General features: G+C 73.0%; 44 protein-coding genes and 1 other RNA gene (1 of these 45 running past the window's edge). 33 read left to right on the forward strand and 12 right to left on the reverse strand.

The window, feature by feature from the left end:
- Nucleotides 1-271 precede the first annotated feature (271 nt).
- Nucleotides 272-679, forward strand: coding sequence for a YciI family protein (locus tag ACIQVZ_RS32610; RefSeq protein WP_371522806.1), 408 nt, complete (start codon nucleotides 272-274; stop codon nucleotides 677-679).
- Between the two features lie 8 nt (nucleotides 680-687).
- On the forward strand, nucleotides 688-1,833 hold the full coding sequence (locus ACIQVZ_RS32615; protein WP_402455032.1) for an RNA polymerase sigma factor: 1,146 nt from the start codon (nucleotides 688-690) through the stop codon (nucleotides 1,831-1,833).
- Nucleotides 1,834-1,918: 85 nt separating this feature from the next.
- On the opposite strand, the gene ACIQVZ_RS32620 is transcribed toward ACIQVZ_RS32615, so the two are convergent.
- The 5 genes from ACIQVZ_RS32620 to ACIQVZ_RS32640 all read right to left on the reverse strand — a co-directional run bounded on the left by ACIQVZ_RS32620 (nucleotide 1,919) and on the right by ACIQVZ_RS32640 (nucleotide 7,343).
- Nucleotides 1,919-3,229: a DUF58 domain-containing protein gene (locus tag ACIQVZ_RS32620; protein ID WP_402454947.1), complete on the reverse strand. Its 1,311-nt coding sequence runs from the start codon at nucleotides 3,227-3,229 to the stop codon at nucleotides 1,919-1,921.
- Nucleotides 3,230-3,257: 28 nt separating this feature from the next.
- Nucleotides 3,258-4,178 (reverse strand): MoxR family ATPase, encoded by a 921-nt coding sequence (locus ACIQVZ_RS32625; protein WP_350887643.1) that lies wholly within the window; start codon nucleotides 4,176-4,178, stop codon nucleotides 3,258-3,260.
- Between the two features lie 101 nt (nucleotides 4,179-4,279).
- On the reverse strand, nucleotides 4,280-5,512 hold the full coding sequence (locus tag ACIQVZ_RS32630; protein WP_402454949.1) for a DUF4350 domain-containing protein: 1,233 nt from the start codon (nucleotides 5,510-5,512) through the stop codon (nucleotides 4,280-4,282).
- The gene (locus ACIQVZ_RS32635; protein WP_350887633.1) at nucleotides 5,509-6,168 is read right to left on the reverse strand and encodes a DUF4129 domain-containing protein; all 660 of its coding nucleotides are present in this window, start codon (nucleotides 6,166-6,168) and stop codon (nucleotides 5,509-5,511) included. The genes ACIQVZ_RS32630 and ACIQVZ_RS32635 overlap by 4 nt, the downstream gene beginning before the upstream one ends.
- 5 nt (nucleotides 6,169-6,173) lie before the next feature.
- Nucleotides 6,174-7,343 (reverse strand): glycerophosphoryl diester phosphodiesterase membrane domain-containing protein, encoded by a 1,170-nt coding sequence (locus tag ACIQVZ_RS32640; RefSeq protein ID WP_402454951.1) that lies wholly within the window; start codon nucleotides 7,341-7,343, stop codon nucleotides 6,174-6,176.
- Between the two features lie 288 nt (nucleotides 7,344-7,631).
- Here ACIQVZ_RS32640 and mtrA point away from each other — a divergent pair, with 288 nt between their 5' ends.
- The 3 genes from mtrA to ACIQVZ_RS32655 all read left to right on the forward strand — a co-directional run bounded on the left by mtrA (nucleotide 7,632) and on the right by ACIQVZ_RS32655 (nucleotide 12,247).
- Nucleotides 7,632-8,309 carry an MtrAB system response regulator MtrA gene (mtrA, locus tag ACIQVZ_RS32645; protein WP_030247322.1) on the forward strand — a complete coding sequence of 226 codons (678 nt, stop codon included), beginning with the start codon at nucleotides 7,632-7,634 and terminating at the stop codon, nucleotides 8,307-8,309.
- Nucleotides 8,310-8,379: 70 nt separating this feature from the next.
- Nucleotides 8,380-10,407 (forward strand): MtrAB system histidine kinase MtrB, encoded by a 2,028-nt coding sequence (gene mtrB / locus ACIQVZ_RS32650; protein WP_350887628.1) that lies wholly within the window; start codon nucleotides 8,380-8,382, stop codon nucleotides 10,405-10,407.
- Nucleotides 10,382-12,247 (forward strand): LpqB family beta-propeller domain-containing protein, encoded by a 1,866-nt coding sequence (locus tag ACIQVZ_RS32655; protein WP_402454954.1) that lies wholly within the window; start codon nucleotides 10,382-10,384, stop codon nucleotides 12,245-12,247. The genes mtrB and ACIQVZ_RS32655 overlap by 26 nt, the downstream gene beginning before the upstream one ends.
- Before the next feature lie 61 nt (nucleotides 12,248-12,308).
- On the opposite strand, the gene ACIQVZ_RS32660 is transcribed toward ACIQVZ_RS32655, so the two are convergent.
- On the reverse strand, nucleotides 12,309-13,028 hold the full coding sequence (locus tag ACIQVZ_RS32660) for a ComF family protein (RefSeq protein WP_402454957.1): 720 nt from the start codon (nucleotides 13,026-13,028) through the stop codon (nucleotides 12,309-12,311).
- A gap of 370 nt (nucleotides 13,029-13,398) precedes the next feature.
- Here ACIQVZ_RS32660 and hpf point away from each other — a divergent pair, with 370 nt between their 5' ends.
- Together hpf and ACIQVZ_RS32670 are read left to right on the forward strand one after the other, a co-directional pair.
- Nucleotides 13,399-14,091 carry a ribosome hibernation-promoting factor, HPF/YfiA family gene (gene hpf, locus ACIQVZ_RS32665; protein ID WP_350887620.1) on the forward strand — a complete coding sequence of 231 codons (693 nt, stop codon included), beginning with the start codon at nucleotides 13,399-13,401 and terminating at the stop codon, nucleotides 14,089-14,091.
- Between the two features lie 205 nt (nucleotides 14,092-14,296).
- Nucleotides 14,297-15,055 (forward strand): response regulator transcription factor, encoded by a 759-nt coding sequence (locus tag ACIQVZ_RS32670; protein WP_079135841.1) that lies wholly within the window; start codon nucleotides 14,297-14,299, stop codon nucleotides 15,053-15,055.
- Between the two features lie 19 nt (nucleotides 15,056-15,074).
- On the opposite strand, the gene ACIQVZ_RS32675 is transcribed toward ACIQVZ_RS32670, so the two are convergent.
- On the reverse strand, nucleotides 15,075-16,298 hold the full coding sequence (locus tag ACIQVZ_RS32675; protein ID WP_402454960.1) for a winged helix-turn-helix domain-containing protein: 1,224 nt from the start codon (nucleotides 16,296-16,298) through the stop codon (nucleotides 15,075-15,077).
- 56 nt (nucleotides 16,299-16,354) lie between these two features.
- Nucleotides 16,355-16,927, reverse strand: a complete 573-nt coding sequence (locus ACIQVZ_RS32680; protein WP_350881073.1) for a GNAT family N-acetyltransferase — start codon at nucleotides 16,925-16,927, stop codon at nucleotides 16,355-16,357.
- A gap of 242 nt (nucleotides 16,928-17,169) precedes the next feature.
- Between ACIQVZ_RS32680 and secA the strand changes: the two genes are divergently transcribed.
- The gene (gene secA / locus ACIQVZ_RS32685) at nucleotides 17,170-19,932 is read left to right on the forward strand and encodes a preprotein translocase subunit SecA (protein ID WP_350881075.1); all 2,763 of its coding nucleotides are present in this window, start codon (nucleotides 17,170-17,172) and stop codon (nucleotides 19,930-19,932) included.
- Between the two features lie 146 nt (nucleotides 19,933-20,078).
- On the opposite strand, the gene ACIQVZ_RS32690 is transcribed toward secA, so the two are convergent.
- Nucleotides 20,079-20,519: an Rv3235 family protein gene (locus ACIQVZ_RS32690; RefSeq protein ID WP_350881078.1), complete on the reverse strand. Its 441-nt coding sequence runs from the start codon at nucleotides 20,517-20,519 to the stop codon at nucleotides 20,079-20,081.
- A 359-nt stretch (nucleotides 20,520-20,878) separates the two neighbouring features.
- Between ACIQVZ_RS32690 and ACIQVZ_RS32695 the strand changes: the two genes are divergently transcribed.
- The 14 genes from ACIQVZ_RS32695 to ACIQVZ_RS32760 all read left to right on the forward strand — a co-directional run bounded on the left by ACIQVZ_RS32695 (nucleotide 20,879) and on the right by ACIQVZ_RS32760 (nucleotide 39,292).
- Nucleotides 20,879-22,051 carry a patatin-like phospholipase family protein gene (locus ACIQVZ_RS32695; protein ID WP_402454965.1) on the forward strand — a complete coding sequence of 391 codons (1,173 nt, stop codon included), beginning with the start codon at nucleotides 20,879-20,881 and terminating at the stop codon, nucleotides 22,049-22,051.
- Nucleotides 22,052-22,141: 90 nt separating this feature from the next.
- On the forward strand, nucleotides 22,142-22,651 hold the full coding sequence (locus tag ACIQVZ_RS32700; RefSeq protein WP_350881082.1) for a DUF6912 family protein: 510 nt from the start codon (nucleotides 22,142-22,144) through the stop codon (nucleotides 22,649-22,651).
- Nucleotides 22,652-22,736: 85 nt separating this feature from the next.
- On the forward strand, nucleotides 22,737-23,396 hold the full coding sequence (locus tag ACIQVZ_RS32705) for an HAD family hydrolase (protein WP_079135844.1): 660 nt from the start codon (nucleotides 22,737-22,739) through the stop codon (nucleotides 23,394-23,396).
- A 151-nt stretch (nucleotides 23,397-23,547) separates the two neighbouring features.
- Nucleotides 23,548-25,173 (forward strand): L-glutamate gamma-semialdehyde dehydrogenase, encoded by a 1,626-nt coding sequence (gene pruA / locus ACIQVZ_RS32710; RefSeq protein WP_350881255.1) that lies wholly within the window; start codon nucleotides 23,548-23,550, stop codon nucleotides 25,171-25,173.
- A gap of 283 nt (nucleotides 25,174-25,456) precedes the next feature.
- The gene (locus tag ACIQVZ_RS32715; protein ID WP_402454969.1) at nucleotides 25,457-30,403 is read left to right on the forward strand and encodes an NAD-glutamate dehydrogenase; all 4,947 of its coding nucleotides are present in this window, start codon (nucleotides 25,457-25,459) and stop codon (nucleotides 30,401-30,403) included.
- Nucleotides 30,404-30,837: 434 nt separating this feature from the next.
- The gene (locus ACIQVZ_RS32720) at nucleotides 30,838-32,148 is read left to right on the forward strand and encodes an ATP-binding protein (RefSeq protein ID WP_350881086.1); all 1,311 of its coding nucleotides are present in this window, start codon (nucleotides 30,838-30,840) and stop codon (nucleotides 32,146-32,148) included.
- Nucleotides 32,145-32,555, forward strand: coding sequence for a roadblock/LC7 domain-containing protein (locus ACIQVZ_RS32725; protein ID WP_350881088.1), 411 nt, complete (start codon nucleotides 32,145-32,147; stop codon nucleotides 32,553-32,555). The genes ACIQVZ_RS32720 and ACIQVZ_RS32725 overlap by 4 nt, the downstream gene beginning before the upstream one ends.
- On the forward strand, nucleotides 32,552-32,926 hold the full coding sequence (locus ACIQVZ_RS32730) for a DUF742 domain-containing protein (protein WP_350881090.1): 375 nt from the start codon (nucleotides 32,552-32,554) through the stop codon (nucleotides 32,924-32,926). Before ACIQVZ_RS32725 ends, ACIQVZ_RS32730 begins: the two co-directional genes overlap by 4 nt.
- Entirely contained in the window at nucleotides 32,901-33,491 is a 591-nt protein-coding gene (locus ACIQVZ_RS32735) for an ATP/GTP-binding protein (RefSeq protein ID WP_350881092.1), read from the forward strand. Before ACIQVZ_RS32730 ends, ACIQVZ_RS32735 begins: the two co-directional genes overlap by 26 nt.
- An 89-nt stretch (nucleotides 33,492-33,580) precedes the next feature.
- Nucleotides 33,581-34,966 (forward strand): cytochrome P450, encoded by a 1,386-nt coding sequence (locus tag ACIQVZ_RS32740; RefSeq protein WP_402454973.1) that lies wholly within the window; start codon nucleotides 33,581-33,583, stop codon nucleotides 34,964-34,966.
- 323 nt (nucleotides 34,967-35,289) lie between these two features.
- Nucleotides 35,290-36,423 (forward strand): cytochrome P450, encoded by a 1,134-nt coding sequence (locus ACIQVZ_RS32745; RefSeq protein WP_350881259.1) that lies wholly within the window; start codon nucleotides 35,290-35,292, stop codon nucleotides 36,421-36,423.
- The gene (locus ACIQVZ_RS32750) at nucleotides 36,420-37,394 is read left to right on the forward strand and encodes an enoyl-CoA hydratase/isomerase family protein (protein WP_402454975.1); all 975 of its coding nucleotides are present in this window, start codon (nucleotides 36,420-36,422) and stop codon (nucleotides 37,392-37,394) included. The genes ACIQVZ_RS32745 and ACIQVZ_RS32750 overlap by 4 nt, the downstream gene beginning before the upstream one ends.
- A gap of 133 nt (nucleotides 37,395-37,527) precedes the next feature.
- Nucleotides 37,528-38,367 carry a hypothetical protein gene (locus ACIQVZ_RS32755; RefSeq protein ID WP_402454978.1) on the forward strand — a complete coding sequence of 280 codons (840 nt, stop codon included), beginning with the start codon at nucleotides 37,528-37,530 and terminating at the stop codon, nucleotides 38,365-38,367.
- Nucleotides 38,368-38,437: 70 nt separating this feature from the next.
- Complete coding sequence (locus tag ACIQVZ_RS32760) at nucleotides 38,438-39,292, forward strand: hypothetical protein (protein ID WP_402454980.1); 855 nt, start codon at nucleotides 38,438-38,440, stop codon at nucleotides 39,290-39,292.
- Nucleotides 39,293-39,422: 130 nt separating this feature from the next.
- On the opposite strand, the gene ACIQVZ_RS32765 is transcribed toward ACIQVZ_RS32760, so the two are convergent.
- Entirely contained in the window at nucleotides 39,423-42,362 is a 2,940-nt protein-coding gene (locus tag ACIQVZ_RS32765; RefSeq protein ID WP_402454983.1) for an FtsK/SpoIIIE domain-containing protein, read from the reverse strand.
- Between the two features lie 320 nt (nucleotides 42,363-42,682).
- Here ACIQVZ_RS32765 and ACIQVZ_RS32770 point away from each other — a divergent pair, with 320 nt between their 5' ends.
- From ACIQVZ_RS32770 to prfB, 3 genes are all read left to right on the forward strand, one after another.
- Nucleotides 42,683-44,599, forward strand: coding sequence for a serine/threonine-protein kinase (locus tag ACIQVZ_RS32770; protein WP_402454987.1), 1,917 nt, complete (start codon nucleotides 42,683-42,685; stop codon nucleotides 44,597-44,599).
- Nucleotides 44,600-44,827: 228 nt separating this feature from the next.
- A complete protein-coding gene (locus ACIQVZ_RS32775; RefSeq protein ID WP_350881105.1) occupies nucleotides 44,828-46,087 on the forward strand; it encodes a serine/threonine-protein kinase in 1,260 nt (419 codons plus the stop codon).
- Nucleotides 46,088-46,167: 80 nt separating this feature from the next.
- Nucleotides 46,168-47,280, forward strand: a complete 1,113-nt coding sequence (gene prfB / locus ACIQVZ_RS32780; RefSeq protein ID WP_350881107.1) for a peptide chain release factor 2 — start codon at nucleotides 46,168-46,170, stop codon at nucleotides 47,278-47,280.
- 67 nt (nucleotides 47,281-47,347) lie between these two features.
- Here prfB and ACIQVZ_RS32785 read toward each other — a convergent pair whose 3' ends face one another.
- Nucleotides 47,348-47,542: a hypothetical protein gene (locus ACIQVZ_RS32785; RefSeq protein ID WP_350881109.1), complete on the reverse strand. Its 195-nt coding sequence runs from the start codon at nucleotides 47,540-47,542 to the stop codon at nucleotides 47,348-47,350.
- A gap of 349 nt (nucleotides 47,543-47,891) precedes the next feature.
- On the opposite strand from ACIQVZ_RS32785, the gene ftsE reads away from it, so the two are divergent.
- The 8 genes from ftsE (at nucleotide 47,892) to ACIQVZ_RS32825 (ending at nucleotide 56,832) form a co-directional block, all read left to right on the forward strand.
- On the forward strand, nucleotides 47,892-48,581 hold the full coding sequence (gene ftsE, locus ACIQVZ_RS32790) for a cell division ATP-binding protein FtsE (RefSeq protein WP_063349173.1): 690 nt from the start codon (nucleotides 47,892-47,894) through the stop codon (nucleotides 48,579-48,581).
- A gap of 86 nt (nucleotides 48,582-48,667) precedes the next feature.
- Entirely contained in the window at nucleotides 48,668-49,579 is a 912-nt protein-coding gene (ftsX, locus tag ACIQVZ_RS32795; protein ID WP_350881111.1) for a permease-like cell division protein FtsX, read from the forward strand.
- Between the two features lie 110 nt (nucleotides 49,580-49,689).
- Nucleotides 49,690-50,826 (forward strand): S41 family peptidase, encoded by a 1,137-nt coding sequence (locus ACIQVZ_RS32800; protein ID WP_402454992.1) that lies wholly within the window; start codon nucleotides 49,690-49,692, stop codon nucleotides 50,824-50,826.
- 43 nt (nucleotides 50,827-50,869) lie between these two features.
- Nucleotides 50,870-51,346: an SsrA-binding protein SmpB gene (gene smpB / locus ACIQVZ_RS32805; RefSeq protein ID WP_350881115.1), complete on the forward strand. Its 477-nt coding sequence runs from the start codon at nucleotides 50,870-50,872 to the stop codon at nucleotides 51,344-51,346.
- Between the two features lie 85 nt (nucleotides 51,347-51,431).
- Nucleotides 51,432-51,813: a transfer-messenger RNA gene (gene ssrA / locus ACIQVZ_RS32810) on the forward strand.
- Nucleotides 51,814-51,941: 128 nt separating this feature from the next.
- Nucleotides 51,942-54,245, forward strand: coding sequence for a HelD family protein (locus tag ACIQVZ_RS32815; RefSeq protein WP_402454996.1), 2,304 nt, complete (start codon nucleotides 51,942-51,944; stop codon nucleotides 54,243-54,245).
- Nucleotides 54,246-54,568: 323 nt separating this feature from the next.
- Nucleotides 54,569-56,041: an NAD-dependent malic enzyme gene (locus ACIQVZ_RS32820; RefSeq protein ID WP_350881119.1), complete on the forward strand. Its 1,473-nt coding sequence runs from the start codon at nucleotides 54,569-54,571 to the stop codon at nucleotides 56,039-56,041.
- A gap of 509 nt (nucleotides 56,042-56,550) precedes the next feature.
- Nucleotides 56,551-56,832 (forward strand): HU family DNA-binding protein, encoded by a 282-nt coding sequence (locus ACIQVZ_RS32825; protein WP_030059737.1) that lies wholly within the window; start codon nucleotides 56,551-56,553, stop codon nucleotides 56,830-56,832.
- 112 nt (nucleotides 56,833-56,944) lie between these two features.
- Here the strand turns inward: ACIQVZ_RS32825 and murA are convergent, their stop codons facing one another.
- Nucleotides 56,945-57,671 carry the 3' portion of a UDP-N-acetylglucosamine 1-carboxyvinyltransferase gene (gene murA / locus ACIQVZ_RS32830; protein ID WP_350881121.1) on the reverse strand. Its footprint extends 614 nt past the window's final position, so 727 of the gene's 1,341 nt are visible here — the last part of the coding sequence; its start codon lies beyond the right edge, outside the window; its stop codon occupies nucleotides 56,945-56,947.

Raw genomic sequence — 57,671 nt, forward strand, 5'->3', positions numbered from 1 at the left:
GCTAAGCCTTACAGCGCCGATGGTACTGCAGGGGGGACCCTGTGGGAGAGTAGGACGCCGCCGAACAATCATTCACAGAGAACCCCCATCCGGGAAACCGGATGGGGGTTCTTTGCGTTTCCGGGCCGTGGGAGCACCTCCCCACGGTTCCCACCAGGGTCCCCACGAAAGTTCGAAAAAGTTCGGCCGGCCATGTCGAGAACCCGTGGCGGGCTCCGTCCCCGGGGTGAGCGCGGCCACAATGGGTCGCACCAGCACCGAGGAGAACATCATGGCCAAGTACCTGCTGCTCAAGCACTACCGAGGCGCCCCGGCTCCGGTCAACAACGTGCCCATGGACCGATGGACGCCCGAGGAGATCTCGGCGCACGTGAAGTACATGCAGGACTTCGCAGACCGGCTGGAGAAGACCGGCGAGTTCGTCGACGGCCAGGCGCTCGCCCCCGAGGGGACGTTCGTCCGGTACGACGGCGAGGGGCGCCCGCCGGTGACCGACGGCCCGTTCGCCGAGACCAAGGACCTGATCGCCGGCTGGATGGTGATCGACGTCGACAGCTACGAGCGCGCCGTCGAGCTGGCCGGGGAACTGTCGGCCGCTCCCGGGGCGGGCGGGCGGCCGATCCACGAGTGGCTGGAGCTGCGTCCGTTCCTGGCCGCGCCGCCCACCGTCACCGAGTGACCTTCCCGGTGGACGAAGTCCTGCTCCGGAGCCTCGCGCCGAGAGTGCTCGGTATCCTCGTCCGCCGCGGAGCCGACTTCGCGGCGGCCGAGGATGCCGTGCAGGACGCCCTGGTCGAGGCGGTCCGCGTCTGGCCGGCCGATCCGCCGCGGGACCCGAAGGGCTGGCTGGTCACCGTGGCCTGGCGCCGGTTCCTCGACGGGGCCCGGGCGGACGCGGCCCGCCGCCGACGCGAGGACCGGGTCGAGGAGGAACCGGAGCCGGGGCCCGCGTCCGCGGTGGACGACACGCTCCAGCTCTACTTCCTGTGCGCGCACCCGTCGTTGACGCCGTCGTCGGCGGTCGCGCTCACGTTGCGCGCGGTGGGCGGGCTGACCACCCGCCAGATCGCCCAGGCCTACCTGGTGCCCGAGGCGACGATGGCCCAGCGCATCAGCCGGGCCAAGCGGACCGTCTCGGGGGTGCGGTTCGACCGGCCCGGCGATGTCGCCACCGTGCTGCGCGTCCTCTACCTGGTCTTCAACGAGGGCTACTCCGGGGACGTCGACCTCGCCGCCGAGGCCATCCGGCTGACCCGACAGCTCGCGGAGGCGATCGACCACCCCGAGGTGGCGGGGCTGCTCGCGCTGATGCTGCTCCACCATGCCCGGCGCGGGACCCGGACCGCGTCCGACGGGAGCCTGGTGCCGCTCGCCGAGCAGGACCGTGGCCGGTGGGACACCGGGTTGATCGCCGAGGGCGTCGGGATCCTGCAAGCGGCCCTGGGCCGCGACCGGCTGGGCGAGTTCCAGGCCCAGGCCGCCATCGCGGCCCTCCATGCCGACGCGCCCAGCGCGGAGGAGACCGACTGGGTGCAGATCGTCGAGTGGTACGACGAGCTCGCCCGTCTGACGGAGAGCCCGGTCGTCCGGCTCAACCGCGCGGTGGCCGTCGGTGAGGCCGACGGGCCGCGCGCCGGGCTGGCGGCGCTCGGGGAGCTGGACGGTTCGCTGCCCCGCCACACGGCGGTGGCGGCGTACCTCCACGAGCGCGACGGCGACTTGGAGACGGCGGCCCGGCTGTACGCCGAGGCGGCCCACCAGGCCCCCAACCTCGCCGAGCGCGACCACCTCGTGCGCCAGGCCGCCCGGCTCAACTCCCGTCGGTCCGACTGACGGACCGAACAGGTGGCGCGGCGTCACCACGGCCTGCCCGTCGCGGGGATGGGACCAAGGGACGGCACCGCCCGTACGGCGAGGCTCAGAGGCGGCCGGCGGCCTTGAGCGCGAGGTAGGTGTCGGCGAGGGCGGGGGCGAGCTGGGTGGGGGAGGCGTCGAGGACGGTGACGCCGTGGCGGGTGAGGAGGTCGGCGGTGGCGCGGCGGTCGGCGCGGGTCTGTTCGGCGGCGGCGGCGCCGTAGACGGCTTCCAGGGTGCCGCGGCCGGCGGCGAGGGCGTCCAGGTGGGGGTCGGCGACGGAGGCCAGGACGACCTCGTGGCGCTTGGTGAGCAGCGGCAGCAGCGGGCGCAGGCCGTCCTCGACCGGGGCCGTGTCGAGCCCGGTGAGCAGGACGATCAGCGAGCGGTGCGGTGCCATCTTGAGGGCGGTGGCGACCAGTGAGCGCATGTCGGTCTCGTGCAGGGCCGGTTGGAGGGAGGCCATCGCGTGGGTGAAGGCCGGCAGGATCTCGCTGGGCGAGCTGCCGGCGACCGCGACGCGCTTGCGGGCGTCGTGGGCGAGCAGGTCGACCCGGTCGCCGGCGCGGGTGGCGAGGGCGGTGAGCAGCAGGGCGGCGTCGAGGGCGGCGTCGAGGCGGGGTGCGTCGCCGACCCGGCCGGCGGAGGTGCGGCCCGTGTCGAGGAAGACGAGGATGTGCCGGTCGCGTTCGGGGCGCCAGGTGCGGACGGCGACGGTGTTGCGGCGGGCGCTGGCCCGCCAGTCGATGGAGCGGACGTCGTCGCCGGGCAGGTACTCGCGCAGGGAGTCGAACTCGGTGCCCTGGCCCCGGGTCAGGACCGAGGTGCGGCCGTCGAGTTCGCGCAGCCGCGCGAGCCGGGAGGGCAGGTGCTTGCGGCTGTTGAACGGGGGCAGGGCGCGGACCGTCCAGGGCAGGTGGTGCGAGCCCTGGCGGCCGGCCAGGCCGAGCGGCCCGAGCGAACGGACCGTCACCCGCCGGGCGTGGTGGTCGCCGCGGCGGGTCGGGGTGAGCACGGTGACGGCCCGCCGCCGCTCGCCGGCGGGGACGTGCAGGGTGTGCCGGGAGGCGGCCTCGGCGGTGCCCGGCCGCCAGGCGGACGGGGCCCAGGCGTCGCGGATCCGGGCCCGCAGGGGCCGCCCGGAGGGGTTGGTGACGGTCAGTTCGACGGAGGCGGGTTCGCCGAGCCGGACGGTGGTGTCGCCGCCCCGGCCGAGTTCCAGGCTGCGGACGGGGGCGGCGAGCACCAGGTCGATCACGGCGGCGAGCAGCACGGTGCCGGTGACGAGGCCGATCCCGGCCCAGGACGGCAGCAACAGGCCCACGACGAGCGTGCCGAGCGCGGCGAGCAGGGCGGTTCGCCCGGTGAGGGCCATGCGGTGCGCTCCTTCGGGAACGGGCGGTTCAGCGGGGGGCGGGCGTCTGGGTGAGGACGGCCTGGATGACGGAGTCGGCGGTGACGCCCTCCATCTCGGCCTCGGCGCGCAGCGCGACGCGGTGCCGCAGCGTGGGCAGGGCCAGGGCCTTGACGTCGTCGGGGGTGACGTAGTCGCGACCGGCGAGCCAGGCCCAGGCGCGGGAGGCGGCCAGCAGGGCGGTGGCACCGCGCGGGGAGACGCCGATGGACAGCGACGGGGACTGCCGGGTGGCCCGGCAGAGGTCGACGATGTACGCGAGGATCTCGGGGGAGACGGTCAGTTTGGCGATCTGCTCGCGGGCGGCGGCGAGGTGCGCGGGCCCGGCGACCGGGCGGACGCCGGCGGCGGCGAGGTCGCGGGGGTCGAAGCCGGCGGCGTGCCGGGACAGGACCTGGAACTCCTGGTCCCGGTCGGGCAGCGGCAGGACCAGCTTGAGCAGGAAGCGGTCCAGTTGGGCCTCGGGCAGCGGGTAGGTGCCCTCGTACTCGACCGGGTTCTGGGTCGCGGCGACCAGGAACGGGACGGGCAGCGCGCGCGGCACGCCGTCGACGGTGACCTGGTGCTCCTCCATGGCCTCCAGCAGGGCGGCCTGGGTCTTCGGCGGGGTGCGGTTGATCTCGTCGGCGAGCAGCAGGTTGGTGAAGACCGGGCCGGGCTGGAAGGAGAACTCGGCGGTGCGGGCGTCGTAGACGAGGGAGCCGGTGACGTCGCCGGGCATCAGGTCGGGAGTGAACTGGATGCGCTTGGTGTCCAGGTTGAGCGCGGTGGACAGGGTGCGGACCAGCAGGGTCTTGGCGACGCCGGGGACGCCCTCCAGCAGGACGTGGCCGCCGCAGAGCAGGGCGACGACGAGGCCGGTGACGGCGGCGTCCTGGCCGACCACGGCCTTGCCGATCTCGGCGCGCAGGGCGGTGAGCGCGGCGCGCGGGTCGGCGGCGGTGTCGGGGGTGCCCGGGGTGGCAGCCGCCGCGCCGGGGGTGCTGGACGGGGTGGCGGTGGCCTGTTCGGTCACGGGTTCCGTACCTGCCTTTCGAGGGCGTCGAGGTCGTCGGCGAGCCGCAGCAGTGCGGTGTCGTCGGTCGGGGGCGGGCCGAAGAGGAGGGCCCGGACGTCGCCGGCGGGCTGCTCGGGGAGGCGGTCGGCCACGGCCGCGCAGAGGGTGTCGGGGTCGGGCGCGCCGGCGTGGAGCGGGACGCCCAGGGCCGGGGCGAGGCGGTGCGCGGCGGCCCGGCGCAGGGCCTCGGCGGCGCGGCCGCGGGCCTTGGCCCGGCGGTAGAGCCGGGCGCGGCCCTCGGTGGTCTCGGCGGCGCGGACCACCACGGGCAGGTTCTCGCTGATCACGGGGCCGAGTCGGCGGCCGCGCCAGAGGGCGGTCAGGACGGCGGCGGCGGCGAGCTGGTAGCCGGCCCAGCGCCAGCCGTCCGGGATGTAGTCGCCGAAGGTCTTGTCCCGGGTGCCCTGGGCGAGCGGGGCGCTGTAGTCGGGCAGGTGCCAGGTGAGGCGGGGCTGGGAGCCGAGCAGGCCGAGGGCGAGCGCGGCGTTGCCGTCCTTGGCGAGCTGCTCGTTGTGCAGGAAGGTGCCGGTGCCGAGCACGATGACGTCGCCGCCGGCGGTCGGGGCGCTGACCAGCGGGTAGCCGTGGCCGCGCGGGTAGCAGCCGGCGCCGCGGCTGCCGCTGGTGTAGAGCATTCCGCCGATCTCGGCGCTGCCGGCCCGCACGGCCTCGGTGAGTGGGCACTGTGCGGCGGTGCTGCGGACGGAGGCGTAGGAGGGTCCGCCGTCCTCGTCGGAGGGGCGGATGCCGGGGGCCAGGGCGCTGAGTGCGGCCGGGCCGGGGGCGATGAGGACGAGCCGGCTGTGCCGGGCTGCGGCGATGGCGCGCAGTTCGGCGGGGCCGAGCAGGTCGGGCTCGGGCAGGACGAGGGTGTCGGCGCCGCCCGGGTGGCCGGTGAGGTCGGTGGTGAGGTCGGTCTTGAGGCCCTGGTGTTCGAGCAGCGCGAGGACGGCGTGGCTGCCGTCCTGGTCGTAGGAGCGCGGGTCGAGCGGCGGGTAACGGCGGTCCTGGCCGAGGGCGGCCACGGCGGTGGCGCCGATCAGCAGGATGGCGAGGACGAGCAGGTACCAGCGGGCCCGGCGCCAGAGGCCGCGGCTGGTGGGGGCGAGGCTGGTCGTGGCCGTCCCATCGGGGACAGGGGTGGCGGGCGGCTGCGGCGCGGGCGGCGCGGGGGTGGTGCTGGTCATGCCGCTCCTCCCAGGGCCGGGCGGGCGCGTTCCAGGGTCCGGTCGAGCTCGCGCAGCAGCTGGTACGCGGCCTGGTCGGCGGTGCGCTCGCCGTAGGCGATGTCGTCGAAGGTGCGGGCGGCGGCGGCCAGGGCGGCGGCGTGGTCGGGCAGTGCCCGGCCGGCCTCGGTGGCGGCCTCGTCGGCGGTGCGGCCGGGGCGGACGTCGAGCAGGGTGCGTTCCTCCAGGGCCCGGACCAGGGCTCGCATCTGCGCGCGGACGGCCTCGTTCCAGTGCCCGGCGGCGGCGTGCCGTTCGGCGTCGGCCCGGTACTGGCCGGCGCCGCGCGGTCCTTCGACGCCGTAGACGTCGAGGACGGTGCGGGCCGCGCGCCGCGGCGCGCCGAGGCGCCACCAGAGGGCGGCGCCGATCAGCACGGCGACGATCAGGAAGAGCACCAGACCGGTGGTGCCGCTGGTGCCGCTGCCGGAGATGCTGTCGAGCGCGTCGGTGATGTGGTCGTTGAGCCAGGTCATGACCCGTTCCAGGACGCTCGGGTCGTGCTTGTGGTACTCGGCGTTGAGCAGCTCGTCGCGGGCGGCGTCGCGGGCCGGGTCACGCGGGACGGTGACCGGGGCGCCGCCCGCGACGAGGAGCCTGTCCCCCCAGGTAGGCATCCGGGTCAGCGCCTCGCGGGGGGTCGGCCGGCCTGGTCGCCCCAGCCGGTGGCGCCGGGCTCGGCGAGGCCGGCGGCGCGGGCGAGTTCGATGTCCAGGGCCTCGCGGCGGATCCGCTGGTCCACGTAGACGAGGACGCCGAGGGCGGCCCGGAAGGGGATGGTGAGGGTGGCGGCGATGATGCCGGCGATCGCGGTGGTGATCAGCATCGCGGTGGGCTCGTGGGCCGCGCTGAGGTCGACCTGGCGGTCGAGGTCGCTGAAGCCGAGGACGAGTCCGGCGAAGCGGAACGGGATCGCGATGACCATGGCGACGATGAGGGTCAGCACCTCGCCGAGCAGCGAGATGCCGAAGATGCGCCACCAGGAGCCGTGGGTCAGGCGCCGGGAGCGGGACAGCGCGGTCCGCACGCCCTGCTTCTCCAGCATCAGGGCGGGGGCGGCCAGGCTGAACCGGATCCACAACCAGAACCCGACCGGGATGGTCAGGATGCCGACGAGGAAGAGCAGGGCCTCCGTCTCGGGGGTGCCCGCCGAGCCGGAGGCGTAGAAGTACCAGGGGCTGAAGCCGAGCAGCACCACGCCGCCGGACATCAGGCCGGTGAGCAGGGTCAGCCCGAGCAGCTGCGGCAGCCGGCGGCGGGCGTCGCGCCAGGCGTCCCCGGCGTTCGCGGACTGCCCGAGGACGGCGCGGCTGACGACCATGGTGAGCAGCGCGGTCGCGAGCACACCGAGCAGCACCGTCAGCGGCATCGAGGCCAGCATGGTCGTCACCTGGGTGGCGGGGCCGGTCTTGCCCTTGACCAGCAGCTCGGCGGCGACGTTGCCGGCCTGCTCGACGACGGCGATGCCGAGGGAGAGGGCGAGGGCCGTCCGCCAGTGCTTGCGGATGGTGGCGACGGAGCCGTCGAGGAGTTCGCCAAGTCCGAGCGGGCGCAGCGGGATGACGCCGGGCTTGGGGCTCTGCGGAGCGCCCCAGCCGTAGGGGTGGTGGCCGCCCGGTGCGGGCCGGCTCCAGCCGGGCCGGGCCTGCTGGCCGTTCCAGTCGGGGGCGGGGGCGCCCTGCGGTGGTGCCGACGGCCCGGGCACGGCGGCGGGCGCGTCGGCCGGGGGCCGGGCGTCGTCGCGGGGCGGCTCGGGCGAGCCGGGCGAGGCCCACCCCGGAGTGTCGGTCATCACTGCTCCTCGGAGGGGCGTCACGGGCGCGGTTCCGGGCGGATCTTTCGCCCGCGCGCAGCGCCCATCGTGCCATGGGGCCCGGGGAGGCCCCGTGGGTATCCGGCCGCTGATCGGAAACGGGGGCCTTCCGGTGGTCGGGCGGCGGGCCGCGGACCGTTCGGAGACGTTCCTGCCGGGCACATTCGACCGGTATGGCCGGAATTAACCGGTGGGGAGAGTTGGCCGTTGTGGAGCATTGGCACTGCTGTGCGGCAGGTCACAATCCGGTAATGAGAGGATGGACGCATGAAGGGACGCGTCCTCGTCGTTGATGACGACTCCGCACTGGCCGAGATGCTCGGTATCGTGCTGCGTGGTGAGGGTTTTGAGCCGTTTTTCGTCGCGGATGGGGACAGGGCGCTAGCCGCGTTCCGGGAGACCAAGCCCGACCTGGTCCTGCTCGACCTGATGCTGCCCGGTCGGGACGGTATCGACGTCTGCCGGCAGATCCGGGCGGAGTCCGGCATTCCGATCGTCATGCTGACCGCGAAGACCGACACGGTCGACGTCGTGGTGGGCCTGGAGTCGGGTGCCGACGACTACGTCACCAAGCCGTTCAAGCCCAAGGAGCTGGTGGCCCGGGTGCGTGCCCGGCTGCGCCGTGCCGAGGAGCCGACGCCCGAGCAGCTGACCATCGGCGACCTGGTGATCGACGTGGCCGGCCACTCGGTGAAGCGGGACGGCCGGGGCATCCCGCTGACCCCGCTGGAGTTCGACCTGCTGGTCGCGCTGGCCCGCAAGCCCTGGCAGGTGTTCACCCGCGAGGTGCTGCTGGAGCAGGTCTGGGGCTACCGGCACGCGGCGGACACCCGCCTGGTCAACGTCCACGTGCAGCGCCTGCGGTCCAAGATCGAGAAGGACCCGGAGCGCCCCGAGATCGTGGTGACCGTCCGTGGCGTCGGCTACAAGGCCGGACCCAGCTGACGTGACGCACCTGGCTGACGAAGCCCCGTCGGGTTCCGCGACCGACGGGGCCGACGCGGTTCGCGGGTCCGTGCTGAGTTCGACCACCCGCCGCCGGCGCCGGGCGGCCGCGTACGCGCTGCTGACCCGTCAGCTGCGCCGGCCCGCGCGCCGGGTGACGGCGCTGTACCGCCGGTCGATCCAGCTGCGCGTGGTGGCGGTCTCGCTGCTCGCCTCCATCGCGGTCGTCCTGGTGCTCGGCGTGGTCGTGATGGCGCAGGTGCGCACCGGCCTGCTCGGCACCAAGATGGCGGCCGCCCGCGAGCAGGCCAGGATCGGGTTCCAGGCGGAACTGAAGAAGATCGACGAGGCGAAGGACCAGCGGCTGCGGGTCGGCGCCACGCCCGACCCCACCATCGAGGAGACCGGCACCTGGCTGCTGCGCCAGGTCAACGACCTGGCCGCGAGCGGGCAGACCGTCTACTCGGTGATCGCGATGGCCGCCGGCACGGACGCCATCGTCCCGGAGAACGGCTTCGCGCCGCGCTTCTCGGGCGACATCCTGCCCAGCAGCGTCCCCGACACCCTGCGGGACAGGGTCCACTCCGAGCCCGGCCAGATGTTCGACCAGCCGGCCCGGATCCACCGGGCGGACGAGCGGACCGAGCCCGGGCTGGCCCTCGGCATGCAGTTCACCGGCCCGGCCGGCAACAGCTACCAGATGTTCTACGTGTTCTCCTTCGGCCAGGAGACCGACACCCTCGACCTGATCACCGGCACCCTGGCGACCGCCGGCGTGTTCGTGGTGATCCTGATGGGCGGCATCGCCTGGGTCGTGGTGCGCCAGGTGGTCACCCCGGTCCGGATGGCCGCCGGCATCTCCGAGCGGCTCGCCGACGGGCACCTGGAAGAGCGGATGAAGGTCACCGGTACGGACGACATCGCCCGCCTCGGCGAGTCGTTCAACCGGATGGCCAACGCCCTCCAGGCCCAGATCCGCCAGCTGGAGGAGCTGTCCCGGGTGCAGCGGCGCTTCGTCTCCGACGTCTCGCACGAGCTGCGCACCCCGCTGACCACGGTCCGGATGGCCGCGGACCTCATCTACGACAGCCGCGAGGACCTGGACCCGATGGCGGCCCGCTCGGCGGAGCTGTTGCAGGGCCAGCTGGACCGCTTCGAGTCGCTGCTCGCCGACCTGCTGGAGATCAGCCGCTTCGACGCCGGCGCCGCGATCCTGGACGGCGAGCCGGTCGACCTGCGCGACATCGTCGCCCGGGTGGTGGAGGCCGCCGACCCGCTGGCCCAGGCCAAGGGCAGTGCGGTGGTGATCCGCGGCGACGGCGAGCCGGTCGTCGCCGAGGTGGACTCCCGCCGGATCGAGCGCATCCTGCGCAACCTGGTGGTCAACGCCCTGGAGCACGGCGAGGGACGCGACGTGGTGGTCCGGCTGGGCTCGGCCGACGGCGCGGTCGCGGTCGGCGTGCGCGACTACGGCATCGGCCTCAAGCCGGGCGAGGCGTCCCGGGTGTTCCACCGCTTCTGGCGGGCCGACCCGTCCCGGGTGCGGACCACCGGCGGCACCGGCCTCGGCCTGTCCATCGCCGTCGAGGACGCGCACCTGCACGGCGGCTGGCTGCAGGCCTGGGGCGAGCCCGGCGGCGGCTCGCACTTCCGGCTCACCCTGCCGCGCACCCGGGGCGGCGAGATCAGCCGGGCGCCGTTCCGGCTGGAGCCGGAGGACTCCCGCAACAACCGGGGCCTGGGCACCTACGGCGTGCCGTACCGGCGGGCGATCAGCCCGCCCGGCGCGACCGCGATGACCGCGGCCGAGGAGCAGGCGGAGACGCCGGAGGGGCCCGTCAACGGTTTCGGCAGCGGGCTCGGCGGGGTGCTGAACATCGGCCCCGACCTGGGCAAGCGCCGACTGCCCGAAGGGCCGCGCGCGGACCCCTCGGACGTTCGGACGGCGGGGACCGGGTACGGTGCCACCGGCGCCCAGGTGATGGTGGACCCGACGCCCGGACGGCCGTCGGTGGCACAGCGGACGGCGGAGCCGGACGTGACGGGCGGGACGGACCTGGAGGGGTCGCAGCGTGCGAAGGACGAGCAGCAGGACTGAGCCGCGGTTCACGGCGGTGGCCGGCGTGGTGCTCGGCGCCCTGGTGGTGAGCGGCTGCGCGGCCATGCCGGATTCCGGCGGCATCTCCCGGGTGGAGCTGTCGCAGGGTGCGGCCGACAAGAACCTGCAGGCCAAGGTGTACCCGGTGGCGCCGGCCAAGGGCGCCAAGCCGCGTGCCCTGCTGACCGGGTTCCTGGACGCGGTGACCGCCGACGAGGGGTACGAGACCGCGCGTCAGTACCTCACCGAGAACGCCTCCGCGCACTGGAACCCGGACGCCGGCATCCAGGTGCTCTCCGCCGCCACCCCGAACCTCCCGGCCGGCCAGGAGATCGCCGACACCGACACCAGCGTCTCCGCGACGGTGACCGGGTCGCTGATCGCCAGGATCGACGAGAAGCACTCGTACCTGGCCGAGGGGCAGCGGGACGTCTCGGCGGACTTCACCCTCGTCCGGGAGAAGGACGGCGAGTGGCGGATCGACCGGCTGCCGGCCGGAGTGATCATGAACGAGACCAACTTCAACAACAGCTACCGCCAGGTCGACCGGTACTTCTACACCACGCCGGACCCGTCCTCGACCGTCACCGGGAGCGCCGGCCAGCAGGTCCTGATCCCCGACCCGATCTACCTGCGGCGCCGGACAGACCCGCTGACCGCCGCGGCCAAGGCCCTGGTCGCCGGGCCCTCGACCTGGCTCGCGCCGGTCGCCCGGACGTCCTTCCCGAGCGGCGTCAGCGTCGAGCGGGTGAGCGTCGACGACGGCCGGATCGCCCACGTGCAGCTCGGCGGGGCGGACGTCAGCGAACCGGTGTCCTGCCGGCGGATGGCGACCCAGCTCTTCTACACCCTCGCCGACCAGGGCAAGGGGCAGGTCGAACGGCTGGAGCTCAAGGGCCAGCGGGGCAACTGCTTCGCCAGCCGCAACGACCTGCCGGCCACCGGCCCCGGCGCCCTGGCCGGGCCGCTGCCCGCGCAGCAGTACTACCAGCGCGCCGACAACGGCCTCCTGATGGTCACCGACGAGCAGCGCAACGGCGAGCCCGTGCGCGGCGTCCTCGGCAAGCCGCAGCCGGCCGGCAAGGCGCCGCTCGGCGCCATGGCCGTCAACCGGGACGGCTCCCGGGCCGCCGCGATCAGCGGGGACGGCCACCAGCTCTACTCGGTGCCGCTGGCGGACAGCGCGGTGGCGCTGCCCGACCCGGTGCTCACCTCGCCGGTGAAGACCGCCGACAAGGAGGACGGCCTCGCCTCGCCCAGCTGGGACGGCCGCGGCGACCTCTGGGTGGTGGACCGCAACCCGCAGGGCCCGCGGGTGGTGATGGTCCGCGGCAACCGGACGTACCCCGTCGCGGTCGAGGGGCTGGACGGGCAGACCGTGCAGGCCCTGAAGATCTCCTCGGACGGCGCCCGGGCCGCCCTGGTGGTCAAGACCGCGGGCGTGCCCAGCCGCTCGCTGTACTTCGGCCTGGTGGTGCACGGCGGCACCCCGGAGGCGCCGACCGCGCGGATCACCGGCCTGCGCCGGGCGGCCCCCTCGCTCACCGACGTCGCCTCGGTCTCCTGGGCGGAGGCCGACCAGCTGCTGGTGCTCGGCAAGGAGGCCGACCGGATCAAGCAGCTGTACTACATCGGCACCGACGGCACGCAGAGCGCCGACACCACGCTGCAGGCCGAGAACATGCTCACCGTCTCGGCCTCCGAGTCCCGGGGCAACGTCCTGGCCCAGGCGCCGTCGGTGCTCGCGGCGGCCGGAGGCGCGATCTACCGGCTGATCGGCAGTCAGTGGCGCGAGGTCCAGTTGGCCGACAAGGCCGGGTCCTTCTTCTACGCGGGCTAGGAACCCGCCGGTCACGGCCTGACGTCACGATCCCTGATGCCCCGTCGGGCCGTTCGGCGCCTCAGCCGGGTCGGTGGGCGGTCGCGGCGACCGCGGCGCCCGCCCGGGCGGGCAGTCCGGCGTCCGCCAGTGCCCGGGCCGCCTCGGCGAGGCTGGCACCGGTGGTCACCAGGTCGTCCACCAGGACCGGTTGACGGCCCAGCAGGTCGCGCCGGGCGCGCGGCAGCACGGTGAGCGCGCCGTGCAGGTTGCGGTGGCGCTCGGCCGCGCTCAGCCCGGCCTGGTCGGCGACCGGGCGGGCGTGCCGCAGCAGCGGCTCGGCCCGGGCGTCCAGGCCGCACCGGCGCAGCGAGCGGGCGGCGGCCCCGGCCAGCCGCAGCGTCGGGTCGTGGCCGCGGGCGCGGACGGCGGAGCGGGCCGAGGGCATCGGGACCAGCAGCAGCGGCGCGGTCCCGGCGCGCGGCCCCAGGGCGGAGCGGACGGCCCGGCCGAGCGCCTCGCCGAGCGGGCCCGCCAACCGCAGCGCGCCGCGCTCCTTGTGGGCGAGCAGCAACTGCCGGACGGGGTCGGCGTACGGGGCGGCGGCGTGCGCCCAGGGCAGCAGCGTGGGGCCGGGCCGGGTGGAGCCCAGCGCGTGCCGGCAGGCCGGGCAGAGCTGGGTGCGTTCGGCACCGCAGCCGGCGCAGCGGGCCGGCACCAGGACGTCCAGCAGTCCGGCCAGTGCGTGGCCGAACGGCCCTTGGGCGGACGGCGGACGGGTGGGGGCGGAGGGTGGTGGCACGGCTGCTCCTGGCGACGGCAGGCACGGAGAGTGAGCAAAGGATGCGCCGTACGGGGGGTGTTGTCCAGGTATTTACCCGTGCTTCACTCGCAAGAGGGTAGACAGGGTCCAACAGCTTGACCGCCCGCCCGCAGTATCGGGTCATACCCGGCTCCGCGCCTGGGGAGGCGAAAACCCCGTGTGAGGTGTTCGATAAAGCTCCAAGGGGTTTCAACCGTCCCTGGTGGGGAGGAAGTGAGGTGAGGGCCAGTCGTTTCCCGCCGCTGGCGGCGGGGGCGGGGGGCCGGCAGTGGATGGGCTGGTCCAGCTGGGTCTCAGTCCGGTCCGGTAGCACCCGGATCGGCGTCAGCACGAGGGATCGGAGTTCTGCGTGGACATCGTCGTCAAGGGCCGCAAGACCGAGGTGCCCAAGAGGTTCCGCGAGCACGTGGCCGAGAAGCTGGAGAAGGTCCAGAAGTTCGACGGCAAGGTGATCAGCCTCGACGTCGAGGTGTCCAAGGAGCACAACCCGCGGCAGGCCGACCGGTCCGAGCGGGTGGAGATCACTCTCCGTACCCGTGGGCCGGTGATCCGGGCCGAAGCCGCCGCCGCCGACCCGTACGCGGCGCTCGACCTGGCCTCGGCGAAGCTCGACGCCCAGCTGCGCAAGTCCGCGGACCGGCGCCGAGTGCACAAGGGCGGCAACGGCCGCACCCCCATCAGCGTCGCCGAGGCGACCGCGGCGCTGGCCGCGCTGCCGGACACGGCGGCGCCGGAGGGCGAGACCAACGGGGCCGTCCGCAAGACCATGATGGGATCCCTGGAAGTGGAGGGCGAAGGCCCGCTGGTGGTCCGGGAGAAGACCCACCCGGCCGCCCCCATGGCGCTGGACCAGGCGCTGTACGAGATGGAACTGGTCGGCCACGACTTCTACCTCTTCGTGGAGAAGGACAGCGGCCTGCCGAGCGTCGTCTACCGCCGTCGCGGCTACCACTACGGCGTCATCCACCTGGAGACCGACGGGTCGGCCGGCTCGGGCAGTGGTGCGGGCGGGGCGATCGGCGAAAGCGACGACGAGGACTGACCGTCCGAAGACAATCCTGGAGGGGTGACCCCGGCGGCCGAGTCCGCCGGGGTCACCGGCGTTTCGGGGCAGGGCGGGTGGAGCGGGAGTCGAGGGCGGGCCCGGGAGGTCACCCGATGCGGAACGGTGGCGTCGGAGGGTGACCGCAACGGCCGCGCGGCGTGGAATGATTGGCGCACGACGACCCGCGAAGGGGGAGGAGCGGATGGGGGATCACTTCGGGCTGGGGCCCGCTACGGGGCCGGTCACCGGACTGTCACCGGGACCGGAGGAGGAACCCGCGTACGCGCCGCACCGGGGTGAGCCGATCCGCGTGCTGGTGGTGGACGACCACGCGCTGTTCCGCCGGGGACTGGAGATCGTGCTCGCGGAGGAGCCGGACATCAAGGTCGTCGGCGAGGCCGGCGACGGCGCCGAGGCCGTGCTGAAGGCTGCCGACCTGCTGCCGGACATCATCCTGATGGACGTCCGGATGCCGCGCCGCAGCGGGATCGAGGCCTGCACCGCGATCAAGGACGTGGCACCCAGCACCAAGATCATCATGTTGACGATAAGCGACGAGGAGGCCGACCTCTACGAGGCGATCAAGGCGGGCGCCACCGGCTACCTGCTGAAGGAGATCTCCACCGACGAGGTCGCCACCGCGATCCGCGCGGTCGCCGACGGGCAGTCCCAGATCAGCCCGTCGATGGCGTCCAAGCTGCTCACCGAGTTCAAGTCGATGATCCAGCGCCGCTCCGACGACCGGGACCTGGTGCCCGCACCCCGGCTCACCGACCGGGAGTTGGAGGTGCTCAAGCTGGTGGCGACCGGGATGAACAACCGGGAGATCGCCAAGGAGCTGTTCATCAGCGAGAACACCGTGAAGAACCACGTGCGCAACATCCTGGAGAAGCTCCAACTGCACTCCAGGATGGAGGCCGTGGTGTACGCGATGCGCGAGAAGATCCTCGAAATAGGGTGACCCGGCTGCGCCTTGTGCCCTAGCTCGCGAGGAGTTTTTCGAGGGCCGGGCGCAGCCGTTCGTCCGGCAGGGCCTCGACCCGGACGCCGTCGCAGCCCACCCAGGCGGCCGCCTCGCGCAGGGCCGCCGCCAGCGCCTCGACGTGCCGGGCGCCGTGCCCTCGCCCGCCGTCCAGCGAGACCTGACGGGCCACCAGGGTGCGCCCCTCCCGGGCCGGGTCGACCCGGCCCACCAGCCGGCCGCCGGCCAGCAGCGGCATCGCGAAGTAGCCGTGCACCCGCTTGTGCTTGGGCGTGTAGGCCTCCAGCCGGTGCGTCATGCCGAAGATCCGCTCGGTGCGCGCGCGGTCCCAGATCAGCGAGTCGAACGGCGAGAGCAGCGTGGTGCAGTGGCGCCCGCGCGGGGCGGTGGCCAGTGCGGCCGGGTCGGCCCAGGCCGCCGCCGCGGCACCGCCCGGGCCCCAGCCGGCCACCTCGACCGGGACGAGCCCGCAGTCCGCGAGGACCGGGTCCAGCTCCTCGGCGCGCAGCCGGTGGTAGTCCGACAGGTCGGCCCGGGTGGCCACGCCGAGCGCGGCCCCGGCCTGGGCGACCAGGGTGCGCACGCACTCCCGGTCGGTGCGGTCCTGCCCGAACAGCGCCTCGGGGATGGCCTGTTCGGCCAGCGCGTAGACGCGCTTCCAGCTCCGGCGCTCGGTGCAGACCACGTCGCCGAAGGCCAGCGCCCGCTCCACCGCGATCTTGGTGTCCGACCAGTCCCACCACTCGGCGGTCTTCTTGGCGCCGCCCAGCTCCGTGGAGGTCAACGGGCCCTCGGCGCGCAGCTTGTCGAGTACGTGCCGGTACGTCTCGGGCGTCACCTGGTGGCCCCAGAGGTGGCCGCGCTCGCGGTAGCGGCGGCGCCGGAACGCGAACAGCGGCCACTCCTCGACCGGCAGGACGCAGGCCGCGTGCGACCAGTACTCGAAGCTCGTGCCCGCGCCCCAGTACGCCGCCTCGACGGCCGGACGGCCGACCGCGCCGAGTCGGGCGTACGGCACCAGTTCGTGCGAGCGGGCCAGCACCGAGATGGTGTCCAGCTGGACGGCGCCCAGGTGCCGCAGCACCCCGCGCACCCCGGCCCGGCGGTCCGGCGCGCCGAGCAGGCCCTGGGCGCGAAGGGCGATCCGGCGGGCTTCGTCGGCGCTCAGGACGGTGGCGGGCGGCGGGCCGGCGGGGGAGCCGGCGGCAGACAGGGCGGTCATGTCGGCGAGGGTAGTCCGGGGTACCGACAGCGGGTCGGGGTGCGCCGGGGCAGCGGTCAGGGCCGGAGGTCCGGGAGGTCCGGGAGGTCCGAGGCGAGCAGCGAGGCGATCCAGGCGTCGTGGAAGGTGCCGCGCTGCTCGGCGTACGAGCGCAGGGTGCCCTCGAAGCGGTAGCCGACCTTCTCGGCCACCGCGCGGGAGCCCTCGTTGCCCACGTAGGCCTGCCACTCCAGGCGGCGCAGGCCGAGCTCGACCAGGCCGTGGCGGGCGACCGCGCGGGCGGCCTCGACCGTGTAGCCGCGGCCGCGGAACTCCTTCGTCGCCCACCAGCCGACCTCGGCGGAGCCCGGGTCGCCGGGGCGCAGCACGAGGCCCTGGGTGCCGACCAGGGCGTCGGAGCCGCGCTCGAACACGCACCAGATCCGGTTCTCGCCGGTGCGCCAGCCCTGCGCGGCGAGGTCGCGGACGAAGTACTCGGCGTCCTCGCGCCGGTACGGGCTCGGGACGACCGTCCAGCGCTGGATCTCGGCGTCCTGGCAGGCGGCGAAGACGGCGTCGATGTCCGACTCCCGCGGGGCCCGCAGGACGAGGCGGTCCGTGGTGAGGGTGACGGTGCGGGGCTCTTCCATGGGCGGATTATTCCGTGGAAAGAGGAATTCGGGCATCCGAATATCGGGCCGACCCCTCGATCCGCTGACCGGTTTGTCCCGGTGGGCGGTGCTATCGGATCAAGTGCTCGCGCGGGTGACACGGGAATACCGTGCTGACGCACCTCCCGGGGCATTGGACTCCTCGCATACGATGGCCCGTGCGGTGGGGTGAACCCGCCGTGCAGTCGTCCAGTGCCAATACAGGCAAGGAGCCCGCCCAAGTGTCCGTCTTCGACAAGATCCTGCGCGCCGGCGAAGGCAAGATCCTTCGCAAGCTGCAGCGGATTGCTGCCCAGGTCAACTCCATCGAAGAGGACTTCGTCAACCTCACCGACGCCGAGCTGCGCGCGCTGACCGACGAGTACAAGCAGCGGCTCGCGGACGGCGAGACCCTGGACGACATCCTCCCCGAGGCGTTCGCCACGGTGCGCGAGGCCGCCAAGCGGGTGCTCGGCCAGCGGCACTACGACGTTCAGCTCATGGGTGGCGCGGCCCTGCACCACGGGTACGTCGCGGAGATGCGCACCGGTGAGGGCAAGACCCTCGTCGGCACCCTGCCCGCGTACCTGAACGCGCTCACCGGCAAGGGCGTCCACCTGATCACCGTCAACGACTACCTCGCCGAGCGCGACTCGGAGTGGATGGGCCGGGTGCACCGCTTCCTCGGCCTCGAAGTCGGCGTGATCCTCGGCAACATGACGCCCGCCGAGCGCAAGCACCAGTACTCGATGGACATCACGTACGGCACGAACAACGAGTTCGGCTTCGACTACCTGCGTGACAACATGGCCTGGTCGAAGGACGAACTCGTCCAGCGCGGCCACAACTTCGCGGTCGTCGACGAGGTCGACTCGATCCTCATCGACGAGGCCCGCACCCCGCTGATCATCTCCGGCCCGGCCGACCAGGCGACCAAGTGGTACGCCGACTTCGCCAAGCTGGTGCTGCGCCTGAAGATCGACCGCGACTACGAGGTCGACGAGAAGAAGCGCACCGTCGGCATCCTGGAGGAGGGCGTCACCCGGGTCGAGGACTACCTTGGCATCGACAACCTCTACGAGTCGGTGAACACCCCGCTGGTCGGCTTCCTGAACAACGCCATCAAGGCGAAGGAGCTGTACCGGGCGGACAAGGACTACGTCGTCATGAACGGCGAGGTCATGATCGTCGACGAGCACACCGGCCGCATCCTGGCCGGCCGCCGCTACAACGAGGGCATGCACCAGGCGATCGAGGCGAAGGAGGGGGTGGAGGTCCAGAACGAGAACCAGACGCTGGCCACCATCACCCTGCAGAACTTCTTCCGCCTGTACGACAAGCTCGCCGGCATGACCGGTACCGGCACCACCGAGGCCGCCGAGTTCCACCAGATCTACAAGCTCGGCGTGGTGCCGATCCCGACCAACAAGAACCCGCTGCGCATCGACCAGCCCGACCTGATCTACAAGTCGGAGCCGGCCAAGTTCGCCGCCGTGGTCGAGGACATCGCCGAGAAGCACGAGAAGGGCCAGCCGGTGCTGGTCGGCACCGTGTCGGTGGAGAAGTCCGAGTACCTGTCGCAGGAGCTGCGCAAGCGCGGCATCCCGCACGAGGTGCTGAACGCCAAGCACCACGAGCGCGAGGCGCAGATCGTCGCGCAGGCGGGCCGCAAGGGCGCCGTGACCGTCGCCACCAACATGGCCGGCCGCGGTACCGACATCATGCTCGGCGGAAACTCCGACCACCTCGCGGCGGCCGAGCTGGCGCAGCGCGGGCTCACCCCGACCGAGACCCCGGAGGAGTACGAGGCCGCGTTCCCCGCCGCCCTGGAGAAGGCCAAGGCCTCGGTCAAGGCGGAGCAGGACGAGGTCAAGGAGGCCGGCGGCCTCTACGTGCTGGGCACCGAGCGGCACGAGTCCCGCCGGATCGACAACCAGCTGCGCGGCCGCTCCGGCCGTCAGGGCGACCCGGGCGAGTCCCGCTTCTACCTGTCGCTGGGCGACGACCTGATGCGCCTGTTCAAGGCCGGCATGGTCGAGCGCGTGCTGTCGATGGCCAACGTGCCCGAGGACGTGCCGATCGAGTCCAAGATGGTCACCCGGGCGATCGCCTCCGCGCAGACCCAGGTCGAGCAGCAGAACTTCGAGATCCGCAAGAACGTCCTCAAGTACGACGAGGTGCTGAACCGCCAGCGCGAGGTCATCTACGGCGAGCGCCGCCGCGTGCTGGAGGGCGAGGACCTGCAGGAGCAGGTCGGCCACTTCATGGACGACACCGTCGAGGCCTACGTCAAGGCGGCCACCGGCGAGGGCTTCGAGGACGACTGGGACCTGGAGAAGCTCTGGACCGCGCTCAAGCAGCTCTACCCGGTCACCCTGGACCTGGAGGAGCTGGAGGAGGAGGCCGGCGGCCCCGCCGCGATGACCTCCGAGTTCCTGGTCAAGGTCGTCCAGGAGGACATCCAGGCGCAGTACGGCGCCCGCGAGGACCAGCTCGGCGCCGAGATCATGCGTGAGCTGGAGCGCCGGGTCGTGCTGTCGGTGCTGGACCGCCGCTGGCGCGAGCACCTCTACGAGATGGACTACCTCCAGGAGGGCATCGGCCTGCGGGCCATGGCGCAGCGCGACCCGCTGATCGAGTACCAGCGCGAGGGCTTCGACATGTTCACCGCGATGATGGAGGGCATCAAGGAGGAGTCCGTCGGCTACCTGTTCAACCTGGAGGTCCAGGTCGAGCAGCAGGTCGAGGAGGTCCCGGTCGCTGACGCCGAGGTGCTGCTCGACAAGCTGGAGAAGGACGCCGCCCGCCCGGAGATCAAGGCCAAGGGCCTGGAGGCCCCGAAGCCGCAGCGGCTGCACTACACGGCCCCCTCGGACGAGGTCGGCGGCGGTGTCATCGAGGGCGACTTCGAGGACCTCGCGCCGGAGGACGAGGGCGACGGGCTGACCCGCGCCGAGCGCCGCAAGGCCGCGAAGTCGGCCAAGGGCCGCCGCCGCAAGGGCTGAGCAGGCCGCAGGACGCCGCACAGGGCGCCGCTCCCGGACGGGGGCGGCGCCCTGTGCCGTTCCCGTCCTTCCCGTCCGCCACGCGGCCGTGGGGGCCGCTGTGGCCGCCCTGGCCGCTGCGACGGCCGTGGTCGTGACGGCCGTGGTCATCGGGCCTCCACGGCGGTGCACTGCCACTGCCCGGCCTGGCCGCGCTGCTCCAGCCGGAAGGCCACCATGTGGTGTCGGCGGCCGAGGTCGACCCGGACGCAGGCCTCGACCGCGTCGGGCGAGGGCGACCGGTCGTGCACCGGGCCCAGCCGGGGCCGGTCGGCGGCGCCGCCGCGGCGCAGCGCGCCGGCCCGGACCAGGGAGGCGAGCTGCCCGTAGCCGTCCAGGCTGGTGTGCCGCATCAGCTGGCCGGAGGGCCGGGCGCCGGTGAGCACCTCGACCAGCTGGTGGGCGAAGCGGGAGGCCAGTGCCCGGGGGTCGTGGCCGGCCGGGCCGGTGCAGGCGGCGCGGGGGTGGCGCGGGCGGCGCCCGGCCGGGTCGTGGGCGGCGGTCGTGCGCGGCCGGCGGTGCGGGCGGGCGGTGAGCGGTGCGGTCACGGCGGGCTCCTCGACACGGTGGTGCGGGTGCGGACGGGTCCTTGCTAGCGGTGAGCCGCGTCGGGCGGCAAGGGCTTTTGCCGCCGCTCCCGGAGTGACCGGCAAGTTCACCTATCCGAGTGAATCGGGCAGTGCGGTGACGGGCCCGGCGCGCGGTCGTGCGGTGCCCGATTGACGTGCGTGGGCGGGCCGTACGGTCCGAAAGGGGACGGTTCGATGCGCCGGACCGGGTGGCCCGAATCGCCTCCCCCGTTGCGGTGCCCGGCCGTCGGCGCGCACCATCGGAGCCTGATCGGGAACCGCGCGGAGCGGGACGGGCCGAGCGGCCACGACCGCACCCACGACGAGGGGCGGTCGCGATGACGACACGGGTAGCGGCGGTTCCGGCCCCGGCGGCCGCGGGCACCGCCCCGCCGACCGGGGACGGACCCCGGCGCGGCCTGGTGCTGGGCGGCGGCGGGATGCTCGGCGCGGCCTGGACGGTCGGCGCGCTCTGCGCCGTCGAGGAGGCCACCGGCTGGCGGCCGGGCCGCGCGGACGTGCTGCTCGGCACCTCGGCGGGCTCGATCCTCGGCGCGATGCTGGCCGGCGGGGTCCGCACCGAGCAACTGCGTGACCACCAGCGCGGCCTGCCGATCACCGACGGCCCGCTGGCCGGGGTGGACTTCGACTACGACACGGCCGCCGGCGGCGCGTTGCCGCCCCGCCCCGGGGCGGGCATCGGCTCGCCCGGCCTGCTGCGGGACGCCGTCCGGCACCCGCGCGAGTATCCGCTGCTGACCATGGTGTCGGCGATGGCGCCGCCCGGCCGCGGTTCGCTGGCCCCGGTCGGCGAGCTGGTGCGCGGCCTGCTCGGCCCGGGCGGCTGGCCGCCGCCGGGCGCCGACGGCGAGGCCGACGCCGATGCCGGGGCGGGGGCGCTGCGGGTGGCGGCCGTGGACTACCGCAGCGGCCGCCGGGTGGTCTTCGGGGACCCGGACGCCCCGGCGGTCGCGGTCGCCGACGCGGTGATGGCCTCCTGCTCGATCCCCGGCTGGTTCGCGCCGGTGCAACTGAACGGCTCGGCGTACGTGGACGGCGGCTGCTGGTCCGCCACCAACGCCGACCTGCTGCTCGGCCGCGGCCTGGACGAGGTGTACGTGCTCGCCCCGATGGCCCTGCGGCTGAGCCCCCGTGCCGACCGCGCCGACCGCGCCGACGGCACCGACCGCGCCGACCGAGCCGACGCCGGCGGGGTCGCCGGCACCAGCGGGCTCGCGGGCTCCCTCGCCGCGCTGCGCGAGTGGCGCGCCCGGGACCGCCCGCGCGGCGTGCTGGCCCAACTGGTCAGCCGCTACCGCCGGGCCGTCACCCGGCAGCTGCTGCGCGAGGCCGTGCTGCTGCGGGCCGAGGGCGTACGGGTGCGGCTGCTAGCGCCGACGCCGGCCGACCTGGCCGTGATGGGCCCGAACATGATGGACCCGGCCCGCCGCGACGCGGTGCTGGAGAGCGCCCTGCGCACGTGCGGTGAGGCCCTGCGGGCCGCCCGCTGAGTCGGGCCGAGGTGATCACGCCCGGCCCGGCGGCGCTTATTCTTGGGGCGCTGGAAGCTGTGCCGCTGGACGAACCGGAGAGTGCCACCGATGCGCGTGTACGTGCCCACCACCCTGAACGGCCTGGCGGCGGCGCACCCGGGTGGTGCCCTGGACCAGTCCGCGGCCTACGCCGTGACGCCCGCGCTGCGCGAGTGGTACGTCAGTGACGACCTGGAGGAGCTGGAGTACGCGGCGCTGAACCGGGCCGCGCAGTCCTCCCTGCGGCTGCTGGCCGCCGACCCGGACGCCCCGCGCCGCCGGGTCGTGGTGGCCCTGGACGTGGCCGACTCGGCCGTCCGGCCGTTCCCCGGCGACGAGTACCAGGACCAGGCCTCGCTCGGCCGGGTGGTGCTGGCCGGCCCGCTGCCGCTGGCGAAGGCGGCGGCGGTGCACGCGGACGTCGCCGACGGCGAGGTGGTCGAGGACGTCGCGGCGGCGGTGGCGGCGGTGGCCGCGGCCGACGCGGGCGACCAGGACGCCCAGTTCACCGTGGACGGGGCCGAGGACCACGACCTGCTCTGGTTCGCGACCCAGGAGATCTCCGCGCTGCTGGCCTGAACGGCCGGCCGCGCCCGAGCGGAGCGGCAGGGTGCGTGAGCCTCGTCCTACCGGCGTGTCGGTGGTCGGGGCTACCGTTTCGCGCGTGGCTACACACATCGTTTGGGACTGGAACGGCACGCTCTTCCACGACATGGAGGCGGTGCTCGGCGCGAGCAACGCCGCGTTCGCGACCATCGGCGTCGGGCCGATGACCATGCGGGAGTACCGCGAGCAGTACGAGATCCCGATCCCCCGGTTCTACGAGCGGCTGCTCGGCCGGATGCCGTCCCAGGAGGAGTGGCTCCGGCTGGACGAGGCCTTCCACGACCGCTACCGGGAGCTGAGCCCGGCCTGCGGGCTGACGGACGGCGTGCACGAGCTGATGGACGGCTGGCGGGAAGCCGGGCACAGCCAGTCGCTGCTGTCGATGTACGAGCACGAGAAGCTGCTGCCGCTGGTCGACGCCTTCGGCCTGACCGGCCGGTTCCTGCGGGTGGACGGCCGCAGCGGCCCGTCCGGCGGCCAGAAGGCGGAGCAGCTGGCCCGGCACCTGGCCGCGCTCGGCGAGCGGGTGGACCCGGCCCGTACGGTGCTGATCGGCGACGCCGCGGACGACGCCCGGGCGGCGCTGGGCGCGGGTGCGCGCGCGGTGCTGTACACCGGCGGCTCGCACACCCGGGAGAAGCTGGAGCCGCTCGGAGTGCCGGTGGTGGACAGTCTGGCGGAGGCGGTCGAGCTGGCCGGGCGGCTGGGGCGGGGCTGACCGTCGGTGGTGGGCGTGGCGGGCGCCACGTCCGCCGTCCGCGTGTCTGAGCGGGCGGATCGTGCGGCCGCTGGTCAGGCTGGACCAGGGCCTGTCCGGTGGGATCGGGCCCTCCCACCGGAGCAGTCAGCAGGACGGAGCCGCCATGCCGATCGACGCAGTCACCGAGGTGCCCCTCCCGGTCAACGAGCCGGTGCTGGGGTACGCGCCCGGCAGCCCGGAGCGGGACCGGCTGGTCCGGCGGCTGGACGAGCTGGCGGCCGAGCAGATCCCGTTGCCGATGACCATCGGCGGCGAGCAGAGGTTCGGCGGCGGCGAGCGGATCGACGTCGTCCAGCCGCACCACCACGCCGCCAAGCTGGGGGTGCTGGGCAACGCCACCCGGGAGGACGCCCGCGCGGCGGTGGACTCGGCGCTCGCGGCGGGCCGGCAGTGGCGGTCGCTGTCCTTCGACGACCGGGCGGCGGTCTTCCTGCGGGCCGCCGACCTGCTGGCCGGGCCCTGGCGGGAGACCCTCAACGCGGCCACCATGCTCGGCCAGTCCAAGACCGCGCAGCAGGCCGAGATCGACTCCGCCTGCGAGCTGATCGACTTCTGGCGGTTCAACGTCCGGTTCGCCCGGCGGATCCTGGCCGAGCAGCCGATCTCCGCGCCGGGCGTCTGGAACCGGGTGGACCACCGCCCGCTGGAGGGCTTCGTCTACGCGATCACCCCGTTCAACTTCACCGCGATCGCCGGCAACCTGCCGACCGCCCCCGCGCTGATGGGCAACACCGTGGTCTGGAAGCCCGCGCCGACCCAGACCCTGGCCGCGCACTACCTGATGCGGCTGCTGGAGGCGGCCGGTCTGCCGCCCGGGGTGATCAACCTGGTCACCGGCGACGGCGTCCAGCTGTCCGCGGTCGCCCTCGCCGACCCGGCACTCGCCGGGCTGCACTTCACCGGCTCCACAGCCACCTTCCAGTCGCTCTGGCAGACCATCGGCGCCAACATCGGCGGCTACCGGGCGTACCCGCGGATCGTCGGCGAGACCGGCGGCAAGGACTTCCTGCTGGCCCACCGCTCGGCCGACCCGGCGATCCTGAAGGCGGCGCTGGTCCGCGGCGCGTTCGAGTACCAGGGCCAGAAGTGCTCGGCGCTCTCCCGGGCCTACCTGCCGCGCAGCCTCTGGCAGAAGATCAAGGACGAGCTGGTGGCCGAGGTGGACGCGCTCACGGTGGGCGACGTCACCGACCTCTCCAACTTCATGGGCGCCCTCATCGACCGGCGCGCCTTCGAGAAGAACCGGGACGCCATCGAGCGGGCCAAGGCCGATCCGACGATCGAGCTGGCGGCGGGCGGCCAGTACGACGACGCGATCGGCTGGTTCGTCCGGCCGACCGTCCTGGTCTCCTCCGACTACCGCAACGAGATCTTCCGGACGGAGTACTTCGGTCCGATCCTGGCCGTCCACGTGTACGAGGACGCCCGCTGGGAGGACGTGCTGCGCCGGGTCGACTCCGGCGCTCCGTACGGCCTGACCGGTTCGGTGATCGCGCAGGATCGTTACGCCATCGCCCAGGCGGTCGAGGCGCTGCGGTTCACCGCCGGGAACTTCTACATCAACGACAAGCCGACCGGCGCGGTCGTCGGCCAGCAGCCCTTCGGCGGCGGCCGGGCCTCCGGGACCAACGACAAGGCGGGCGCCGCCCAGAACCTCCTGCGCTGGACGTCGGCCCGCGCGATCAAGGAGACCTTCGTTCCCCCCACGGACCTGCGGTACCCGCACATGGGCTGAGAGTGAACGGAAGGCTCCGGTTTGGACATGGTGTCCAGGACGGACCGATCATCCTGCGGGTTTGCGCCTCCCTGTCCCTGTCCACCTTCGATTGATCCGGTTAGGCTGGCTGGCGTCGTCGGGTGGCTCCGCAGGACGAATCGTCCTACCCGCTGCGAAGGCATTTCATGCGCGCCATGAAGCCTTTTCAGTTGGAAGGTGCGGCAGGATTGCGAGTGACCCGTCGGTGTACACCCACACACCACCGAGTCACGCAACGGCGCGCGACAGGAGCCAAGAAGTCATGCAGACCAAGCTGGACGCAGCCAAGGCCGACCTGCTCAAGAAGGCAGCAGCAGCCGCTGAGAACAGCCAGGTGGGGGGAGCGGCGCCGGGGGAAGGTCTGAGCAACGGCGCTCTGACCGCGTACCTGCACCACTACTACCTCCACACCGCGCCCGAGGACCTGGTCGACCGCGACCCGGTCGACGTCTACGGCGCGGCGGCCTCCCACTACCGGCTGGGCCTCAAGCGCCCGCAGGGCACCGCCGAGGTGCGGGTGTACACCCCCTCGGTCGAGGAGAACGGCTGGTCCTGCGGCCACACCGTGGTCGAGGTCGTCACCGACGACATGCCCTTCCTGGTCGACTCCGTCACCAACGAGCTGTCCCGCCAGGACCGCGCCATCCACGTCGTGATCCACCCCCAGCTGGTCGTCCGCCGTGACATCACCGGCAAGCTGCTGGAGATCCTGGACGTCGACGCCTGCTCCCGCAGCCAGGCCGCCGGCACCGAGTGGCCCGCCGACGCGACCGTCGAGTCGTGGATGCACATCGAGATCGACCGCGAGACCGACCGCGACGACCTGCGCGCGATCGAGACCGACCTGCGCCGGGTGCTCGGCGACGTCCGCGAGGTCGTCGAGGACTGGAGCAAGATGCGCCAGAGCGCGCTGCGCCTGGCCGACGAGCTCGCCGAGGAGCCCCCGACCGGCCTGGCCGAGCAGGAGGTCGGCGAAGCCTGGGAGCTGATGCGCTGGCTCGCCGACGACCACTTCACCTTCCTCGGCTACCGCGAGTACGACCTGGTCGAGCACGAGGGCGAGGAGGTCCTGAAGGCCGTCGCCGGGACCGGCCTCGGCATCCTGCGCTCCGACCCGCACGGCCACGACGACCACCACCACCCGGCCAGCGAGGCCTTCGGCCGCCTCTCCGCGCCGGTCCGCGCCAAGGCCCACGAGAAGAAGCTGCTCGTCCTCACCAAGGCCAACAGCCGCTCCACCGTGCACCGCCCGTCCTACCTGGACTACGTCGGCGTCAAGAAGTTCAACGCCGCCGGCGAGCCGATCGGCGAGCGCCGCTTCCTCGGCCTGTTCTCCTCCGCCGCCTACACCGAGTCGGTCACCCGCATCCCGGTCGTGCGCCGCAAGGTGCAGGAGGTGCTCGAAGGCTCCGGCTTCTCCAGCGAGAGCCACGACGGCCGCGACCTGCTGCAGATCATGGAGACCTTCCCGCGGGACGAGATGTTCCAGACCGCGGCCTCCGAGCTGATCTCCATCGCCACCAGCGTGCTGTACCTCCAGGAGCGCCGTAAGCTGCGGCTCTTCCTGCGCCAGGACGAGTACGGGCGCTACTTCTCCGCGTTCATCTACCTGCCGCGCGACCGCTACACCACCCGGATCCGGCTGCTGCTCACCGACATCCTCAAGGAAGAGCTGAACGGCGCGACCATCGACTACACGGTGTACGCCACCGAGTCGGTGCTGACCCGCCTGCACTTCGTGGTCCGCGTCGCCCCCGGCACCGAACTGCCGCAGCTCACCGACTCCGACATCGAGCGGATCGAGAACCGCCTCGCCGAGGCCGCCCGGTTCTGGATGGACGGCTTCCACGACCAGCTGCACACCGAACTGGGCGAGGAGAAGGCCGCCGAGCTCGGCCACAAGTACGCCAACGCCTTCCCCGACGGCTACCGCGCCGACTTCCCGCCGCGCACCGCCGTCGCCGACATCAAGCAGATCGAGTCGCTGCACGGCGAGGGCGACTTCCGCCTCAACCTGTACCAGCCGGTCGGCGCCGGCGACGACGAGCGCCGCTTCAAGGTCTACCGGGTCGGCGGCCCGATCTCGCTCACCGAGGTCCTGCCGGTGCTCCAGCGCCTGGGCGTCGAGGTGCTGGACGAGCACCCGTACGCGCTGCGCCGCTCCGACGACACCACCGCGTGGGTGTACGACTTCGGCCTGCGGCTGCGCGAGGCCACCGAGCTCACCGACGAGGCCCGCGAGCGCTTCCAGGAGACCTTCGCCGCCACCTGGACCGGCAAGGCCGAGAACGACGGCTTCAACGAGCTGGTCCTCACCGCCGGGCTGACCTGGCGCCAGGCGACGGTGCTGCGCGCGTACGCCAAGTACCTGCGCCAGGCGGGCTCCACGTTCTCCCAGGACTACATGGAGGACGCGCTCCGCAACAACACCCACACCACCCGGCTGCTGGTCAACCTGTTCGAGGCGCGGCTGAGCCCCAGCCACCAGCAGGGCGCCGCCGAGCTGACCGAGGGCATCCTGGAGGAGCTGTCCGGCGCGCTCGACGAGGTCGTCTCGCTGGACGAGGACCGCATCCTGCGCTCCTTCCTGCACCTCATCACGGCCACCCTGCGGACCAACTTCTTCCAGCACGACGGCTCCGGTGACTGGCACTCCTACGTGTCGATGAAGTTCGACCCGAAGGCCATCCCGGACCTGCCGGCCCCGCGTCCCGCGTTCGAGATCTGGGTGTACTCACCGCAGGTCGAGGGCGTGCACCTGCGCTTCGGCAAGGTCGCCCGCGGCGGTCTGCGCTGGTCCGACCGGCGCGAGGACTTCCGCACCGAGATCCTCGGCCTGGTCAAGGCGCAGATGGTCAAGAACACCGTCATCGTGCCGGTCGGCGCCAAGGGCGGCTTCGTCGCCAAGCAGCTGCCGGACCCGTCGGTCGACCGGGACGCCTGGCTGGCCGAGGGCATCTCCTCGTACAAGACGTTCATCTCCGCGCTGCTCGACATCACCGACAACCTGGTCGCCGGCGAGGTCGTCCACCCGGCCGACGTCGTCCGCCACGACGAGGACGACACCTACCTCGTCGTCGCCGCCGACAAGGGCACCGCGACCTTCTCCGACATCGCCAACGGCGTCGCCGAGTCCTACGGCTTCTGGCTGGGCGACGCGTTCGCCTCCGGCGGCTCGGCCGGCTACGACCACAAGGGCATGGGCATCACGGCCCGCGGCGCCTGGGAGTCGGTCAAGCGCAACTTCCGCGAGCTCGGCGTCGACACCCAGACCGAGGACTTCAAGGTCATCGGCATCGGCGACATGTCCGGCGACGTCTTCGGCAACGGCATGCTGCTCAGCGAGCACATCCGCCTGGTCGCCGCCTTCGACCACCGCCACATCTTCCTCGACCCGAACCCGGACGCCGCCGCCTCCTACGCCGAGCGGCGCCGGCTCTTCGAGCTGCCCCGCAGCTCCTGGGACGACTACGACAAGTCGCTGATCTCGGCCGGCGGCGGCGTCTTCCCGCGCACCGCCAAGTCGATCCAGCTCAGCACGCAGGTCCGGGCCGCCCTCGGCGTCCAGGACACCCGGCTCACCCCGGCCGAGCTGATGAAGGCGATCCTCCAGGCGCCGGTCGACCTGTTCTGGAACGGCGGCATCGGCACCTACGTCAAGGCCTCCACCGAGACCAACGCCGAGGTCGGCGACAAGGCCAACGACGCCATCCGCGTCAACGGCGACCAGGTCCGGGCCCGCGTCATCGGCGAGGGCGGCAACCTCGGCTGCACCCAGCTCGGCCGCATCGAGTACGCCGCGGTCGGCGGCCCCGAGAGCACCGGCGGCTGGATCAACACCGACGCCATCGACAACTCGGCCGGCGTGGACACCTCGGACCACGAGGTCAACATCAAGATCCTGCTCAACCAGGTCGTCGCCGACGGCGACATGACGGTCAAGCAGCGCAACGTCCTGCTCGCCGAGATGACCGACGAGGTCGGCCACCTGGTGCTGCGCAACAACTACGCGCAGAACGTGGTGCTGGCCAACGCCGTCGCCCAGGCGCACAGCATGGTCAACGTCCACTCCCGGATGATCAACCGGCTGGAGTCGGCCGGCCAGCTCGACCGGGGCCTGGAGTTCCTCCCCACCGAGCGCCAGATCCGCGAGCGCCAGCAGAACGGCCGCGGCCTCTCGCAGCCCGAGATGTCCGTCCTGCTCGCGTACACCAAGATCACGCTGGCCGAGGAACTGCTCGCCACCCCGCTGCCCGACGACCCGTACTTCCACACCGCGCTGCACGACTACTTCCCGAGCGCGCTGCGGGCCCGGTTCGCCGACGCGATCGACAACCACGCGCTGCGCCGCGAGATCATCACCACCCTGATCGTCAACGACACGATCAACCGCGGTGGCTGCACCTTCGCCTTCCGGCTGAAGGAGGAGACCGGCGCGACCTACGAGGAGATCGCCCGGACCCACACCGCCGCCAGGGCCGTGTTCGACCTGGAGGACATCTGGGCCGAGATCGAGGGCCTGGACAACGAGGTCACGGCCCGGGTCCAGACCAAGATGCGGCTGCACTCGCGGCGCCTGGTCGAGCGCGCCACCCGGTGGATGCTCAACAACCGCCGCCAGCCGCTCGACATCGCCGGCACCATCGAGTTCTTCCACGACCGGGTCGACCAGGTCTGGGGCTCGCTGCCCAAGCCGCTGCGCGGCGACGACCTGGTCTGGTTCGAGGCCGTCTACAACGAGCTCGCCTCGGCCGGGGTGCCGGAGGATCTGGCCACCCGGATCGCAGGCCTCTCCTCGACCTTCCCGACCCTGGACATCAGCGAGGTCGCGGACCGCTCCGACAAGGACGTCGCCGAGGTCGCCGAGCTCTACTACGACCTCGCCGACCGCCTCCAGATCACCCACCTGCTCGACCGCATCATCGAGCTGCCCCGCACCGACCGCTGGTCGTCGATGGCCCGGGCCGCGATCCGCGAGGACCTCTTCGCGGCGCACGCGGCGCTGACCGCCGACATCCTCGCCTGCGGCCCCGAGGGCGCCACCCCGGAGGAGCGCTACGGCGCCTGGGCGGACCTCAACGCCACCCTGCTGAACCGCGCCAAGAGCACCCTCGACGACATAAGGGGTTCGGACAACTACGAGCTGTCCAGCCTCTCGGTCGCGATGCGCGTCATCCGCACCCTCCTGCGCACGGGTTCCATGCGCTGACGGCAGGCGGCACGGCAAGGCGGCGGGCCCGCGTCCACGGACGCGGGCCCGCCGCCTTTCGTGTCCGCCTTTCGTGTCCGGCCGACGGGCGGTGGATTCCGGACGGTGACGGAATCGTCACGCTGCGCACGGGTCGGGGCTTGGCCGGGATATGTCCCCGCGATTAACGTCGCGCTACGAAGTCCGCCGAGCCCCAACGGAGTTCCCGGTCGACCGTGGAACTTCGCCCCAACTGCCCTTTTTGGTAGCTGTTCTGACCTGCCAGGAGTTGCAGTAGGCTGACCCCGCGATAGGCGTCGCCGCAGGTCCCGTGCCGGAAAGCACCGCGATGTGATGTGACATCAGGTGTCTTTCGGAGGGGGTTCAGGCCGCCAGTCCCATTCGCGCCTCGGGGCCCGGACCGGCTCCACACGGTGCCACCTGAAGAGAGTTTCATGACGTCATTTGTGCAGGAACCCTTTTTCTGGGTCTTCATCGTGGTGATGCTCGTAGCCGTCGGAGCGGCCCTCCAGGCCCGCAGGACGAACCTCGCCCTGCGGCGGCGAAACGTTTCCCTGGAGGAGGCCGGCGCCCTGGCGCAGCGGCAGCGCGACGAGTTCGCCGTGCTGCACGACCACCTGCGGAACCAGCACGCTTCCGAGCTGACGGACGTCCGCCGCGACGCCGAGGAGGACACCAAGGCCGTCCTCAAGGCGGCGATGCGGACGCTGCAGGGCCTGGCCGACGAACAGCAGGTCGTCATCGACAAGGTGCAGCGGAAGTACGGCGACAGCCCGCAGATCCTGGCCGACCTGATGACGATCGACCACACCAACAGCCAGTTCGGCCGGCGCGCCCAGGGCATCGCGGTGCTCTGCGGCGGCTGGCTGGGCCGCCGGGAGAGCGTCGCCTCGGTCTACGACGTGGTCCGCAGCGCCCAGGGCCGGATCCGGCACTTCGACCGGGTACGGATCCACTCCCAGGTCAGCGTCGCGCTCGTCAGCAAGGTCGTCGAGCCGGTCGCCGTCGTGCTGTCCGAGCTGCTCGCCAACGCGACCAACTACTCCGCCCCGGACACCCCGGTGGAGGTCAGCGTCCAGGCCGTCCCCACCGGGGTCTGCCTGATCGTCGACGACGCCGGCCTCGGCATGGGCCAGGAGGAGAAGGACCGCGCGGCGGTGCTCCTGAACCCGGGCGCGCCGATCGGCCTCACCAGCCTGGGCAACCCCCCGAAGTTCGGCTTCGCCGTCTCCGGCATGCTGGCCGCCCGCTACGGCTTCCGGGTCTCCGTCGACTCGGTCTCCCCGTACGGGGGCGTGCGGGCCGTGGTGCTGCTGCCGGCCGAGCTGCTCAGCAGCGAGGTCGCGGCCCCGGCCCCGGCCACCGCCGTGCACGGCGACCACCAGACCGCGCACGGTGACCACCAGGGCGCGCGCGGCGACTACCAGGCCCCGCCGGCGGAGCAGCCCGCGCAGGCCTGGGCGCAGGCCCCCGGTCAGCGGCTCGTGTCGCTGCCCGAACCGGCGACGCCCCTGGCGCCGGTGCCGGCGGCGGTGACGGAACCGGAGATGACCGCGGACGGGCAGCTGCCCCGCCGCCGCCGCCACCGCCCGGTGTCGGTCCTCCCCTCCCCGCAGGACCCCGGCCGGGCCGAGGCGCCGGTGCGGAGCCCCGGCCAGAACACGCCGTCCCGCCTCGGCGCGTTCCAGCGCGGCACGCTGTCCGGGCGTAACACCACGAACACGGAAGGAACCGAGATCCAGTGAGCCGCGATCTGTCCTGGGTGCTCAACGACGTACTCCAGGTACCCGGCGCCCGGCACGCCATCCTCGTCTCCGCCGACGGCCTCCTGCTCGAACGGTCCAGCGAGATAGGCCGTGACGAGGCGGAGACCAACGCCGCCGCGATGAGCTCGATGCAGTCGCTGAGCCGCGCGGTCGCCCCGTTCGTCGGCGGAGACGGCGCAGGCGCCGGGGTCTGGCGCCAGACCCTGCTGGAGTACGACCACGGCTGGATCTTCCTGATCGCGGCCGGCAGCGGTGCGTACCTGGCCGCCTCCACCGCCCCCGACGTCGACATGGAGGCGATGTCCTTCCGGATGCAGCAGCAGGTGGGCGCGCTCGGACGGGCGATGTCGGCGGCGCCGCGCCAGAGCACGCTCAGCGGCTCATGACGGCCGGCGGCGAGGAACAGCGGGTCACCGGCGGCTTCATCCGCTCCTACGTGATCACCGGCGGGCGCGAGTTACCGAGTGCGGAAGCCCTGTCTCTGATCACCTTGGTCACCGTCGCGCCCGAGCAGGACCTCCCTGCCCTGCCGAGCCCGGAGACCCGGGCGATCTGGGAGCTGTGCTCCGGCGGCTACCTCTCGGTGGCCGAGGTCGCGGCCCGGCTGGAGCTGCCGGTGGGAGTCGTGAGGCTGCTGCTGACGGACCTGATCCACGAGGGACGGCTGCTGTGCCGGTCGGCCCCGCCCCCGGCCCAGGCCCCGGATCCGAGACTTCTAGAGAAGGTACTGCATGGACTTCAACGCCGGTTCGCCTGAGGACATCTACGTCCCGGGCGCGGTGACGACCGCGGTCAAGATCCTGGTCGTGGGGCACTTCGCGGTCGGCAAGACCACGCTCATCGGGGCCTTGTCGGAGATCGCCCCGCTGAGCACCGAGGAGAGCATGACGCAGGCGTCCATCCGCGTCGACGACCTCCGCGGCGTACCGGACAAGAAGACCACGACCGTCGCCCTGGACTTCGGCCGGCTGACCCTCGGCGACGACCTGGTGCTGTACCTGTTCGGCACGCCGGGGCAGCAACGGTTCATGCAGCTCTGGGAGGACATGGCGCGGGGCGCGCTGGGAGCGCTGCTGCTGGCCGACCCGACCCGCCTCGCGGACACCTTCCCCGTCATCGACCTGATCGAGCAGTACGGCCTGGAGTACGCCGTGGCGGTCAACAGCTTCGACCGGCAGGACGAGTACACCGAGGACCAGCTGCGCGAGGCACTCGACCTGCTGCCGCACACACCGGTGGTGTTCTGCGACGCGCGGGACCAGCGTTCCTCGGCCAACGCCCTACTGACGCTCGTCCGGCACCTGCTCGACCGCGCCTCCTGACCCCCGCGCCTCCTGACCTCCCCCACGCCTCCCTCCCCTCACGCCTCCCGGGTCCGCACCCGCCCGGGGCCACCTCCAAGGAACGACCCATGGATTCTCCGCAGCGACCCGGCCCGCAGTCGCCTCCGCAGGGCTGCCCGATGCACGTCGGCGTGAGCACACCGCTCTACGGGGAGATGTTCTCGTCCGACCCCGGCGCGGTCTACGACAAGCTGCGCGCCAACGGCCCCGCCGCGCCGGTGGAGTTGGCCCCGGGGGTCGAGGCCACCCTGGTCACCTCGCACGAGGCCGCCCTGCGGGTGCTGCAGAACCCGGGGATGTTCGCCCGGGACTCGCGGCGCTGGGCGGCGCTCAACGAAGGACGGGTGCCGCTGGACAGCCCCGTCCTGCCGATGATGTTCTACCGGCCCAACTGCCTCTTCACGGACGGCGCCGAGCACCTGCGGCTGCGCAAGGCCGTCACCGAGAGCCTGGGTCGGCTCAACGACAACCGGCTCAACCGGCACGTCGAGCGGATCGCCGGCTACCTGATCGACCAGTTCAGTCCGCTGGGCCGGGCCGACCTGCTCAACGACTACGCCAAGCTGCTGCCGCTGCTGCTGTTCAACCAGTTGTTCGGCTGCCCGGCCGACATCGGCGACCGGCTGACCCGCAGCATGTCCGCGCTCTTCGACGGCCTCGACGTGATCCAGGCCAACGAGGAGCTGACCGCCTGCCTGATGGACCTGGTCGCGCTGAAGCGCCGCCAGCCCGGCGACGACATCACCTCGTGGCTCATCCAGCACCCGGCCGGCCTGCGGGACGAGGAGCTCAAGGACCAGCTGGTCATGCTGATGGGCGCCGGTGTCGAGCCCGAGCGCAACCTGATCGGCAACGCGCTGCTCCTGCTGCTGTCCGGCGAGGGCCGCTCCGGACTGCGCATCGAGGACGCCCTCGACGACGTGCTGTGGAACAACCCGCCGATCGCCAACTACGCCACGCACTACCCGATGCAGGACCTCGACGTGGGCGGGGTGCCGATGGACGCGGGCAGCCCGGTGGTGATCAGCTTCGCCGCCGCCAACAGCGACCCCGCGCTGACGGACGCCCGGCTGACCCTCAGCAAGGGGGCCCACCTGGCCTGGGGCGCCGGTCCGCACGCGTGCCCGGCCAAGTCCCCGGCCCAGCTGATCGCCCTGAGCGCGATCGAGTGCCTGCTCAACGCCCTCCCGGACGTCACGCTCGCGGTGCCCGCGGAGAGCGTGGAGTGGCGGCCGGGCCCGTTCCAGCGCGGCCTGGTCTCGCTGCCGGTGCGGTTCAGCCCGGCGCCCGCCCGGACCACGCGGCCGGCCGCGGGAGCGGACACCGCGCCGGGCGGATCGCCGGTCGGCGCCGAGGCGACGCAGGCGTACCCGCAGGCCGGCGCCCCCGCGCCGGGCCGGGCCGGGCAGAAGAAGGGGTGGTGGAGCTCCTTCCTGGACGTCTTCCGGGTCTGACACGCCCCGGGCTCCGATCCGACGCGCCGTCGGAAGCCGTTCCGCCACCGCGGCGTGAACGGAGTCCGACGGCGGTGCGGGTACGTGACAGGGGCAACACGGATCGACGCTTGAGCGCGCTGTTGCTGGGTAGATCGCCGCCGTACTGCCCGCCCGCGCGTTAGGAGCCCCGTGTGACCGCCATGTTGGAAGCCCGCCCCGCGGAACCGGTGAGCCCGGACGGAAGGGTGGTCGACCGCCGCGCCGCCGTGCCGCTCCTGCGCAGGCTGCGGTCGGCCGAGGGACTCGCCGACCCGAGCCCGGTCTACGACGGGCTGCGGGCGCTGGGAGACCTCGTCCCGGCGCCCTGGGGCGGCTACCTCGTCACCGGGTACGACGCGTGCGACCAGGTCCTGCGCGGCCGGACCTGGCTCGTCCCCGACTTCGCCTGGCAGGAGCGGCAGACCGGGACGGAGCGCTGGGAGGCCGTCGCCACCCAGGAGATGAGCCGGACCCTCTCCCGGCTCAACGCCCCCGAGCACACCCGGCAGCGGCGCAGCCTCGGAAACCTCTTCAACCACGCCACCCTGCGGGACATGCAGCCGGAGATCGAGGCCGACGTCACCGGGCTGCTCGACCGCCTGGCCGAGCGAATACGGACGGACGGCGAGGCGGACCTCTCCGCCCTGGTCAGCGAGCAGCTGCCGATCGGCACCGTCGGGCGCTGGCTGGACATCGCCCCGGCGGACCACCCGCACATCCTGACGATGACCCACAACCAGGTGCACGCCCAGGAGCTGCTGCCCACCAAGAGCCAGCTGGCGGTCTCCGAGCAGGCCACCATGGACCTGCGCGAGTACTTCACCCGCCTCGTCCGGGAGCGCCGCGACAACGACGGCGACGACGTGATCGCCGGTTGGATCCGCACCTGGGACGCGCTGGAGTCCGACCGCGAGGCCACCGACCGGATGGTCTACCAGCTCACCATGTTCGTCACCATCGCCTCGCTGGAGACCACGGCGACGCTGCTCTCCTCGCTGGTGTGGTCGCTGCTGCGGTCGCCCGGCCGGTGGGAGTGGCTGCGGGAGCGGCCGGAGCACATCGACGACGCGATCGACGAGGCGCTGCGCCACGACCCGCCGATCCGCGTCAACAGCCGCGTCGCGGGCGAGGACACCGAGCTGGCCGGGGTGTTCCTGCCCAAGGACACCATGGTCCACGTGATGTACGGCGCGGCGAACCGCGATCCGCGCCGCAACCCGGACCCGCACACCTTCGACGTGCTCCGCCGGGGCACCCACCTCACCTTCGGCGGCGGCGCCCACTACTGCCTCGGCGCGGGCCTGGCCAGGCTGGAGGCGCGCGCCCTGCTCGGCCAGTTGCTGCGGCGCTTCCCGACCCTGCGGGCGGTGAGCCCGCCCGAGTACGCACCCCGGATGGTCTTCCACCGGGTGACGTCCCTGAGAGTGGCCGCATGAACGTGTCCCCGCAGGTTCCCCAGGTTCCCCAGGTCCCGCAGTACCCGGAGTACCCGCAGTACCCGCCGCACGCGGCGCAGCCGTCGTACCTCCCGTACCCGTACCCGTACCCGCACCCCGAGCCCGTCGCGTCGAACGCCTCGCCGCCCGGCGCATCGCCCGGCGCATCGCCCGCCCCGGAGCCCGTTCCCGCGCCCGCGGCGGCCCGTACGGTCCGTACCGAGCGCCAGGGCCCCGTGCTCCACATCGAGCTGGACAGCCCGGCGACCGGGAACGCCGTCACCTCGGCCATGCTGGACGAACTCCTCGCCGTGCTGGCCGTACCCGACCCGGCCGTGCGCGTGATCGTTCTGTCCGGGGCCGGCCGGGACTTCTGCCTCGGCGGCGACCGCGACGAACTCTTCGCGGGCCTGGACCAGGACCCGACCGGCGGCGGCATACGGAGCTACGGGGAGAAGGCCCGCAGGGTCTGCGACGCCCTCACCAACAGCTCCGCCGTGACCGTCGCCCGGGTCCAGGGCCGGGCCACCGGCGCCGGCTTCGCCCTGGCGCTCGCCTGCGACCTGCGGGTCGGCGCCGACAACGCCGTCTTCCGGCTGCCCGAGCTGGCCCTGGGCCTGCCCGTCGCCTGGGGCGGCCTGCTGCCCCGGCTGCTCCACGAGGTCGGTGCGGCCAGGGTCCGCGAGATCATCCTCACCAGCCGCCCGGTCGGCGCGGTGGAGGCGCGGGAGCTCGCCATCCTGCAACGCGTCGTCCCCGAGCAGGACCTGGACGGGGCGGTGGCCGAGTGGGTCAGGCCCGTCACCCGCCGCCCCGAGGCCGCACTGCGAGTCACCAAGACGCTGCTCGCCTCCCACGCGGCGGCCACCCGGCTGGCCGACGCCTCCGTGCTCGACGCCGAGTTGATGGCCTCGGTCCTCGCCGCCGCCCACTACACCCGCGGCCTCGCCGCCCAGCCCCCGGCCCACTGACCGGCAGCTGCCGTCCGCCGCCTTCGGAAGGCGGCGGACGGCGGGGTGACCAGTCGTCGGCCGTTCACGGCGACGTCCCTTCCGCCGGTGTGGAAACCGATTGTGGATCATGCCCGCATATTCGCTACCGTGTGTGATCGACATAGGGGAGGGGATCACCGTGGGGATGCGCAGCGCGCGCACGGCGGGGGCCGTACTGACGGTGGCTCTGGTCGTGGCCGGAGCGGCGGCCTGCGAGGGCCGCAAGGACGCGGGGCGGAAGACCGGCGCGACCGCAGCGGTCAGTACGCCGCCGCAGCCGTTCGGCACCGGCGGCTACCGCGGACTGCAGCTGTCGATGACCAAGGACGAGGCGCTCGCCTCCGGAGCCCTGGAGCCGTCGCCGGTCTCGCTGTTCAACGGCTGCACCGACTACGCGTACAAGGGCGGCCCGGCGCCGGACCAGGCCCGGATGGCGGCCGAGACGGAGGCCCGCGCGAAGTCCGACAAGGCGATTGCCAGGATCGACGAGATGCGGGCGAACCGGAAGCCGTTCGAGACCCTGGCGCCCGGGGCCTCGCTGGAGGAGATGGTGAAGCACAGCGAGCGCCTCCAGGAGCGGCTGAAGCAGGAGGCCGCCGAACGGCAGGAGTCCGACGCGCTGTTCAAGGAGGCGGACGTCATCGTGACCGCCCGTAAGAACCGGGACCAGGCCTTCCTGGCCACCGGCCGGGTCAACTTCGGCACCGAGGGCCTGCGCCAGCTGGTCGCCCCGGCGGACGCCCGCACCGCCGAGGGAGTCGGCGCCGGTTCGACGGAGGACCAGCTCAAGCGAGCCTACGAGGGCAAGGCCCTCAAGCCGACCGAGGACGGCACGTACGAACTCCCGGCCGAGGGCGGCAACGGCGGCCCGGACTGGTTCTACGAGTTCACCATGGCCGAGGGCAAGGTCGCCGGCCTCGCCCTGGTCAAGCACAACACGTACTGCTCCTGAGGAACCGCCGGTAGACCGCGGTCGCACTCTCGATACGGCGACCATCGAATGATCAAGTGAAGGTTGTGGCATGAGGAAGAACCGAGCCTCGGTCCGCGCAGTGGGCGTGGGCATCTCGGTGGCACTGCTGGTCGCCGGTGCGGCGGCCTGTACGTCCGATGACAAGAAGGACGAGAAGGACACCGCGAAGGCTCAGGCCGCCACCGGGGCGCCCGCGGCGACGCCCGCGCCCGCGTCCACGTCGAAGGGTCCGGAGGCCTTCGCGGCGGCCGGGTACCGGGGGCTGAAGCCGGGAATGGCCAAGGACGCCGGGCTGGCCACCGGCGCCCTGGAGAGCGTGCCGGTCTCGCTGCTCGACGGCTGCACGGACTTCGTCTACAAGGGCGGTCCGGCGCCGGACCAGGCCCGGATGGCGGCCGAGGCGGCCACCGAGGCCCGCTACAAGGACCTGAACGCCAAGGCCGACGCGGCCTCGGGCAAGGCGCCCGCCCCGGGGGGCACCCTGCCGCCGAACGCCTCCGCCAAGGACGCGGCCGCCGCCGCCGCGGGCTCCGCCGCCGGGGCCAAGGGCTCGGCCGACGCCGCCAAGGCGATCGCGGACGCGACGATGGCCCTGGTCGACCTGCGGTTCGCCCAGGAGGCCAAGGACAAGGCGTACCTGGCCACCGGCCGGGTCTCCTTCGCGGCGACGGGCCTGCGCGAACTGGTCGCCCCGGCCGAGGCGAAGACGGCCGAGGGCCTCGGGGCCGGTTCCACCGTGGAGGCGCTCCAGCAGGCGTACGGCGCCAAGGGCCTCCAGCTCGCCAAGGGCGGCACGTACGTGATGCCGGTCGAGGGGCAGCAGGGCTGGCAGTACGAGTTCACCGTGGACGGCGACAAGGTCGCCGGGATGGCCGTGGTGAACCGCGAGATCAAGTGCGCCTGACCGCCTGACGGTTGGCTGAAGGGCCGCCCGTGGTGATGAGCCGTCGAACGCCACCAAGGGAGGCCCGTACGCGCGCCGCCCCCGCCACGATGGTGATCGCGGCGGGGGCGGTGGACGTCGTTCCGCCCGATCAGTGGGCGGCCGCGCGCTGGAGGGCGCTGGCGAGGAGGGCGAGGTCGGTGGGGCCGTTGCCGAGTTCGCGGACCGGGCGGCGGGCGGGCGGGGCGCCGAGTTGGAGCGGGTCGATCGCGACGACGGTGGGGCGCAGGGTGGCGGTGCGCGGGATGCGGCCGCTGATCCGGGCGGTCTGGAAGGCGGTGACGCCGCCGTCCGGCAGGCGCAGGTAGCCGCGGCCGGGGGTGTCCTCGGGCAGTGCGGCCGCGTCGCCGAGGTGGATCAGTAGGTCGGAGTCGGCCGGGTCCTCGGTGCGCAGCGCGATGCGGAGCAGGGCGGCCTCGTCGACCTCGGTGCCGGCGCTCTCCTCCGGGTGTCCGGTGGTGACCGCGAGGTGGACGCCGAGCGGGCCGCCGTGGCGGGCGACGGCGGCGAGGGCGCGGGCGAGCGGGCGGCCGGCCGGGGAGGTGGGGGAGAGCAGGGCGTCGTAGTCGTCCACGACGACGACCAGGCGGGCGGGGCAGGGGGCGGCGGCGGGGGAGGCGACCGGCCGGGCGCCGTCGCCGCTGCGCGGGTGGATGATCTTCGGGGTGGCGGCGGAGGCCGCGCCGACGACGGCCGGTACCGGGACGGCCGGGTGTCCGGCGAGGTTCTGCCCGGCCAAGCCCTGTTCGTCCAGGCTCTGCCCGTCCAGGATGCGGGCGGCGTGCCAGGAGGCGAAGTCCAGTCCGTCGAACAGCCGCTCGCGCAGGGCGAGTTCGTCCTCCAGGGCCTCCGCGGCGAGCAGCGCGGCCCGCGGGTCGTCGGCGGCGTTCACCAGGCCGGTGACGTGCGGCAGTTCGGTGCAGCCGTCCAGGCCGTCCTCGGTGGACCGGCCCTCGATGAGGGTGACGGTGAGGCGCTCGGGGCGTTCGGAGACGGCGAGCGAGGCGACCAGGGTGCGCAGCAGCTCGGTCTTGCCGGAGCCGCGGGCGCCGCCGATGAGCAGGTGCGGGCCGCCCGGGTCGGGGGAGGGGAGGGCGAGTTCGGGGTCGGCCAGGTCGAGCGTGCAGAGTTCGTCCCGGGTGGTGCCGAGCAGCGCGGTGGCGGCGCCGATGCCGCCGGCGTGTGCCGCCCAGCGGGCGGACAGCTTGGCCGGGGTGACGGTGTCGAGCTGGAGCAGTTCGAGCAGCCGCAGCGCGTCGGGCAGCGGGCCGCGGGCGGCCGGGGCGGCCTCGCGCAGCGGGGCGAGCACGCGGGCGAGCCGTTCGGCCCAGGCGTCGGAGACGGCGTCCAGGGAGACCTCGTGCAAGGTCTCCCGGCCGCGGGCGACGGGGCGGTCGAGGGAGAGCTGGGTGCCGACCTCGCCGGTGATCAGGGCGGTGGCGCCGAGGCCGCGGGGGAGCAGTTCGGGCTGCTCGGCGAGGCAGATCGGGAAGATGCCGACGGCCGGGCCCTGGCGCAGCAGCAGGTCGACGGCCTGCCGGGCGGTCTCGGTGGTCGGGCGGCCGTCCACCACGACGACGGTGGCGGGGTGGCCGCCGAGGCCGGCCGGGCCGCTGAGCCGGGTGGTCAGTTCGGTCAGCCGGGCGGTGGCCTGTTCGTCGTCGAGGCCGAGCAGCAGGCGGCAGTCCTGGCCGTCGGCGGGGCGCAGGTGGGGCAGCCAGAGGGCCCAGGCCCAGGTGTCCGCGCGTTCTTCGGGGGTGCGGGCCTGGTCGGCGTCGACGACGACCAGGCTCAGGCCGGTCGGCGGGTGCAGGGCGGCGAGCTGGGCGACGACGGCGCGGGTGAGCGCGTCCAGGCGTTCGCGCGGGCCGCTGAGGCCGAAGCTGCCGGCGGTCTGCAGGTCGAGGGTGACGGGGACGGCGGGCAGCATGGTGCCGGGCGCGGTGCCGGGGCCGCCGGGGCGGTCGGCGGTGCCCAGGCGCAGGGTGAGCGCGTCGGGGTGGCCGGGACCGCGCTCCCAGAGCCGGGGGCCGGGACCGACGGCGTTGAGCAGCAGGGTGGCGAGATCCGGCCATCGTTCGCGCTGGGCGGCGGCCTGGCGCAGCCGTACGGCGGTGTGGTGGCGTTCGGCGCTCTCCTGGCCGGGCGGTTCGGCGGTGCGGCCGAGTCGCAGCGAGAGCAGACCGCGGCCGCGACCGGGGGCGGGTTCGGGGGCCGCCGGCGGTTCGGCCACCGGCGGGGCGGGGCGGACCGGGCCGGGGGCGGCGAGCTGGAGGTGGCCGTGGCCGTCGGGCAGGGCGGCGCGGCCGGTGCCGTCGGCCGGGTCGGGGGCGGCCACGTGCAGGGTGGATTCGCCGATGCGCAGCAGGGCGCCGGCTTCCAGCGGGACGGCTTCCTCGGGGGCTCCGGGCGGGACGAGCCGACCGTCCAGGGTGGTGCCGTTGGTGGAGCCGAGGTCGCGGACGGTGATCCTGCCGTCGTCGGCGAGGTGCAGGGCCAGGTGCAGCCGGGAGACGTCGGGGTCGTCGAGCGGGACGTCGGCTTCGCCGGAGCGGCCGATCCGGATCTCCCGGCCGTGCAGCCGGTGCACTCCGCCGGCGTCCGGGCCGCCGACCACGCGCAGTTCGGCGGCGGCGGGGGTGTCGTCGGGGTCGTCGGCGGTCGGGTCGGGCTCGTTGAGGCTGAGGACGGCCCCGTCGAGGAGCGGGGGGTGGCCGAGCAGCGTGTGCTCGTCGACCCGGTGCGCCCCGGCGTACAGGTGCACGTGGGTGGCGGCCCGGGGCCCGCGCACGCCGACGGCGCCCGCGAGGGCGCCCGCGAGGGAGCCGAGCGCGGTGCCGACGGGTGCGGTGACCAGCACGTCCACGTAGGGGATGGCGGAGCCGGCGGCGGTCGGGCCGCTGCGCGGTCGGAGGACGGTCAGCCGGATCTGCATCTCGCCCGCGGGTCCCTTCTGCTGGTGTGGAGCCTGGTACCGCTGCCCGGTGTCGTCGCGGGCGCGCGGGGCGGCCGCGGCGACCCTTTGGGCCACACGAGTGGCGAGTGTCCATCCTGCCATCCGTCACGGACAGTCCGCGCACCGTACCGGATTTGACGATCTTGCGATCATCGCCATGGTGGAGGCGACGGAGGGTCAGGTCAACCGGTGCGGCGGGGGCCCCGTCGGCGGGCCCGCCGAACCGGTCCGGGAACTCCCCTAGGGGATGTCCCCCAACCCCTCCGGGATGGCCTGCCGGTCGCCCCAAAAACCTGAACGGACACCGTTAGAGTGGCCGCAGACACGGGCCCGGCAGGCTCACCGCACCGGCGGAGGAGCGCCCCGCGCGGGCGGCACGACGAGGAGTGCGACAGGTGCGGCCAGTCGGCAGCAAGTATCTGCTTGAGGAGACCCTCGGACGGGGTGCCACCGGGACGGTCTGGCGCGGCCGGGTGCGTCCCGACGTCCAGGTGCCCGGCAGCGAGCCCGGGCAGCTGGTGGCGATCAAGGTGCTGCGCGAGGAACTGGCGGCTGACCCGGACGTCGTGATGCGCTTCCTGCGCGAGCGCTCGCTGCTGCTGCGACTGACCCACCCGAACATCGTCCGGGTCCGCGACCTGGTGGTGGAGGGCGAGCTGCTGGCCCTGGTGATGGACCTGATCGACGGCCCCGACCTGGCCCGCTACCTGCGTTCCAACGGCCCGTTCAGCCCGATCGCCGGCGCCCTGCTGATGGCCCAGGTCGCGGACGCGCTGGCGGCCAGCCACGAGGACGGGATCGTCCACCGCGACCTCAAGCCGGCCAACGTGCTGCTCGCCTCCACGGTGCTGGACGGCACCGAGCAGATGCACCCGATGCTGACCGACTTCGGCATCGCCCGCCTCGCCGACTCCCCGGGCATCACCCGCACCCACGAGTTCGTCGGCACCCCCGCCTACATCGCGCCGGAGTCCGCCGAGGGCCGCCCGCAGACCTCCGCGGTGGACGTCTACGGCGCCGGGATCATGCTGTACGAGCTGGTCACCGGCCGCCAGCCGTTCCAGGGCGACAGCGCGATCGCGCTCCTCCACGCCCACCTGGCGCAGGAGCCGCAGCGGCCCAGCACCATGCCCGAGCCGCTGTGGACGGTGATCGAGCGCTGCCTGCGCAAGGACCCGGCGCAGCGGCCGTCCGCGACCTCGCTGGCCGGCGCGCTGCGGGTGGTGGCGGCCGGCGTCGGGGTGCACGCCTCCCCGGCGGCGGTGGACGAGGCGCTCGCGGTCGGCTCGCTGCTGCTGCCGGACCCGCGCCCGACCTCCGTCCCGGGCCCCGGCGCGGGCGTCCCCGGCCTGTCGCCGACGGGCCCGGCCGCCCCGCCGGCCCCGCAGTACGACCCGGCGGGGGCGACCCAGGTGATGGGCACCCAGCCGCCGCCCGCCCCGCCGTTCGGGGCCCCGGACCGCACCCAGGTGATGCCGCCCACCGTCGTGCCGCCGCCCCCGCCGGGCGCTCCGGGTGTTCCGGGGGCTCCGGGGGAGGAGACGCCGCACCCGTGGCAGACGCAGCTGCGGGCGGCCCGGGACCGCAACCAGCAGACCCAGGTCGGCTACTTCGGCCCGGAGGACTTCGAGGACCCGCAGGTCGCCCCGCGGCCCTTCCAGGCCGGGCCGGCCGGCCGCCCCGGCTACCAGCCGCAGCCGCCGCCCGGCTACCACCCGGACCAGCGGCGCCAGGGCCCGCCGCCGCCCGGGTACGCCCAGCGGCCGCCGGTGGCCCCGCCGCCGTACCAGGGCGGTCAGGGCGGCCAGGGTTACCAGGCCGGGCAGACCGGTCACGGCGGCCGGCAGCAGCCAGGGCCCGGTGGACGTCCGCAGCCGCCCGGCGGCTACCGGCCGGCCCCGGCCGCGTACGGGCAGTCGCAGGGCGGCTACCCGCCGCCGCCTCCGCCCACCCCGGTCCCGCGCCGGGCCGAGCCGCCGCAGCACCGTGAATCCCCGCAGCACCGCGAGCCCGCGCAGCGTCGGGAGGAGCCGCAGCACCGCGAGCCCGCGCAGCGCCGGGAGGAGCCGCGCGAGCAGGACCGCCGCGAGCCCGCCCCGCCGCGCGAGCGGCGCCAGCGCAGCCGCAACCGGATGTACATCCCCGGGCTCGGCTGCCTCAAGGGGTGCCTGCTGGTGCTGGTGGTGCTGGTGGTGGCCGGGTTCGCGCTGTGGAACTTCACGCCGCTGCCGCACTACTGGGACAACATCCAGGGCTGGTTCAACACGGTGCGCGACTGGGCGGACGCCCTGTTCGGCAGCTCGAAGAACTGACGCCGGGCCAGGACCCGCCGCGCGGGCCCGCCCGGTCCAGGACCGGGCCCGCGCGGCGGGATTGACGCTTTGTCGACAATTCATGAGATTTCTCGCCCGAGACTGCCCGCCCAGGGCCCTCGGGCGGCCCGCGCGGGGCGCCGGGGCGCGTAGGTTGGTCGCTGTTGTCCCGCCCCACCGAGCGCACCGGACCCCCGGGCGCGCTCCCGCGCCGCCCACGGAGCAGCATTGGCACGCAAGATCGGCAGCCGGTACACCGTCCACCAGGTGATCGGCCGGGGTTCGGCCGGGACGGTCTGGCTCGGTGAGGGGCCCGACGGCCCGGTGGCGGTCAAGCTGCTGCGCGAGGACCTGGCCGCCGACCAGGTGCTGGTCGGCCGCTTCGTCCAGGAGCGCGCCGCGCTGACCAGCCTCGACCACCCCCGGGTGGTCGGCGTGCGCGACATGGTCGTGGACGGCAGCGACCTCGCCCTGGTGATGGAGCTGGTCCAGGGCACCGACCTGCGCTCCCGGCTGGAGCGCGACGGCGCGCTCCCGCCGCAGACCGCCGCCTCGGTCATCGCGGACGTCGCCGACGGCCTGGCCGCCGCGCACGCCGCCGGCATCGTCCACCGCGACGTCAAGCCGGAGAACGTCCTGCTCGACCTCGCCGCGGCCCCGGGCCCCGGCGGCGCCCCGCGCGCCAAGCTCACCGACTTCGGCGTGGCCCGCCTGGTCGACGCCCCGCGCCGCACCCGGGCCACCCGGATCATCGGCACCCCCGACTACCTCGCCCCGGAGATCATCGAGGGCCTGGAGCCGCGCGCCGCCGTCGACATCTACGCCCTCGCCACCGTGCTGTACGAGCTGCTGGCCGGGTTCACCCCGTTCGGCGGCGGCCACACCGGCGCGGTGCTGCGCCGGCACGTCACCGAGCAGGTGCCGCCGATCCCCGGCCTGCCGGACGGGCTGTGGCGGATCATCTCCGAGTGCCTGGCCAAGGCCCCGGCCTCCCGGCTGCGGGCCGCCGAGCTGGCCGCCCGGCTGCGCGAGCAGCTGCCCTCGCTGGCCGGCCTGCCGGTGCTGGCCGTCCCCTCCCAGGGCCGCGCCCCGGCGGAGGAGGCGCTGACCCCCGGCGAGGCCGTGTACGCCGAGGTGGACGGCGGCCCCGGCATCCACAAGCGTCGCCGGGGCCCGGCCGTCCCGCTGGTGCCCGGCGTCGCCCCCGACTCCACCCGGGACACCCACACCAGCCTGCGCCGCCCCTCCGCGGACCAGCTGGCCGCGTACGCCGCGGAGTCCCGCGCCCAGCGCACCGCCCCGGGCACCGGGCACCGCCGGGACCGGCAGGCGCTGCTGCGCCGCCGCCGGGTCCTGGCCGTCCTGCTGGCCACCGTCCTGCTGCTGGCGGGCGCCGCCGCGGCCTGGACGGCCTTCGCGGCCACCGCCCCGGACGCCGGCCACCCGGCCCGCCCGACGGTGTCCGGCACGGCCCCGCGGGCGCCGTAGAACGCCGTCGGGCGGGTACCGCGAGAGCCGGAGGACCCCGGTGTCGTCATGACCACCCCCGGAACCATTACCCTGGGGGCGTGGCAGCCGTCGATCCTTCCGAAGAGCTCAAGAACCTCGAAACGACCATGGGGTCGATCGAGGCCGTCCTCGACCTGGACAAGATCCGGGCCGACATCGCTGTCCTGGAGGAGGCGGCAGGCGCCCCCAACCTGTGGGACGACATCGCGAACGCGCAGAAGGTGACCAGCCGGCTCTCCTTCCTCCAGGGCGAACTGCGCAAGGTCGAGGGCCTGCGCAGCCGTATCGACGACCTGGGCGTGCTCTTCGAGCTGGCCGAGGCCGAGGACGACGCGGACACCCGGGTCGAGGCCGAGGCCGAGCTCGTCTCCCTCCAGAAGGCGGTCGAGGAGCTGGAGGTCCGCACCCTCCTGTCCGGCGAGTACGACGCCCGCGAGGCGCTGATCAACATCCGCGCCGAGGCCGGTGGCGTCGACGCCGCCGACTTCGCCGAGCAGCTGATGCGCATGTACCTGCGCTGGGCCGAGCGGCACGGGTACCCCACCGAGGTGTACGACACCTCGTACGCCGAAGAGGCCGGCATCAAGTCCGCGACCTTCACGGTCAAGGCGCCGTACGCCTACGGCACCCTGTCGGTCGAGCAGGGCACCCACCGCCTGGTCCGCATCTCGCCCTTCGACAACCAGGGCCGCCGGCAGACCTCCTTCGCCGGTGTCGAGGTGCTCCCGGTCGTCGAGCAGGCCGACCACGTCGACATCGACGAGGGCGACCTGCGGATCGACGTCTACCGCGCCTCCGGCCCCGGCGGCCAGGGCGTCAACACCACCGACTCGGCGGTGCGCATCACGCACCTCCCGACCGGTGTCGTGGTCTCCTGCCAGAACGAGCGCTCGCAGATCCAGAACAAGGCGTCCGCGATGAACGTCCTCCAGGCGAAGCTGCTGGAGCGGCGCCGCCAGGAGGAGCGGGCGGCGATGGACGCGCTCAAGGACAGCGGCAGCTCCTGGGGCAACCAGATGCGCTCCTACGTGCTGCACCCGTACCAGATGGTCAAGGACGTCCGGACGGAGTACGAGGTCGGCAACCCGCAGGGCGTGCTGGACGGCGACATCGACGGCTTCATCGAGGCGGGCATCCGCTGGCGCAAGCAGCGCGAGACCGCCGCGCAGTAAGCGCGGACATACGGAACAGGGCCCCCGACCGCAGTGGTCGGGGGCCCTTTCGTGTGCCTCGGTGGGCTCAGGCCAGTGCCTGCCGGGCGATCAGTGCCACCGCGAGCAGACCGGCCAGCATGGCCAGCAGCATCGCGGGGGAGAGCGCCGCGAACGGACCCTGCTGCTCCTGCAGCCGGGCCCGGTTGGCGCGGCAGACCGCGCAGCGCCCGTCACTCACGCGGCCGTTGCAGTTGGCGCACACCAGATGGTCGCAGGTCATGCGATCTCCTCCTCGCTGCTACAGCCAACGCACCGGACGGGGCTTTGGTTCCTCTTCTTGCCCTGTGCGGGGGAGCGCCCGAACACGGACGCCACCTCCACTCTGCCAGGTTCTGACCGTTCCGGCTCCCGGGCTGTGAGATGCCTCCCAATTTTCGGGGCATAACCAGACATTCTCCCCCAGGTTTCGACGGCTGTCCTGGGCGGGCCCTGCGCGCCGACCTCCGATTCGCGTATGGTCCCAGACCGGGAGCGGCCCTTTCCGCTCCCGCCACCCGCCCCAGGGCCGGGCGCCCGGGGTGGACCGACCGAGGACTGGCGCCGCCTAGGATGGCCTCCGTGATGCAGCCGTGATCAGATTCGACAACGTCTCCAAGACCTATCCCAAGCAGAACCGTCCCGCCCTGGACAACGTCTCGCTGGAGATCGAGAAGGGTGAGTTCGTCTTCCTGGTCGGCTCGTCCGGCTCGGGCAAGTCCACCTTCCTGCGCCTGTGCCTGCGCGAGGAGCGCCCCTCCACGGGCGAGGTGCACGTGCTGGGCAAGGACCTCGGCAAGCTGTCCAACTGGAAGGTGCCGCACATGCGCCGCCAGCTGGGCACCGTCTTCCAGGACTTCCGCCTGCTGCCCAACAAGACGGTCGCGCAGAACGTCGCCTTCGCCCTCGAAGTGATCGGCAAGCCCAAGAGCGCCATCAACAAGGTGGTGCCCGAGGTGCTGGAGCTGGTCGGCCTCGGCGGCAAGGAGGACCGCATGCCGGGCGAGCTCTCCGGTGGTGAGCAGCAGCGCGTGGCGATCGCCCGCGCGTTCGTGAACCGTCCGATGCTGCTGATCGCGGACGAGCCCACCGGCAACCTCGACCCGCAGAACTCGGTCGGCATCATGAAGCTGCTCGACCGCATCAACCGCACCGGCACCACGGTGCTGATGGCCACCCACGACCAGGCCATCGTCGACCAGATGCGCAAGCGCGTCATCGAGCTCGACAAGGGGCTGCTCGTCCGCGACCAGGCCCGCGGCGTCTACGGATACCAGCACTGACCGACCGGCGCAGCCGGCGCTGAACCCGTAGGGCCGTCCACCCGCGTCGCCAGACCAGCAGTACCGACCCTGGAGTTGTTACCCGCATGCGTGCCCAGTTCGTCCTGTCGGAGATCGGTGTGGGTCTCCGCCGCAACCTGACGATGACCATCGCGGTCGTGGTCAGTGTCGCGCTCTCCCTCGCCCTGGCCGGTTCCTCGCTCCTGGTCCGCGACCAGGTGAACTCCATGAAGGGGTACTGGTACGACAAGGTCGAGGTGAGCATCTACTTCTGCACCAAGTCGGACGCGCGCAACTCGCCGCAGTGCGACAAGGGTGCGGCCACCGACCAGCAGGTGCAGGACATCAAGGCCCAGCTGGACAAGATGGACTCGGTGGTCCAGTCGTCGACCTTCGAGAGCTCCGCCGAGGCGTACAAGCACTGGAAGGAGATGAACCCGGACAACCCGCTCATCTCCGTCCTGGGCCCGGACGCGATGCCGCAGTCCTGGCGGGTCAAGCTGAACGACCCGACCAAGTACGACGTCATCCAGAGCGCCTTCGCCGGCAAACCCGGCGTCAAGTCGGTGGAGGACCAGCGGAAGATCCTGGAGAACCTGTTCGGTCTGCTCAACGGCCTCCAGACGGCGGCCTTCGTGATCATGGTGCTGATGCTGTTCGTCGCCCTGCTGCTGATCGTCAACACCGTCCGGGTGTCGGCGTACAGCAGGCGGCGCGAAACCGGCATCATGCGCCTGGTCGGTGCCTCGAACTTCTACGTCCAGATGCCGTTCATCGCCGAGGCCGCGTTCTCCGCGTTGCTCGGCGCGGCCATGGCCTCCGGACTGCTGGTCGGCGGCCACTTCTTCGTCCAGAACTGGCTGGCCGACCGGGTGCAGTTCATCCACTTCATCGGCCTCGGCTCGGTGCTCGCGGTGATACCGCTGCTGATCGTGGTCGGTATGGGCATGGCCGGCGTGGCGGCGTTCTTCACCCTGCGCAAGTACCTCAAGGTCTGACCACCTCCGGCCCCGGCGGCCCCGGACGGCACTGCGCCGTCCGGGGCCGCCGTCGTTTCGCCCGCCGTTGTGGCCCGTCGCGCCCGACGCGGTGTCTACACTCCGATGCCATGCTGGAAACTCCGCGCAGGGCACGTCAGGTGGCCACCCTCAGCCTGGTGTTCGGCGTCGTGCTGATCGCCGGGGCCGCCACCGGCGCCTGGGGCGACCCGCCGCGGCACCCGGCCGCCGGCGCCGCCCCGATCGCGGGCGCGGCCCCGGGCCTCCCGGCGGACCCGGCCGGCACCGCCCTGTCCGAGCAGCAGGCCGAGCACCTGCTCGGGGCCAACGGCGACCGCTGGGGCGCCTACTACAGCGCCCAGGAGTACGCCGCGTTCAGCCGGGGACTGGACGGCCGCTACCTGGGTGTCGGGCTCTCGGTGGGCCGCGGCGAGGACGGCGTCACCGCGATCTCCCAGGTCGCGCCCGCCGGGCCCGCCGCCACGGCCGGGATCGAGGTGGGCGACCGGCTGCTGCGGATCGACCAGGACCAGGCCGACCACCTGCCGGTCACCGAGGTGGTGGCCCGGCTGCGCGGGCGCGACGGCGAGCGCGGGGTGGGCTCCGAGGTCACCCTCGCGGTGCGGCGCGGTGCCGGCGAGGTCCGCGAACTGCGGCTGCGGCGAGCCCTGCTGGACAGCCGGCAGGTCACCGCCGAGCAACTGGAGAAGGGCGCGCTGCGGATCGCCGTGCGGGCCTTCACCAGCGGCGTGACCGATCAGGTGCGCGCCGCGCTGCGCGCCCCGCACGCCGGTGTGGTGCTCGATCTGCGCGGCAACTCGGGCGGGTTGGTCGAGGAGGCCGCCGGCACCGCCGGGATCTTCCTGGACGGCGGAGCGGTCGGCTCGTACCAGGAGCGCGGCGAGACCCGGGAGTTGACCGCCCCGCCCGGGGGCGACCAGCGCACCCCGCTGGTGGTGCTGGTCGACGGCGGCACGATGAGCGCCGCCGAACTGCTCACCGGCGCGCTCCAGGACCGCAGCCGTGCCGTGGTGGTGGGCTCCCGGACCTTCGGCAAGGGCACCGTCCAGCAGCCCAGCCGGCTCGCCGACGGCGCCGTGCTGGAGCTGACCGTCGGCCGCTACTACACCCCGGCCGGCCGCTCCCCGGAGGGCACCGGCCTGACCCCGGACGTTCCGGCGGCGGCCGGCGAGGACGCCGACGCGCTCGCCCTGCGGGTGCTGGCCGGGCTCGGCACCCGGGCCTAAAGGGGCTGCCCCGAACCGGCCGAAGTGCGAGAATGGCCGCGCTATGGCAAAGGAAACCGGACAGAAGCTGATCGCGCAGAACAAGAAGGCGCGACATGAGTACACGATCCTCGACACCTACGAGTGCGGCCTCGTGCTCACCGGTACGGAGGTGAAGTCACTGCGCGAGGGGCGGGCCAACCTGGTCGACGGCTACGCCTACATCCAGAACCACGAGGCCTGGATCGACAACGTGTTCATCCCCGAGTACACCCAGGGGACGTGGACCAACCACGCGGCCCGGCGCAAGCGCAAGCTGCTGCTGCACCGGCTGGAGATCCGCAAGATCGAGAGCACGGTCCGCGACGCGGGCCACACGCTCGTCCCGCTCTCGCTGTACTTCAAGGACGGCCGGGTGAAGCTCGAACTGGCGCTCGCGGTCGGCAAGAAGCTGTACGACAAGCGGCAGACGCTGCGCGAGAAGCAGGACACCCGCGAGACGGCCCGTGCGGTGGCGGCCGCCCGGCGGCGCCAGCGTTAATCCGCTGGACCCTCACCCGCCGCCTCGCGTACTATGGCGGCAGCAACACGGACGGTCACCGTCCGGCTGTTTCTCAACAAAACATGGGGATGATCGGTTTCGACAGGGGATGTTGAAACAGGGGAAGCGAGCCGAGGAACGCGGCAATGATCTCGTTAACCACGTGTCGCAAAAAAATAATCGCCAACTCTAAGCGCGATTCCCAGCAGTTCGCTCTCGCTGCCTAATAAGCACCGATAGCGCTTGGGTGTCAGACCGGGGAGTTCCCGACCCGGACCCTGGCATAATCTAGGGAACTCAACCGTCCGCCCGGGCTGCGAGGGTGGATGGGAAATCAAACAGCAGCTGGGCCTGTTGGCGGCTTGTCCGTGTGACTGCCAGGGCCGAGAAAATCACAGCGGACTGCGCTCGGAGAAGCCCTGAATTAACTCCACTGGACCCGGGTTCGATTCCCGGCATCTCCACCACCCCATGTTGACAGTGAAGGCCGTCCACCGCTTTGCGGTGGGCGGCCTTCACGTTTACCCCGGTTGGGGCGTAGGATCATCCGTCCGCTCGTTTTCCGGAGCCGGATTCCGCCGCTACCACCGAGGCCATGCAGAGCAACACTGACACCACCGCCGCCACCGACCGCGAGACCGTACGCGAGCGCGAGATCGCCGGTGAGCAGCAGCACCTCGACACCGTCTACCGCCGGCTGGAGGAGAAGCTCGCCGAGGCCGAGTACATCCTGGAGGACGCCGCCAAGCGGGTCCACGTCGGCACCCCCGGCGCGCTCGCCGAGCGCGACGCCCAGGTCTACCGGGCCGGCGCCCACCTCCAGCGCCTGAACAACGAGTTCGAGGACTTCCTGTTCGGCCGGATCGACCTCCAGCGGGCGGACGCCCCGGAGGAACACGGCATCCCCTCCGACACGCCGCTCGACCCGGCCGACCCGGCCGTCGCCGAGACGCTGCACATCGGCCGTCTCGGCGTGCTGGACGCCGAGTACGGTCCGCTGGTGATCGACTGGCGGGCGCCCGCCGCCGCGCCGTTCTACCGCGCCACCCCGGTCGAGCCGGGCCGGGTGGTCCGCCGCCGGGTGATCCGGTCCAAGGGGCGCAGGGTGATCGGCGTCGAGGACGACCTGCTGCGTCCCGACCTCACCCCGACCCTGAACGGCCGGGAGCTGGCGGTGGTCGGCGACGGCGCACTGATGGCCTCGCTCGGCCGCGCCCGCAGCCACTCGATGCGCGACATCGTCTCCTCCATCCAGAAGGAGCAGGACGAGGTGATCCGGGCGGCCGCCGCCGGCGCCACGCTCGTCACCGGCGGCCCGGGCACCGGCAAGACCGCCGTCGCCCTGCACCGCGCCGCGTACCTGCTGTACCAGGACCGCCGCCGCTACGCCGGGGGCATCCTGGTGGTCTCGCCGACCCCGCTGCTGGTCTCCTACACCGAGGGCGTGCTGCCCTCGCTCGGTGAGGAGGGGCAGGTCGCCATCCGCGCGGTCGGCTCGCTGGTGGACGGCATCGAGGCGGGCACCTACGACAGTCCGGAGGCGGCCCGGGTCAAGGGCTCGGGCCGGATGGTGCAGCTGCTGCGCCGGGCCGCCCGGGCCGCCCTGGAGCTGGGCGCGCCGCAGGAGCTGAAGGTGGTCGCCCGTGGCGAGGTGCTCAAGCTGGACGCGGGCCGGCTCAAGGCCGTGCGCGGCAACGTGATCGGCTCCGGCGGCACCCCGCTGAACCTGCTGCGCCCGCGTGCCCGCCGCCTGCTGCTGGACGCCCTGTGGCAGGAGGTCACCCGGCACCTGCCGAAGCCGACCGACCACTACGCCCGCGAGCAGCGCCAGGAGGAGAAGGAGTCCTTCGACGAGTACGTCTCGGACGAGGCGTCGTTCCTGGACTTCCTGGACGCCTGGTGGCCCGCCGTGACCCCGCGCCGGGTGCTCGGCACGCTCAAGCAGCACCGGCACATCAACCGGATCGCCCGCCGCGCCGTCTCCCCGGACGAGGCGAGGCTGCTGGCGGCGTCCTGGCGCCAGCTGTCCCCGGCCGGCGAGGGCGCGCTGTCCGCGCACGACGTCGCGCTGGTGGACGAGCTCCAGGTGCTGCTCGGCGAGGCGGCCCGGCCGAAGGTGCGCGAGGTGGACGCGGTGGACCTGCTGAGCGGGCTGGAGGAGGTCACCACCTTCGCCGATCGCAGCTCCCGCCAGCGCGAGCGCGTCCCCGTCGAGCGCACCGAGTACGCGCACGTGATCGTGGACGAGGCGCAGGACCTCACCCCGATGCAGTGGCGGATGATCGGCCGCCGGGCCCGGATGGCGACCTGGACGATCGTCGGCGACCCGGCGCAGTCCTCCTGGCCGTTCCCGCAGGAGGCGCAGGCCGCGCTGGACGAGGTGCTGTCCGGCAAGCCGCGCCGCCGCTTCACGCTGACCGTCAACTACCGCAACCCGGCGGAGATCGCCGAGGTCGCGGCCAAGGTGCTGGCGCTCGCCGCGCCGGGCACCCCGTCGCCGACCGCGGTGCGCCGGGTCGGCGTCGAGCCGCGCTTCGCGGCCGTCGTGGATCCCGCCCCGGAGGCCTTCGGCGCGGCGGCCCGGGCGGAGCTGGAGCGGCTGCTGTCCGAGGTGGACGGCACCGTGGCGATCGTGGTGCCGATGGACCGCCGGGCCGAGGCGGCCGGCTGGGCCGAGGGCCTGGGCGAGCGGGCGGTGGTGCTGGGCAGCCTGGAGGCGAAGGGCCTGGAGTACGACGCGACCGTGGTGGCCGACCCGACCGGCATCGCCGGCGAGTCGGAGGCCGGCCTGCGGGTGCTGTACGTGGCGCTCACCCGGGCGACCCAGCGGCTGACCGTGCTGTCCGGTCCGGACGACCTCCCGGACGCGGCCGGCGTGCCCGCGCTGCTGCACGGCTGACGGCCGGTCCGCCGGACGAAGAAGGCCCCTCACCGGATGGTGAGGGGCCTTCAGACGTTAGTGACACCGACCCGCCATGCTCGCCTCGCGGCAAGTGGTCCCTCGAAGGGACGAAGGTTGGGCCCGGGGGCTTGGATCGAGCCGGTGTCCCGTCCAATGTAACGCATCGGCCCGGAGAGGCAAGAAGTTGTCGGGTCCGCACACTCAATGAACGTTATTTCTGGCTACCCCTTGGAAGGTGCGACGATCGAGGTCTAGCATGCGCAGGCGATGCCTTCAACAAAATGTTGAACCTGCCGCACGGACGGAAGAAGGAAGCGTCGATGGCGACGGTGCCCAGTGTCTCCAACTCGATCACGGTGCGGCTGGAGGTCCCGGCCCGGGGCAACGCCGTCAGTGCGATCACCACGGCCGTGGAGTCCTCCGGCGGTTCGGTGACCGGTCTCGACGTCACCGCCTCCGGCCTGGAGGCGCTGCGGATCGACGTCACGGTGGCGGCCTCCTCGGTCGCGCACGGCGAGGAGATCGTCGAGAAGCTGCGGGCGATCGACGGCGTGTCGATCGGCAAGGTCTCGGACCGCACCTTCCTGATGCACCTCGGCGGCAAGATCGAGATGTCGTCCAAGCTCCCGATCCGCAACCGTGACGACCTCAGCATGATCTACACCCCGGGCGTCGCCCGGGTCTGCATGGCGATCGCCGAGAACCCCGAGGACGCCCGCCGCCTCACCATCAAGCGCAACAGCGTCGCCGTGGTCACCGACGGCTCGGCGGTGCTGGGCCTGGGCAACATCGGCCCGGCCGCCGCGCTGCCGGTCATGGAGGGCAAGGCGGCCCTGTTCAAGCGCTTCGCCGGGATCGACGCCTGGCCGATCTGCCTGGACACCCAGGACACCGACGAGATCGTGGCCATCGTCAAGGCGATCGCCCCCGGCTTCGCGGGCATCAACCTGGAGGACATCTCCGCGCCGCGCTGCTTCGAGATCGAGGCCCGGCTGCGCGAGGCCCTGGACATCCCGGTCTTCCACGACGACCAGCACGGCACCGCGATCGTGGTGCTGGCCGCCCTCACCAACGCGCTGAAGGTGGTCGGCAAGGAGATCGGCGACATCCGGGTGGTGATGTCGGGCGCCGGCGCCGCCGGTACCGCGATCCTCAAGCTGCTGCTGGCGGCCGGTGTCGAGCACGCCACCGTGGCGGACGTGCGCGGTGTGGTCCACCAGGGCCGGGAGGACCTCAACGACAGCCTGCGCTGGATCGCCGAGCACACCAACCGCTCGGGCCGCACCGGCAGCCTCAAGGAGGCCGTGGCGGACGCCGACGTCTTCATCGGCGTCTCGGCCCCGAACGTCCTGGACGGCGACGACCTGGCCACCATGGCCGAGGACTCGATCGTCTTCGCGCTGGCCAACCCGGACCCGGAGGTCGACCCGGCCATCGCCCGGCAGACCGCCGCGGTGGTCGCCACCGGCCGCAGCGACTTCCCCAACCAGATCAACAACGTGCTGGTCTTCCCGGGTGTCTTCCGCGGCCTCCTGGACGCCCAGAGCCGCACCGTCAACACCGAGATGATGATCGCCGCCGCCCGGGCGCTGGCCACCACCGTCGCCGCCGACGAGCTGAACGCCAACTACATCATCCCGAGCGTCTTCCACAAGGACGTCGCCAAGACGGTCGCCTCGGCGGTGCGCGAGGCGGCGCTGGCGGGCGTCCAGGAGAGCACGGAACCGGCCCGTCCGACCCCGGGCATCGTCGGCACCCTCGACGCCTCCTCCTTCCCCACCGTCAAGCTCTGACCGGTGAGGCGGCCGACGTGTCGCTGATCGGTCAAATGTCCGAATAGCGGCCCCGCGTGCCCGAGCTCGCCCCGAACCCTTGCGACACAAGGGCGAGGGGCGTGTTTGGGCTTGTCGTGCCTAGGGCGTACGGTAGCCCTGCACGGGGCAGGCGTGTCCGACAAGTACGGAACGTCCCCCTGGTCTTCCGGCGCGTCGTCCCGACCGCCGCCCTGGCCCGGTCCGCCGGAGCCGACGGAGCGTCACACCTCCAACGGGCGGGGTTCGTTCGGGTGTCGTGGCCGGGGCCCGATTGGCTTTCTCGGGGCCGGTCGGGGCAGGATTCGTATCCAGGCAGGCGGACGGGCCTTCGACGGCACCGGCGCGCGGCATCGGGTACGGACCCGGCCTGCGACCACGCATTGCCTGCATGAGCACAGTGTGCGGACCTGCGGCCTATCCGGGTGCCCCCCGGTGGGAGTACCGATGGGCCCCCGCACACCGCAAGCGAACAGACCACAGGAGTACACATGAACCGCAGTGAGCTGGTGGCCGCGCTGTCCGAGCGCGCCGAGGTGACCCGCAAGGACGCCGACGCCGTTCTGGCCGCCTTCGCCGAGATCGTCGGCGAGGTCGTCGCCAAGGGCGACGAGAAGGTCACCATCCCCGGTTTCCTGACCTTCGAGCGCACCCACCGCGCCGCCCGCACCGCCCGCAACCCGCAGACCGGTGAGCCGATCCAGATCGCGGCCGGCTACAGCGCCAAGGTGAGCGCCGGCTCCAAGCTGAAGGAAGCCGCCAAGGGCGCCTGAACCACCCCTTGAACGCCCGAGAGGCCGGGCTCCCCTTCGGGGGAGCCCGGCCTCTCGTCGTGGCCTACGGGCCTGCGGGCCTGCGGTCCCGTAGGCCCGCAGGCCCTGCGGATCAGGCGTCGACCAGCTGCTCGGACGGCAGCTCGACGTGGGCGCCCAGGTCGCGCAGCTTGTCCATGAAGTTCTCGTAGCCGCGGTTGATCAGGTCGATGCCGTGCACGGTCGAGGTGCCCTCGGCCGCCAGCGCCGCGATCAGGTACGAGAAGCCGCCGCGCAGGTCGGGGATGACCAGCTCGGCGCCCATCAGCTTGGACGGGCCGGAGACGACCGCCGAGTGCAGGAAGTTGCGCGCGCCGAAGCGGCACGGGGTGGCGCCCAGGCACTCGCGGTACAGCTGGATGTGTGCACCCATCTGGTTGAGCGCGCCGGTGAATCCGAGCCGCGACTCGTACACCGTCTCGTGGACGATGGACAGGCCGGTGGCCTGGGTCAGGGCGACGACCAGCGGCTGCTGCCAGTCGGTCTGGAAGCCCGGGTGCACGTCGGTCTCCAGGGCGATCGCCTTGAGCTCGCCGCCCGGGTGCCAGAAGCGGATGCCCTCGTCCTCCACCTCGAAGGCGCCGCCGACCTTCCGGAAGGTGTTCAGGAAGGTCATCATCTCCAGCTGGCGGGCGCCGCGGACGTAGATGTCGCCCTTGGTGGCCAGCGCCGCGCAGGCCCAGGAGGCGGCCTCCAGGCGGTCCGGCAGCGCGCGGTGGGTGTAGCCGCCCAGCTCGTCGACGCCGGTGATCAGGATGGTCCGGTCGGTGCCCAGGGTGATGATCGCGCCCATCTTCTGC

The sequence above is a fragment of the Kitasatospora sp. NPDC098663 genome (assembly GCF_044760075.1).
Lineage (GTDB): Bacteria > Actinomycetota > Actinomycetes > Streptomycetales > Streptomycetaceae > Kitasatospora.

Coding starts and splice junctions, on each gene's coding strand:
- ACIQVZ_RS32610 (WP_371522806.1), top strand. CDS start 272: ATGGCCAAGTACCTGCTGCTCAAGCACTACCGAGGCGCCCCGGCTCCG.
- ACIQVZ_RS32620 (WP_402454947.1), bottom strand. CDS start 3,229: ATGGCCCTCACCGGGCGAACCGCCCTGCTCGCCGCGCTCGGCACGCTC.
- ACIQVZ_RS32630 (WP_402454949.1), bottom strand. CDS start 5,512: ATGACCAGCACCACCCCCGCGCCGCCCGCGCCGCAGCCGCCCGCCACC.
- ACIQVZ_RS32635 (WP_350887633.1), bottom strand. CDS start 6,168: ATGCCTACCTGGGGGGACAGGCTCCTCGTCGCGGGCGGCGCCCCGGTC.
- ACIQVZ_RS32640 (WP_402454951.1), bottom strand. CDS start 7,343: ATGACCGACACTCCGGGGTGGGCCTCGCCCGGCTCGCCCGAGCCGCCC.
- mtrA (WP_030247322.1), top strand. CDS start 7,632: ATGAAGGGACGCGTCCTCGTCGTTGATGACGACTCCGCACTGGCCGAG.
- ACIQVZ_RS32670 (WP_079135841.1), top strand. CDS start 14,297: ATGGGGGATCACTTCGGGCTGGGGCCCGCTACGGGGCCGGTCACCGGA.
- ACIQVZ_RS32675 (WP_402454960.1), bottom strand. CDS start 16,298: ATGACCGCCCTGTCTGCCGCCGGCTCCCCCGCCGGCCCGCCGCCCGCC.
- ACIQVZ_RS32680 (WP_350881073.1), bottom strand. CDS start 16,927: ATGGAAGAGCCCCGCACCGTCACCCTCACCACGGACCGCCTCGTCCTG.
- ACIQVZ_RS32695 (WP_402454965.1), top strand. CDS start 20,879: ATGACGACACGGGTAGCGGCGGTTCCGGCCCCGGCGGCCGCGGGCACC.
- ACIQVZ_RS32700 (WP_350881082.1), top strand. CDS start 22,142: ATGCGCGTGTACGTGCCCACCACCCTGAACGGCCTGGCGGCGGCGCAC.
- ACIQVZ_RS32715 (WP_402454969.1), top strand. CDS start 25,457: ATGCAGACCAAGCTGGACGCAGCCAAGGCCGACCTGCTCAAGAAGGCA.
- ACIQVZ_RS32720 (WP_350881086.1), top strand. CDS start 30,838: ATGACGTCATTTGTGCAGGAACCCTTTTTCTGGGTCTTCATCGTGGTG.
- ACIQVZ_RS32730 (WP_350881090.1), top strand. CDS start 32,552: ATGACGGCCGGCGGCGAGGAACAGCGGGTCACCGGCGGCTTCATCCGC.
- ACIQVZ_RS32735 (WP_350881092.1), top strand. CDS start 32,901: ATGGACTTCAACGCCGGTTCGCCTGAGGACATCTACGTCCCGGGCGCG.
- ACIQVZ_RS32740 (WP_402454973.1), top strand. CDS start 33,581: ATGGATTCTCCGCAGCGACCCGGCCCGCAGTCGCCTCCGCAGGGCTGC.
- ACIQVZ_RS32750 (WP_402454975.1), top strand. CDS start 36,420: ATGAACGTGTCCCCGCAGGTTCCCCAGGTTCCCCAGGTCCCGCAGTAC.
- ACIQVZ_RS32760 (WP_402454980.1), top strand. CDS start 38,438: ATGAGGAAGAACCGAGCCTCGGTCCGCGCAGTGGGCGTGGGCATCTCG.
- ACIQVZ_RS32785 (WP_350881109.1), bottom strand. CDS start 47,542: ATGACCTGCGACCATCTGGTGTGCGCCAACTGCAACGGCCGCGTGAGT.
- ftsX (WP_350881111.1), top strand. CDS start 48,668: ATGCGTGCCCAGTTCGTCCTGTCGGAGATCGGTGTGGGTCTCCGCCGC.
- ACIQVZ_RS32800 (WP_402454992.1), top strand. CDS start 49,690: ATGCTGGAAACTCCGCGCAGGGCACGTCAGGTGGCCACCCTCAGCCTG.
- smpB (WP_350881115.1), top strand. CDS start 50,870: ATGGCAAAGGAAACCGGACAGAAGCTGATCGCGCAGAACAAGAAGGCG.
- ACIQVZ_RS32815 (WP_402454996.1), top strand. CDS start 51,942: ATGCAGAGCAACACTGACACCACCGCCGCCACCGACCGCGAGACCGTA.
- ACIQVZ_RS32820 (WP_350881119.1), top strand. CDS start 54,569: ATGGCGACGGTGCCCAGTGTCTCCAACTCGATCACGGTGCGGCTGGAG.
- ACIQVZ_RS32825 (WP_030059737.1), top strand. CDS start 56,551: ATGAACCGCAGTGAGCTGGTGGCCGCGCTGTCCGAGCGCGCCGAGGTG.